61 protein-coding genes (2 of these 61 running past the window's edge) are annotated in these 53,710 nt (G+C 65.0%); 32 read left to right on the top strand and 29 right to left on the bottom strand.

Translation table 11 applies throughout. The features are described from left to right. From Harman_RS07700 to nirK, 3 genes are all read right to left on the bottom strand, one after another. On the bottom strand, positions 1-426 hold the 5' portion of the coding sequence (locus Harman_RS07700; protein ID WP_137683234.1) for an alpha/beta fold hydrolase. Its footprint begins 471 nt before the window's first position; only the first 426 of its 897 coding nucleotides appear in the window; its start codon is at positions 424-426; the stop codon falls past the left edge of the window. A 6-nt stretch (positions 427-432) separates the two neighbouring features. Further along, complete coding sequence (locus Harman_RS07695; RefSeq protein ID WP_004516027.1) at positions 433-1,176, bottom strand: DNA polymerase sliding clamp; 744 nt, start codon at positions 1,174-1,176, stop codon at positions 433-435. Between the two features lie 98 nt (positions 1,177-1,274). Beyond that, positions 1,275-2,360: a copper-containing nitrite reductase gene (gene nirK, locus Harman_RS07690; protein WP_137683233.1), complete on the bottom strand. Its 1,086-nt coding sequence runs from the start codon at positions 2,358-2,360 to the stop codon at positions 1,275-1,277. A 256-nt stretch (positions 2,361-2,616) separates the two neighbouring features. Between nirK and Harman_RS07685 the strand changes: the two genes are divergently transcribed. Beyond that, entirely contained in the window at positions 2,617-3,408 is a 792-nt protein-coding gene (locus Harman_RS07685; RefSeq protein ID WP_137683232.1) for a 23S rRNA (uridine(2552)-2'-O)-methyltransferase, read from the top strand. Positions 3,409-3,426: 18 nt separating this feature from the next. Here the strand turns inward: Harman_RS07685 and Harman_RS07680 are convergent, their stop codons facing one another. The 3 genes from Harman_RS07680 to Harman_RS07670 form a co-directional block, all read right to left on the bottom strand. Next, the gene (locus Harman_RS07680; protein WP_137683231.1) at positions 3,427-4,125 is read right to left on the bottom strand and encodes a queuosine precursor transporter; all 699 of its coding nucleotides are present in this window, start codon (positions 4,123-4,125) and stop codon (positions 3,427-3,429) included. Continuing rightward, positions 4,115-4,291 (bottom strand): ribbon-helix-helix domain-containing protein, encoded by a 177-nt coding sequence (locus Harman_RS07675; RefSeq protein ID WP_137683230.1) that lies wholly within the window; start codon positions 4,289-4,291, stop codon positions 4,115-4,117. The genes Harman_RS07680 and Harman_RS07675 overlap by 11 nt, the downstream gene beginning before the upstream one ends. A 90-nt stretch (positions 4,292-4,381) precedes the next feature. Further along, positions 4,382-6,583, bottom strand: coding sequence for a twin-arginine translocase subunit TatC (locus Harman_RS07670; RefSeq protein WP_137683229.1), 2,202 nt, complete (start codon positions 6,581-6,583; stop codon positions 4,382-4,384). A 104-nt stretch (positions 6,584-6,687) separates the two neighbouring features. Here Harman_RS07670 and Harman_RS07665 point away from each other — a divergent pair, with 104 nt between their 5' ends. Next, positions 6,688-8,313: a twin-arginine translocase subunit TatC gene (locus tag Harman_RS07665; RefSeq protein WP_137683228.1), complete on the top strand. Its 1,626-nt coding sequence runs from the start codon at positions 6,688-6,690 to the stop codon at positions 8,311-8,313. 1 nt (position 8,314) lies between these two features. After that, a complete protein-coding gene (locus Harman_RS07660) occupies positions 8,315-8,944 on the top strand; it encodes a histidine phosphatase family protein (protein WP_137683227.1) in 630 nt (209 codons plus the stop codon). 15 nt (positions 8,945-8,959) lie between these two features. Here Harman_RS07660 and larE read toward each other — a convergent pair whose 3' ends face one another. Beyond that, positions 8,960-9,841 carry an ATP-dependent sacrificial sulfur transferase LarE gene (gene larE, locus Harman_RS07655; RefSeq protein WP_137683226.1) on the bottom strand — a complete coding sequence of 294 codons (882 nt, stop codon included), beginning with the start codon at positions 9,839-9,841 and terminating at the stop codon, positions 8,960-8,962. 125 nt (positions 9,842-9,966) lie between these two features. Between larE and Harman_RS07650 the strand changes: the two genes are divergently transcribed. Next, a complete protein-coding gene (locus tag Harman_RS07650) occupies positions 9,967-12,012 on the top strand; it encodes a helix-hairpin-helix domain-containing protein (RefSeq protein WP_137683225.1) in 2,046 nt (681 codons plus the stop codon). A gap of 91 nt (positions 12,013-12,103) precedes the next feature. Beyond that, a complete protein-coding gene (locus tag Harman_RS07645) occupies positions 12,104-13,231 on the top strand; it encodes an ORC1-type DNA replication protein (RefSeq protein WP_137683224.1) in 1,128 nt (375 codons plus the stop codon). Positions 13,232-13,279: 48 nt separating this feature from the next. Here the strand turns inward: Harman_RS07645 and Harman_RS07640 are convergent, their stop codons facing one another. Genes Harman_RS07640 through Harman_RS07635 form a run of 3 tightly spaced genes read right to left on the bottom strand, consistent with a single transcriptional unit; the run spans position 13,280 to position 15,680 of the window. Then, on the bottom strand, positions 13,280-14,065 hold the full coding sequence (locus Harman_RS07640; protein WP_137683223.1) for a DUF7089 family protein: 786 nt from the start codon (positions 14,063-14,065) through the stop codon (positions 13,280-13,282). Next, on the bottom strand, positions 14,066-14,161 hold the full coding sequence (locus tag Harman_RS22240) for a hypothetical protein (RefSeq protein ID WP_008306998.1): 96 nt from the start codon (positions 14,159-14,161) through the stop codon (positions 14,066-14,068). Positions 14,162-14,210: 49 nt separating this feature from the next. Next, entirely contained in the window at positions 14,211-15,680 is a 1,470-nt protein-coding gene (locus tag Harman_RS07635) for an MATE family efflux transporter (RefSeq protein ID WP_137683222.1), read from the bottom strand. A gap of 82 nt (positions 15,681-15,762) precedes the next feature. On the opposite strand from Harman_RS07635, the gene Harman_RS07630 reads away from it, so the two are divergent. Continuing rightward, positions 15,763-16,185: a MaoC/PaaZ C-terminal domain-containing protein gene (locus Harman_RS07630; RefSeq protein ID WP_137683221.1), complete on the top strand. Its 423-nt coding sequence runs from the start codon at positions 15,763-15,765 to the stop codon at positions 16,183-16,185. On the opposite strand, the gene Harman_RS07625 is transcribed toward Harman_RS07630, so the two are convergent. Further along, positions 16,175-16,420, bottom strand: coding sequence for a ferredoxin (locus tag Harman_RS07625; RefSeq protein ID WP_137683220.1), 246 nt, complete (start codon positions 16,418-16,420; stop codon positions 16,175-16,177). The two genes, Harman_RS07630 and Harman_RS07625, sit on opposite strands and share 11 nt — an antisense overlap. A 114-nt stretch (positions 16,421-16,534) precedes the next feature. On the opposite strand from Harman_RS07625, the gene Harman_RS07620 reads away from it, so the two are divergent. The 5 genes from Harman_RS07620 (at position 16,535) to Harman_RS07600 (ending at position 22,085) form a co-directional block, all read left to right on the top strand. After that, complete coding sequence (locus tag Harman_RS07620) at positions 16,535-18,943, top strand: ATP-dependent DNA helicase (RefSeq protein ID WP_137683219.1); 2,409 nt, start codon at positions 16,535-16,537, stop codon at positions 18,941-18,943. Continuing rightward, positions 18,943-19,470, top strand: coding sequence for a KEOPS complex subunit Cgi121 (cgi121, locus tag Harman_RS07615; protein WP_137683218.1), 528 nt, complete (start codon positions 18,943-18,945; stop codon positions 19,468-19,470). The genes Harman_RS07620 and cgi121 overlap by 1 nt, the downstream gene beginning before the upstream one ends. 37 nt (positions 19,471-19,507) lie before the next feature. Then, positions 19,508-19,795 carry a hypothetical protein gene (locus tag Harman_RS07610; protein WP_137683217.1) on the top strand — a complete coding sequence of 96 codons (288 nt, stop codon included), beginning with the start codon at positions 19,508-19,510 and terminating at the stop codon, positions 19,793-19,795. Beyond that, positions 19,792-21,096 (top strand): oxidoreductase, encoded by a 1,305-nt coding sequence (locus Harman_RS07605; protein ID WP_137683216.1) that lies wholly within the window; start codon positions 19,792-19,794, stop codon positions 21,094-21,096. Before Harman_RS07610 ends, Harman_RS07605 begins: the two co-directional genes overlap by 4 nt. Positions 21,097-21,242: 146 nt before the next feature. Further along, positions 21,243-22,085: an alpha/beta fold hydrolase gene (locus tag Harman_RS07600; protein ID WP_137683215.1), complete on the top strand. Its 843-nt coding sequence runs from the start codon at positions 21,243-21,245 to the stop codon at positions 22,083-22,085. 1 nt (position 22,086) lies between these two features. Here the strand turns inward: Harman_RS07600 and Harman_RS07595 are convergent, their stop codons facing one another. Next, entirely contained in the window at positions 22,087-22,632 is a 546-nt protein-coding gene (locus Harman_RS07595; protein ID WP_137683748.1) for a MaoC family dehydratase, read from the bottom strand. Between the two features lie 300 nt (positions 22,633-22,932). Here Harman_RS07595 and Harman_RS07590 point away from each other — a divergent pair, with 300 nt between their 5' ends. The 5 genes from Harman_RS07590 to Harman_RS07570 are packed head-to-tail and all read left to right on the top strand — an operon-like array spanning position 22,933 to position 26,308. Further along, on the top strand, positions 22,933-23,232 hold the full coding sequence (locus Harman_RS07590) for an AbrB/MazE/SpoVT family DNA-binding domain-containing protein (protein ID WP_004590068.1): 300 nt from the start codon (positions 22,933-22,935) through the stop codon (positions 23,230-23,232). A 7-nt stretch (positions 23,233-23,239) separates the two neighbouring features. Continuing rightward, positions 23,240-23,797: a hypothetical protein gene (locus Harman_RS07585; RefSeq protein WP_137683214.1), complete on the top strand. Its 558-nt coding sequence runs from the start codon at positions 23,240-23,242 to the stop codon at positions 23,795-23,797. A 45-nt stretch (positions 23,798-23,842) separates the two neighbouring features. Beyond that, complete coding sequence (locus Harman_RS07580) at positions 23,843-24,388, top strand: poly(R)-hydroxyalkanoic acid synthase subunit PhaE (protein WP_137683213.1); 546 nt, start codon at positions 23,843-23,845, stop codon at positions 24,386-24,388. Between the two features lie 3 nt (positions 24,389-24,391). Then, positions 24,392-25,807: a poly(3-hydroxyalkanoate) polymerase subunit PhaC gene (phaC, locus tag Harman_RS07575; RefSeq protein ID WP_137683212.1), complete on the top strand. Its 1,416-nt coding sequence runs from the start codon at positions 24,392-24,394 to the stop codon at positions 25,805-25,807. Between the two features lie 39 nt (positions 25,808-25,846). Continuing rightward, on the top strand, positions 25,847-26,308 hold the full coding sequence (locus Harman_RS07570; RefSeq protein WP_137683211.1) for a TIGR00725 family protein: 462 nt from the start codon (positions 25,847-25,849) through the stop codon (positions 26,306-26,308). A gap of 7 nt (positions 26,309-26,315) precedes the next feature. Here the strand turns inward: Harman_RS07570 and Harman_RS07565 are convergent, their stop codons facing one another. The 4 genes from Harman_RS07565 to Harman_RS07550 all read right to left on the bottom strand — a co-directional run bounded on the left by Harman_RS07565 (position 26,316) and on the right by Harman_RS07550 (position 30,776). Beyond that, positions 26,316-26,540, bottom strand: a complete 225-nt coding sequence (locus Harman_RS07565) for a hypothetical protein (RefSeq protein ID WP_137683210.1) — start codon at positions 26,538-26,540, stop codon at positions 26,316-26,318. A gap of 282 nt (positions 26,541-26,822) precedes the next feature. After that, positions 26,823-28,505 carry a thermosome subunit alpha gene (gene thsA / locus Harman_RS07560; RefSeq protein WP_137683747.1) on the bottom strand — a complete coding sequence of 561 codons (1,683 nt, stop codon included), beginning with the start codon at positions 28,503-28,505 and terminating at the stop codon, positions 26,823-26,825. Positions 28,506-28,651: 146 nt separating this feature from the next. Beyond that, on the bottom strand, positions 28,652-29,647 hold the full coding sequence (locus tag Harman_RS07555; RefSeq protein ID WP_137683746.1) for an AAA family ATPase: 996 nt from the start codon (positions 29,645-29,647) through the stop codon (positions 28,652-28,654). 154 nt (positions 29,648-29,801) lie between these two features. Beyond that, positions 29,802-30,776: a DUF5784 family protein gene (locus Harman_RS07550; protein WP_137683209.1), complete on the bottom strand. Its 975-nt coding sequence runs from the start codon at positions 30,774-30,776 to the stop codon at positions 29,802-29,804. A gap of 154 nt (positions 30,777-30,930) precedes the next feature. Here Harman_RS07550 and Harman_RS21470 point away from each other — a divergent pair, with 154 nt between their 5' ends. After that, a complete protein-coding gene (locus tag Harman_RS21470) occupies positions 30,931-31,104 on the top strand; it encodes a DUF5786 family protein (protein ID WP_004516474.1) in 174 nt (57 codons plus the stop codon). On the opposite strand, the gene Harman_RS07545 is transcribed toward Harman_RS21470, so the two are convergent. From Harman_RS07545 to Harman_RS07535, 3 genes are read right to left on the bottom strand one after another with little or no spacing between them, the layout of a single operon-like run. After that, positions 31,091-31,825 carry a DUF7530 family protein gene (locus Harman_RS07545; protein ID WP_137683208.1) on the bottom strand — a complete coding sequence of 245 codons (735 nt, stop codon included), beginning with the start codon at positions 31,823-31,825 and terminating at the stop codon, positions 31,091-31,093. The genes Harman_RS21470 and Harman_RS07545 overlap by 14 nt on opposite strands. Continuing rightward, on the bottom strand, positions 31,822-32,760 hold the full coding sequence (locus Harman_RS07540) for an NAD(P)H-binding protein (protein WP_137683207.1): 939 nt from the start codon (positions 32,758-32,760) through the stop codon (positions 31,822-31,824). Before Harman_RS07540 ends, Harman_RS07545 begins: the two co-directional genes overlap by 4 nt. Positions 32,761-32,814: 54 nt before the next feature. Then, on the bottom strand, positions 32,815-33,801 hold the full coding sequence (locus Harman_RS07535; protein ID WP_137683206.1) for an NAD-dependent epimerase/dehydratase family protein: 987 nt from the start codon (positions 33,799-33,801) through the stop codon (positions 32,815-32,817). A gap of 110 nt (positions 33,802-33,911) precedes the next feature. Here Harman_RS07535 and Harman_RS07530 point away from each other — a divergent pair, with 110 nt between their 5' ends. Next, a complete protein-coding gene (locus tag Harman_RS07530) occupies positions 33,912-34,115 on the top strand; it encodes a DUF7561 family protein (protein WP_137683205.1) in 204 nt (67 codons plus the stop codon). Here the strand turns inward: Harman_RS07530 and Harman_RS07525 are convergent. Further along, complete coding sequence (locus Harman_RS07525; RefSeq protein ID WP_137683204.1) at positions 34,112-35,095, bottom strand: CPBP family intramembrane glutamic endopeptidase; 984 nt, start codon at positions 35,093-35,095, stop codon at positions 34,112-34,114. The genes Harman_RS07530 and Harman_RS07525 overlap by 4 nt on opposite strands. A 100-nt stretch (positions 35,096-35,195) precedes the next feature. Here Harman_RS07525 and Harman_RS07520 point away from each other — a divergent pair, with 100 nt between their 5' ends. The 3 genes from Harman_RS07520 to Harman_RS07510 are packed head-to-tail and all read left to right on the top strand — an operon-like array spanning position 35,196 to position 36,161. Beyond that, positions 35,196-35,540, top strand: a complete 345-nt coding sequence (locus Harman_RS07520; RefSeq protein ID WP_137683203.1) for an ArsR/SmtB family transcription factor — start codon at positions 35,196-35,198, stop codon at positions 35,538-35,540. Between the two features lies 1 nt (position 35,541). Beyond that, positions 35,542-35,871 carry a hypothetical protein gene (locus Harman_RS07515; RefSeq protein WP_137683202.1) on the top strand — a complete coding sequence of 110 codons (330 nt, stop codon included), beginning with the start codon at positions 35,542-35,544 and terminating at the stop codon, positions 35,869-35,871. Next, positions 35,868-36,161 (top strand): DUF7521 family protein, encoded by a 294-nt coding sequence (locus tag Harman_RS07510; protein WP_137683745.1) that lies wholly within the window; start codon positions 35,868-35,870, stop codon positions 36,159-36,161. Before Harman_RS07515 ends, Harman_RS07510 begins: the two co-directional genes overlap by 4 nt. A gap of 57 nt (positions 36,162-36,218) precedes the next feature. Here the strand turns inward: Harman_RS07510 and Harman_RS07505 are convergent, their stop codons facing one another. Further along, entirely contained in the window at positions 36,219-36,413 is a 195-nt protein-coding gene (locus Harman_RS07505) for a cold-shock protein (RefSeq protein ID WP_004516469.1), read from the bottom strand. A 162-nt stretch (positions 36,414-36,575) separates the two neighbouring features. Here Harman_RS07505 and Harman_RS07500 point away from each other — a divergent pair, with 162 nt between their 5' ends. Further along, positions 36,576-38,303 (top strand): ATP-dependent DNA helicase, encoded by a 1,728-nt coding sequence (locus Harman_RS07500; RefSeq protein ID WP_137683201.1) that lies wholly within the window; start codon positions 36,576-36,578, stop codon positions 38,301-38,303. A 208-nt stretch (positions 38,304-38,511) separates the two neighbouring features. Here the strand turns inward: Harman_RS07500 and Harman_RS07495 are convergent, their stop codons facing one another. The 5 genes from Harman_RS07495 to Harman_RS07475 form a co-directional block, all read right to left on the bottom strand. After that, positions 38,512-38,817, bottom strand: a complete 306-nt coding sequence (locus tag Harman_RS07495) for a hypothetical protein (RefSeq protein WP_137683200.1) — start codon at positions 38,815-38,817, stop codon at positions 38,512-38,514. Positions 38,818-38,868: 51 nt separating this feature from the next. Next, the gene (locus Harman_RS07490; RefSeq protein WP_137683199.1) at positions 38,869-39,150 is read right to left on the bottom strand and encodes an ArsR/SmtB family transcription factor; all 282 of its coding nucleotides are present in this window, start codon (positions 39,148-39,150) and stop codon (positions 38,869-38,871) included. A 57-nt stretch (positions 39,151-39,207) separates the two neighbouring features. Continuing rightward, positions 39,208-40,521 carry a ferritin-like domain-containing protein gene (locus Harman_RS07485; protein WP_137683198.1) on the bottom strand — a complete coding sequence of 438 codons (1,314 nt, stop codon included), beginning with the start codon at positions 40,519-40,521 and terminating at the stop codon, positions 39,208-39,210. Positions 40,522-40,823: 302 nt separating this feature from the next. Continuing rightward, on the bottom strand, positions 40,824-41,879 hold the full coding sequence (locus Harman_RS07480; protein ID WP_137683197.1) for a class I SAM-dependent methyltransferase: 1,056 nt from the start codon (positions 41,877-41,879) through the stop codon (positions 40,824-40,826). Next, complete coding sequence (locus Harman_RS07475) at positions 41,872-43,017, bottom strand: 60S ribosomal export protein NMD3 (protein ID WP_137683196.1); 1,146 nt, start codon at positions 43,015-43,017, stop codon at positions 41,872-41,874. The genes Harman_RS07480 and Harman_RS07475 overlap by 8 nt, the downstream gene beginning before the upstream one ends. 123 nt (positions 43,018-43,140) lie before the next feature. Between Harman_RS07475 and htpX the strand changes: the two genes are divergently transcribed. The 3 genes from htpX (at position 43,141) to radA (ending at position 46,321) form a co-directional block, all read left to right on the top strand. After that, positions 43,141-44,019 (top strand): zinc metalloprotease HtpX, encoded by an 879-nt coding sequence (gene htpX, locus Harman_RS07470; RefSeq protein WP_137683195.1) that lies wholly within the window; start codon positions 43,141-43,143, stop codon positions 44,017-44,019. Between the two features lie 382 nt (positions 44,020-44,401). Next, positions 44,402-45,019, top strand: a complete 618-nt coding sequence (pspAB, locus tag Harman_RS07465; protein ID WP_053966954.1) for a PspA-associated protein PspAB — start codon at positions 44,402-44,404, stop codon at positions 45,017-45,019. A gap of 252 nt (positions 45,020-45,271) precedes the next feature. Next, entirely contained in the window at positions 45,272-46,321 is a 1,050-nt protein-coding gene (gene radA, locus Harman_RS07460) for a DNA repair and recombination protein RadA (RefSeq protein WP_137683194.1), read from the top strand. Between the two features lie 422 nt (positions 46,322-46,743). Here the strand turns inward: radA and Harman_RS07455 are convergent, their stop codons facing one another. Next, the gene (locus Harman_RS07455; RefSeq protein WP_137683193.1) at positions 46,744-47,796 is read right to left on the bottom strand and encodes an aldo/keto reductase; all 1,053 of its coding nucleotides are present in this window, start codon (positions 47,794-47,796) and stop codon (positions 46,744-46,746) included. 24 nt (positions 47,797-47,820) lie between these two features. Continuing rightward, positions 47,821-48,837, bottom strand: coding sequence for a CPBP family intramembrane glutamic endopeptidase (locus Harman_RS07450; RefSeq protein WP_137683192.1), 1,017 nt, complete (start codon positions 48,835-48,837; stop codon positions 47,821-47,823). Positions 48,838-48,975: 138 nt separating this feature from the next. Here Harman_RS07450 and Harman_RS07445 point away from each other — a divergent pair, with 138 nt between their 5' ends. The 4 genes from Harman_RS07445 (at position 48,976) to Harman_RS07430 (ending at position 51,807) form a co-directional block, all read left to right on the top strand. Next, positions 48,976-49,881 (top strand): acyltransferase, encoded by a 906-nt coding sequence (locus Harman_RS07445; RefSeq protein WP_137683191.1) that lies wholly within the window; start codon positions 48,976-48,978, stop codon positions 49,879-49,881. Between the two features lie 51 nt (positions 49,882-49,932). Beyond that, positions 49,933-50,640 carry an Nmad3 family putative nucleotide modification protein gene (locus Harman_RS07440; RefSeq protein ID WP_137683190.1) on the top strand — a complete coding sequence of 236 codons (708 nt, stop codon included), beginning with the start codon at positions 49,933-49,935 and terminating at the stop codon, positions 50,638-50,640. Positions 50,641-50,713: 73 nt separating this feature from the next. After that, the gene (locus tag Harman_RS07435) at positions 50,714-51,400 is read left to right on the top strand and encodes an RAD55 family ATPase (protein WP_137683189.1); all 687 of its coding nucleotides are present in this window, start codon (positions 50,714-50,716) and stop codon (positions 51,398-51,400) included. Further along, positions 51,397-51,807, top strand: a complete 411-nt coding sequence (locus tag Harman_RS07430; protein ID WP_137683188.1) for a hypothetical protein — start codon at positions 51,397-51,399, stop codon at positions 51,805-51,807. The genes Harman_RS07435 and Harman_RS07430 overlap by 4 nt, the downstream gene beginning before the upstream one ends. A gap of 161 nt (positions 51,808-51,968) precedes the next feature. Here Harman_RS07430 and Harman_RS07425 read toward each other — a convergent pair whose 3' ends face one another. Next, entirely contained in the window at positions 51,969-52,256 is a 288-nt protein-coding gene (locus Harman_RS07425) for a DUF5789 family protein (RefSeq protein ID WP_137683187.1), read from the bottom strand. Between the two features lie 146 nt (positions 52,257-52,402). On the opposite strand from Harman_RS07425, the gene Harman_RS07420 reads away from it, so the two are divergent. The 3 genes from Harman_RS07420 to Harman_RS07415 all read left to right on the top strand — a co-directional run. Continuing rightward, the gene (locus Harman_RS07420) at positions 52,403-53,179 is read left to right on the top strand and encodes a PHP domain-containing protein (RefSeq protein WP_137683186.1); all 777 of its coding nucleotides are present in this window, start codon (positions 52,403-52,405) and stop codon (positions 53,177-53,179) included. Positions 53,180-53,233: 54 nt separating this feature from the next. After that, positions 53,234-53,398: a DUF6757 family protein gene (locus Harman_RS21465; protein WP_004516452.1), complete on the top strand. Its 165-nt coding sequence runs from the start codon at positions 53,234-53,236 to the stop codon at positions 53,396-53,398. A 95-nt stretch (positions 53,399-53,493) separates the two neighbouring features. Next, positions 53,494-53,710 carry the 5' end (the start) of a cupin domain-containing protein gene (locus tag Harman_RS07415; protein ID WP_137683185.1) on the top strand. Its footprint extends 251 nt past the window's final position, so 217 of the gene's 468 nt are visible here — the first part of the coding sequence; it begins with the start codon at positions 53,494-53,496; the stop codon falls past the right edge of the window.

Here is a 53,710-nt window from a genome sequence, read left to right as displayed (position 1 = left end):
GATAGCCGGCGGGCCGCTACCGCCAAGTAGCGCGATTCGTTGTATCTCCGGCAGCCGGTGACAGGCCAGCGCGAACGGGCCGCCGCCGGAGAAGCCGATTGCGCCGGCCGCGTCGACATCGAGATGCGACAGGAGGTGTGCGGCGTCGTCCGGCCACTCCGCAAGCGTGATCGGGGCGTCCGCTGAGTTCCCGATTCCCGGGCGGTCCGGGGCGATGAGGGACACGCCGCGCTCGCGCGCCGGTGTGGCAAGCAGTCGTGCGATGACGTGTGACCCCGGTGTGCCGTGACAGAACAGAACCGGAGAGCCGTCGTCGTCGCCGTAGACAGTGTAGGCCAGCCGCCGGCCGTCGGGCAGCGAAAGCGTCTCAGTCTCGGAGTCGCCAGGCAGCCAGTCGGTGGCCGGAATCGGCGGCGGGGACCGCATCCGTCGCTATTCGCTCTGGATGCGCGGCGCGAGCATGTACGTGACGCGGCCCTGTCCTTCGGCGAAACTGAAGTGCATCTTGACCGGGAACTCCTCGCCCAGTTCCATCTCGACCTCGGCGTCTTTCGGGATGGCCTTGTTCATGTTCTTCAGGTAATCCAGCGAGAACAGCGAGTGGGCGTCCCCGGGCGTGAGGTCGATGAGGTCGTCGCGGGTGAGTTCGAGGTGCACGTCGTCCGTGTCGCCCTCGGCGTCGACGTAGAACAGTTCCTCGGTGGCGTCGACGCCCAGCGCGATGTGGTCGCTGACCATGTCCGCGGCGGTGACCGACCGGTCGATGTCTTTCCCCTCGATGACGATGTTCGCCGAAAGGTCAAGATCCGGCAGGTCCGGCTCCTGACGGATGGAATCGGGGTCGATGAGCGCGAGCGTGTATTCGAGACCGTCGATAGAGATGTGGAGTTTCCGCGTTTCCTCGTCCAGATCGAGATGGACGAGCTGGCCGGCGTCGGCCATGCCGGCGATGTCTTCGAGGCGGGAGAGATTGACGCCGATGAGTCCACCGTCAGTCTCGTAGGACTCGAACGCCGCCGCGTCGAGTCGCAGGTCGACCATTCCAACGTTTGCCGGGTCGACTGCCCGGATTTCCAGCCCGTCTTCTTCGAGGTGGATCTTGCATTCGTCCACCAGCACGCTCACAGAGTCGAGAGTCGCCTGGAGCGTGTCTGCGCTCACGATGGCGTTGAACATCTTGAACCGAAGTATGCCCCCATCCATTAAAAAGTCCCTCATTGAAACCGCGTGCGCGCGAGCGGCCGGTGCTGACTACACTGCTGCTGTCAGGTCGGTTAGACCTCCGGTTCGAACACCTCGGGGTTGGCCTGTCCCTCGCGGTTGATGATTGCCATCATCCCTTTGCGGGCGACCCGCGAGAGCGCGTGGTCGACCAGCTTGATGGGGCCGGGCACCTCGGCATGGAGGGTTGCGATGGCACAGGACCCCGGCTTGACCGGGGTCGTCTGGACGAACTTGTTCGGCGGCCCGGCGATGGAACCCTGCTGCCAGACCTCGTCCCAGACGGAGCCGATGGGGTGGAAACTGGAGTCGAGGTTCGGGCCACCGGCCACGAAGTACACGCGGGCGGTGTCGCCGACCGACATGCTCGGCGCGCCGTATCGGTCCGGCGTGATGGCGTACTTCTCGCCGTTCATCAGGACGTAGGTCGGCTCCTCGGCCGCCATCGCGTCCATGTCGAAGTCGTGGTGGCCCTCCTCGCCGGCGTCGCCGGTGGTGTACAGCTCGTGCTGGCCGAAGTAGAACTCGTGGTCCACCTCGGGCAGCCCGTCTTTCGGCTCGACGAGTATCATCCCGAACATCCCCGAGGAGATGTGCATGTCGAGGTTCGGGACGGCGCAGTGGTAGATGAACGCACCGGGGTAGGTGGCCTTGAACCGGAACGTCTTGGTCTGGCCGGGGGTGACCATCGACGCCTCCGCTCCGCCACCGGGACCGCGGACGGCGTGGAGGTCGATGTTGTGTGGCATCGAGTTCCCCTCCTCGTTCGTGATGGTGAGTTCGACGGTGTCGCCCCGGCGGACCCGGATCATCGGCCCGGGAATCTGGTCGCCGAACGTCATGTACGTGTAGGTGACGCCCGGTTCGATCTCCGCGACCTGCTCTTTGGTGGTCATCTCGACCGACACGGTCTTTGGCTCCGACCGGTCGATGGGGTCCGGGATTGCGGTCGGGTCTGCGGCAATACGGTCGACGTCGGTCTGTTGTGCGGCGTTCATGGCTGGCTCCTGTGGGGTCGTTTCCGTCTCAGTTGATTGCTGTTGTGCGCCCGGCGCGCTGGCACAGCCCGCAAGCGCGGCGGTGCCGACGCCCAGGGCCTCTAACACCCGCCTCCGCGTCGCCGTTGGAATGGTTGACATCGGGGGTCACTTCCTACAGATGGGACTCGGCTCGCGACAGGTATATACCAAACCGCACAATCTCAGCCGCTGAGACCTGTTCTTGCTCGGTAAGAACGATACTGAACGTGTTCGGCCTGACGGTAATACGGGTGTCTGGAACCCGGAAAACCCGAGTCGGCATCCATTTCAGCCCTGACCGCCTTCATCGTACTATGACTGCGATTTCGCCGCATTTCGGCGTTCGAGACGTGTCACAGCGCGGTGTGTGCTAACCATGTCGGGCAAAGACGACTACTACAACAGAGCGAAACAGGAGGGGTATCGCGCCCGGTCGGCCTACAAGCTCCAGCAACTGGACGACACGGCCGGCCTCCTCGGTGAGGGACGGACCGTCGTCGACCTCGGAGCCGCACCCGGTGGCTGGATGCAGGTCGCGGCCGAGCGCATCGGCGAGCGCGGCACGCTGGTCGGCGTCGACCGCCAGACTATCGACGAGCTAGAAGACCCCGAGCCGACCGTCGAGTACGTTCGCGGCGACATGACCGAGGACAGCACGAAAGCCGAGATCCGCGAGATCGTCGGCGAGGGCGACGGCAGCGGCGGCCCGGTCGACGTGGTCATCTCCGACATGGCCCCGAACATGACCGGCCAGTACGACCTGGACCACGCCCGCTCGGTCCACCTGGTCCGGCAGGCTTTCGAGGTGGCGACGGACCTGCTCGACGCCGGCGGGGACTTCTGTGCGAAGGTGTTCGACGGGAAGGACCTCGATGACCTCATCGCCGACATCGAGCCGGAGTTCGAGTACGTCCGCGAGGTTCGCCCCGACGCCTCACGTGATTCCTCCTCGGAGCTGTATCTGGTCGCCAAACACCGCCTCACTGCACCGGTCCGCGAGGGCGATGTTGTCGAGGTCACCATCGACGACATGGGCGAGGAGGGCGACGGCATCGCGAAAGTAGACAACTTCACTGTGTTCGTCAGCGATGTTGAGAAAGACGAAACGGTCGACGTGCGGATCGACGACGTGAAGCCCCGCTACGCGTTCGCGGAACCGGTCGAGTGAGCCGCTGGCAGTCGTTTTTCAGTCGGCCCGTGCTGGAGTCGAGACGACATCGTTGCGCCGGGCGAAGCCGACGACGGCGTAGACAAACGGCGTGTCCACGACGGCGATGGTGAGCTTCAGCAGGTACTGGCCGACGATGAGTACCAGCGCTTCGGCCGGCGGCATGCCCTGAAACAGGACGAAGCCGACGCCGACGAAGATGACCGTGTCGATAAGCTGGCTGGAGGCCGTCGAACCGATGTTGCGGAGCCACAGTTTCTCGCCGTCCGTTCGGTCTTTGAGCCAGTGGAAGACGAACACGTCCCAGTTCTGGCTGACGATGTAGGCCGATAGGCTTCCGACGACGATGGCTGTACTGGCTCCGAGGACGTTCCGGAAGGCTGCGAGGTCGACGGTTTGTGCCCCTTGGGGCAGTCCGGGCGCGAGGATCGTGCTCCAGACCAGCGCCAGCAGGACGAAGTTCATCGCGAAGCCGACGTTGACGACGACTGTCGCGGCCCGGCGGCCGTACAGCTCGGCGTAGCAGTCGGAGGCAAAGAACGTCAGCGCGTACGCCAGCGCGGCCCCAGGCAGGACGAGGGTCGACCCGACAAGCGGGAGCGAAAACGGTAGCGAGAACGCGAGCAGCTTCGAGGCGGTCACCTGCGAGGTGACAAGCGCCGTCACGAACAGCGCGACGAGACCGACGCGGACTGCTTCGGACCGCTCACTGCTCATCGTCGAGTCGCCCCTGCCGTTCGTCGATGTCGTCGAGAATGTCGAGCGTCTTCCGGACCGAGGCGCGAATAGCCTCGCTTCGGTTGACGAACTTTCCGTCCTCGCCGACGTGTTCGTCGAGGTCGTTCAGCAGTTCGGCCGGGACTTCGACGCTTATCTTGGGCATATCCGTAGCGTACTACGGGAGTCGTATAAGAATACTCGTCTGCCACGTGGTGTCGGCCAGCGGATTCGCTGTGGCGAGTGCGAGTGGCTGTCAGTCAGCCGGCTCGCTACGGCGGTTCGTCGTCCGCCGGCCCCCGAGCGTGTACACCCAGAGGATGCCGAGGCCGAGCATGTACGCTAGTGCTGTCGGGATGCCGACGATGAACATCGTGAAGATGCCGCTCGGCGAGAGAATCGCCGAGAGGGCGACGATGGCGATGACGACCTCCCGCCAGCGCTCGTACATCAGGCGGAACGGGATGATGCCGCCCTTGTGGAACAGGAACATCGTCACTGGAATCTCAGCCAATAGGCCGATGCCGATGGTGAGGAAGAACACGAGCCAGCCGAACTTGCTCACCCGGTAGGCGATGACCATGTTCGAGTTCAGTTGGTCGTAGGCGATCCAGGAGATGGTCATCGGGGCCACGTAGAGGAACCCGAGCAGGCTCCCGCCGATGAGCGCGGCGAACAGCGTTCCGCCCCAGATGCCCAGGATGTTGCGGTTCCCGATGACGAGGCCGCGCTCGCGCATCGCCGGCCACGCGAAGTACAGCACCACGGGGATAACAGAAACGGCCCCGAGGATCGTCGAGAACTTGACGATGAACACCAGGTGCTCGACGGGGTGGAGCGTGACGATGCTCACGTCGGCGGCCATCTCCGGCGGGAGTCGACTGACGAAGGTCCGCTGTATCGCGCCGATACCGCCCTGATAGAGGAACAGGAACGCGGCGGCCAGCACCGCACCGAAGATGCCCAGAATCACGAACGCCCGGGAGGCCAGCGCGCTGAGGATGAACTGGATGTCGTAGTAGTAGCCGCCGATCTCGTCCTCGGTGGTCTCGTCCTCGGTGAAGGCGTCGACCATGCCGGCGGTCGTCGAGGTGAACACGCCGGACTCCTGCTCTGGTTCACCGTCTGCGGTCCCGTCCGCTCCCTCGCCAGCTTCGCCCTCGCCCTCCACGTCGTCCTCGTGGGCCATGTCCCAGCGGTTGAGGACGGCCTGTGCCTTCTCCTTGTCGTCGTTCGCCAGAGCGGTGTCTGCGTGGGCCAGCGCCTCGTGTTCAGCCATCTCCTCGAACACTTCCGGCGGGGCGACCTCGACGGCCGAGGCGTTGAGTTCGCCGATGTCGATGGCCGACGGGTCCCCGACCTGGCCGGGACCGGCCTTCTCAGAGAGAGCGGTCAGGACGTGGTAGTAAAGAACAACGACAGCACCGAGGGCACCGAACACGGCGGCGATGAGCACCGCCGTGCTTTCGACGGGTAGCCCGAACAGCGCCGGCGGCTGGATGTCCCCGGTGAGGCGGTCGGAGGGGAACACCTCGGCGAACTGCTGGACGTACTGGAACGCCCCGGTCCCGAGAATATAGTACACCACGCCGCCACCAAGCACCCCGCCGCCGAGAATCGTGTTCCAGTGTTCGCGGGCGACGGCTCGCGTACTGACCAGATCACCGGAGCGGCGAATCAGCATCGCGAGTTTCGCTAACGCGAGGCTGATGCCGTAGAGGCCACACAGCGGCGCGGCCCACATGATCTGCGTGAAGGGGTCCGGCGGCGAGAACAGCGCGCCGAAGGCGAAAATGCCCATGACCGCGTAGCGCCACTTGTCCCGGAACGTCTCGTAGGGGACGATTTCGGTGTAGGAAAGCACCGTCATCACGAGGGGCAACTGGGCGGCGAGTCCGAAGGAGACGGCAAGCAGGAAGACGAACTGGAACCACTTGACGATGGAGTACTGCGGCGTGAAGCCGGCCTCGTACGCGTCGCCGGCCAGGAAGTCGAACATCAGCGGGAAGAACAGCTCGTAGGCGTAGGCGACGCCGCCGAAAAACAGCCCCAGGCTTATCGTGACGAACAGCGCGCCCTTCCAGGTCGGGATGTGTTCGGCCGGCCACCAGCCGCGCTCACGGAGGCCGTCGCGGCCAAAGTAAATCAGCAGCGGCAGGGCCATGAGAATCCCGATGACCGCGCCGATTTTCACCTGCAGGAGAATCACGTCGAAGGGCGTGACCGCGACGATACTCGTGGCCTCCTGGGTGGTGAGGTCCATCTGGGAGTACAGCAGATCCTGACGTAGCGTGTCCCAGACGCCGTACTGCAGCGCCATGATCGTGCCGATCATCCCGATGACGAAGACGATGAACACCTTCTGGAGGTGCACCTGCGCCGAGCGGAGCATCGCGCCGAGCGTGGCGCGCCCGCTCTGGACCGTCTGGACGGTGTCCTCGTCGATAGCACTCGCCATCTTCTCTGTGCCTAGCCCAGTGTGCGTTATCAATTTATTCATCCCGATGACAGCCACTGCTCGAAAAGAAAGTTTACAACACCCACCGTCTAAGCCGGGGACAGATGGAGGACGGTGACGCGGACGACGAGCGTCGCGGGCCCGAAGAGCCGCTACTACCGTCTGACGACGAGTCCGACGACTCGACGCCACAGACTGACCCTGTGGCTGAGGCCGACGCCAGCCGGGAGACCGAGGAGGTAACCGGCCCCGCTCCCGCACCGGCCGGCGGCGACGAGAACACTGTGGGCTCTCACGCCGCTCCGACCGAATCTGAATCTAACGCCGGGCTGTTCGACCGGGACGCATCGGACGTTACGGCCGCTGTGCCGGCGGACGTGCCGACCGACTGGGGCAAGTCGACGCCGTCGCCGGCTGGTGCTGGCGGCAGTGCCACGCCGACACACGGCGGCGGGTCGGCGCCGTCAAGTTACGAGCAAGACGACGAAGTGCTCCACGAGGGCGCGCCCGACGACGAGGAGATGCCCCTGGCCGACCACGTCGAGGAGATGGCGATGCGGCTGTTCGTCGTCGTCGGCGTGATGGCAGTCATTGCCGTTATCGCCCTGCCGTACTCCGACGAACTGATTAACTTCCTGTGGTACTCGTTCCTCGACGGACCCGCCGAAGCTTGCGGCCAGGTCGTGACGGACGCCGAGGGAAGCACTGTCGCCGGTGCGGACTGCCCGCACGTGTACAACCCGCTCGCGCTCATTCTGGCGCGACTGAAGGTGTCCTCGTTAGTCGGCTTTATCGCCGCCTTGCCGGTGTTCGTCTACCAGACGTACCTGTTCATGCGGCCGGGGCTGTACCCCCGCGAGCGGCGCTACTACCTCGCGGCAGTCCCGACCAGCCTCGTGCTCGCAGCCGTCGGCGTCGGCTTCGCGTACTTCGCCGTGCTGCGGGCGATGTTCGATTACTTCATCACCTACTCCGACCGCGCGGCGGACCTGGCGTTCGGCCTGAGTGAGACGTTCAACCTCATCATCCTGATGCTCGGCCTGTTCGCGCTCATCTTCCAGATTCCGCTGTTCGTGATGCTCGCGGTGATGATGGGCGTGACGACCCGCCAGTGGCTTCAGGACCGGCGGCTGTACTTCTGGGGCGGGTTCGCCGCTGTGGCGTTCCTGTTCAGCCCGGACCCGACCGGGATGGCCCCGCTGATGGTCGCCGTGACGATGATCGGCCTGTTCGAGGGAACCCTGCTGCTCCTTCGCTGGACGGGTAGCACCTCGCCGGTCCCGACGGCCGACGACCTCGCCGCTCGCCGTCCCGCGGCGTGGCTCGTCTTCGCCCTCGCCGGCTACGTCCTCAGCCCCGCCCCGGTGCCGACGGGCTACTACGAACAGCTCCCGGCCGCCGTCACCGACACGCTGGCGGCCGCCGGCCTCGGCAACGCCACGCCGATGCTCGTCGGCGGTGGGATGATCGTCCTGTTCGAGGCGCTAGCCTACGCGAACAAGAACTACTACGGCTCGGTCAAACTCTGGCGTGGGTTCCGGGCCGCTCGCCTGCCGGTCTGGGCCGTCGCCATCGTCGTCGGCTATCTCGGCAGCCCCGACCCGACGCTGTTCCGCCTGGTGAACCAGTTCAGCCTCGGCCGGACGGCCGCCGTCGCCGTCGCCGCCGCGCTCATCGCGCTCTACGAGGTCGGCATCGTCGTCATGCGGCGACGGGCCGCGGAGGCGTAACGTGGGGACCCTGCTCGTCGTCCGGCACGGGGAGACGACCTGGAACCGCGACGGGCGCATCCAGGGGTGGGCCCCGAGCCGGCTGACCGACAGGGGACAGAAGCAGGCCACGGCGCTCGGCACGTGGCTCGACGACCGCTACGACGTAGACCGCGTCCTCGCCTCGGACCTCCGGCGCACCCGCGAGACGGCCGCCGCGGCCCGCGGTGCGGCCGACGACCTGCCCGACCCCGAGTTCGACGCCGACTGGCGCGAGCGCGGCTTCGGCACCGTCCAGGGCCTCTACGCCGAGGAACTGCTGGCGGAGTACCCCGACCACGACCGGACGGCGAGCGTCATCTCGCTCGACGCGGCCCCGGAGGGCGGCGAGGGCATCCCGACCTTCCGCGGGCGGGTCGAGTCGGCCTGGGACCGAGCGGTCTCGACTACCGGTCCGGGCGAGACGACATTGGTGGTCACCCACGGCGGCGTCATCAAGGTCCTGCTGGCAAAGCTCACGGACAGAGATCCCGACGCGGCGCTGGCCAAAGACTCACAGGACAACTGCGCCGTCAACGAGATTCGACTCGACAGTGACGACCCGGAACTGGTCGGGGAAGAACTGACCGGCTGGCGCGACCTGCTGGAGTGAGCGTCGGTACGCCCCTCAGTCGACGGAGGGATAGTCGGCGTCGAAGACGTTGCTGACCACGTCCTCGGTCTCTTCTTCCGCAGGCTCCTCGGTTTCGGGGCTTACACTTCCTGTCTCGTAGCCATGGAGGTCAAGCGTCACGTGGTCGAAGCCACAGTCTTCGATGTGGTCGCGGGCGGTGCGGACGAAGTCGGGGTCGAGCGCGGTTTCGAGTTCTGCTTCGCCGACCTCGATGCGGGCGAGGCCGTCGTGGTCGCGCACACGGAACTGCTCGAAGCCCCAGGTCCGCAGGAGGCGCTCGGCCTTCTCGACGCGGGAGAGGCGCTCTTCGGTAACTTCGAGGCCGGTTGGAATCCGCGAGGAGAGACAGGCCATCGAGGGCTTGTCGGCCACGGAGAGGTCGTACTCGCGGGCGATCTCCCGAACCTCGGACTTCTCGATGTTGTGCTCCAGCAGCGGGGAGTAGGCGTCCAATTCCTCGACGGCGCGCAGGCCGGGGCGGTGGCCCTCGCCAACGTCGGAGGCGTTCGTCCCGTCACACACCACGTCGATGCCGAGTTCGCGGGCGCGGTCGTACATCGCGCCCAGCCGCATCGACCGGCAGTGGTAACACCGCATGTCGTCGTTCTGGATGAATTCATCACTACTGAGTTCGGAGAACTCCACGATTTCATGACGGATGCCGATCTCCTCGGCGACGCGCGTGGCGTCGTCCAGTTCCGCGGCGGGCAACGTCTCGGACTTGGCAGTACAGGCGATGGCGTCGTCGCCGAGGGCGTCGTGGGCCAGCGCGGCGACGACACTCGAATCCACACCACCGGAGAAGGCGATGAGCACGCCATCACGCGATTCGAGGTCTTCGCGGGCGGCCGCTAGCTTCTCCGAAACAGCAGACATAGGACTCCCTTCTCGGCGGAGCGCAAAAACGCCTTCGCGTTCGGTGTTCGGCTGGGTGGCGCTCGTGTCGCTGCTGGAACCACTGGCGACGGGTTTTTTCTCGCTGGCGTCGAATGAGCGGGCAGATGGAGCTCGAATCGGTTCCGGGCGTCGGGGCAAAGACAGCCGCGGCGCTCCGGGAACTAGACGACCCGGAGGCGGCACTCCGGGACGGCGACGTGGCGTCGCTCGCACGCGCCCCGGGCATCAGCGAGGGCCGGGCCGCCCGCATCGCTCGCGGCGCAATCCGGGCCGAACACGACGACCCCGGCGGGTTCACCGCGACGAAACGCGCCAGAGAGATCCACGAAGACGCACTGGCACTGCTGACCGACCGGACGGTGACCGACTACGCCGCGAAGCGACTGGAGACGATCTATCCCAGCGGCGTCCGCAGCCGCATCGAGGAAGTTCGGGCCTTCGCCGAGGCGGCGATGGAACGAGAACCGGACGCGGCGGTCCTCGACGCCTTGTCGGCCGTCGAACCGCTTTCCGAACCCGGCGACGTGCGGGTCCGGGACCGATGTCTGGCGACCCGCGACGCCGAGCGCTACGCGGACGCACAGGCGGCGATTCCGGAGGTCAGTGTCGAGGTCGTCGACGACGCCCGCCAGCTGGCCGAACTGGCCCGGTCGTACTCGACCGTCGTCGCGCTGGACGAGGCCTTCGCCGGCGTCGACATCGAAGGCGATGTGCGCGTGGAACCGAACGCGCTAGAGGAGCCCGAATCCGTTGTCCCCGAGCGCGTGCTCACCTTCTTCGCCCGGAACCGCGACCGGATACGGGCCGCCGCGGAGGTCCACCGCGTCGCCGCCCTCGACGCGCCATGTGATTTGGACACGCTTCTGTCGGCGCTGGACCAGCTCGACGAGGACGGGAGCGTCAGCGGCGACGAGGAACTCGACCGCCTCGCCACCGCTGTCGACGACCTCGACGCGGCGGTGTCAACCGCCGAGAGCGTCGCCAACGACCACCTTAGGGAAGCTATCGAAGAACAGGACGTGACCATCGAGGGGACGGACCTGCTGTCGCTGGTCGAACGCGGCGCGGGCGTCGATTCGCTGCTCCAGCGGGAGCTGGCCGACGAGTACGCCGCCGCCGTCGAGAAGGCCCGCGACCACCTCGTCGATGCGCTGGCGCTCCGGGACATGGAGGCGACGGCGCGACGAGCGTTCCCCGACGAGCCGGCCTATCCCGTCGAACACAGCGAGGATGTCGTCAGCCGCCTTCGTGAGGAACTGACCGCCGCACGCGACCAGCGCGCGACCCGACGAAAGCGGGAACTGGCCGACGATCTCGCCGAGATGCGCGACGACGCCGCGGCGCTGGTCGACGCCGCGCTGGAACTCGACGTGGAGCTTGCAATCGCCCGCTTCACCGCGGACTTCGACTGCACGATGCCCGACCTCACGGAGTCCGAGGGCATCGCCATCGAGGGCGGGCGCTCGCCCCTGCTTGACGTGCCCTTCGAGGCCGTCGAGCCGGTCGACTACGCCGTCGAGGGTGTGACCGTCCTCTCGGGGGTCAACAGCGGTGGCAAGACCTCGACGCTTGACCTCGTCGCGCTGGTGACGACGCTCGCCCACATGGGCCTGCCCGTCCCCGCGGAGTCGGCCCGCGTCGGCCGCGTCTCGGAACTCCACTACCACGCCAAGACACAGGGGACGCTCGACGCTGGTGCGTTCGAGGCCACGCTCCGGGAGTTCGGAGACCTCGTTGCGGACGTTGACCACCGCAATCCAGACCCAGACGACGATGCCGCTACTGATGGGCCAGCGGCCGGGACCGAAAACCGCCCGGTGATGGTGCTGGTTGACGAATTGGAGTCGATAACTGAACCCGGAGCCAGCGCGAAGATCATGGCTGGTATCCTCGAAGCGCTCGGTGAACGGCAGGCCACGGCGATTTTCGTCTCGCACCTCGCACGCGACATCCGCGCGGCCGCCGAAACCGACATCAGTATCGACGGCATCGAAGCGAAGGGACTCGAAGACGGCGAACTGCGCGTCGAGCGCTCGCCGGTGAAGGGGAAACTCGCCCGCTCCACACCGGAGCTCATCGTCGAGAAGCTCGCCGACGACGGGGCCGACAACGACGGCTTCTACAGCGATTTGCTCGGGAAATTCGAGTAGTGGTAGCAGCGAAACCGAGCGACGCCACACCTGTCACTGCTCGTGAACCTGTGGCAAATGGTTAAGTGCGCCGCGAAGCTCGGTGAAAGTGATGAGCGACGACCCCGAGGACCGGATGCTCGGCTGGGACGAGTCCGTCTTTCGGGACGAACACGTCTTCGAGATCGACTGGCTCCCGGAGACGTTCAAACACCGGGACACCCAGATGGAGACGCTGAAGTATGCGCTCCGGCCGGCCGTTCGGGGGTCGCGCCCGCTCAACGTCATCGCCCGCGGGCCGCCGGGGACGGGGAAGACGACGGCCGTCCAGATTCTGTTCGACGAACTGACCGCCCAGACGGACGTGAAGACTGTGCGGGTGAACTGCCAGATGGACTCGACGCGCTATGCCGTCTTCTCACGGCTCTTTGCCGAGATATTCGACTACGAGCCGCCGTCCTCGGGCATCTCCTTCAAGAAGCTGTTCTCCCAGATCACCGACAAACTGGTTGAGGAAGACGAGGTGCTCGTCGTTGCCCTTGACGACGTGAACTACCTGTTCTACGAGAGCGAGGCCAGCGACACGCTGTACTCGCTGTTACGTGCCCACGAAGCCCACTCCGGCGCGAAAATCGGCGTCATCTGCGTCTCCTCGGACCTCGAACTGGATGTCATCGACGCGCTCGATACCCGTGTCCAGTCCGTGTTCCGCCCCGAGGAGGTGTATTTCAACACGTACGGCCAGGCCGAAATCGCGGACATCCTCGGCGAGCGCGTCGAGCGGGGGTTCAACGAGGGTGTCGTCGGTCCCACAGTGTTAGACCGCGTCGCCGAACTGACCGAGGAGCAGGGCGGGGACCTCCGGGTCGGCATCGACCTCCTGCGCCGGGCCGGGATGAACGCCGAGATGCGCGCCTCACGCTCGGTCGAAACTCAGGATGTCGAGGAGGCCTACGACAAGTCCAAATACGTCCACCTTTCCCGTCGGTTGCGGGAGCTGTCGGACTCGGAAACCGCGCTCGTGGAGGTCATCGCCGCCCACGACGGCCAGCAGGCCGGCGACATCTACGACGCCTTCTCCGAGCAGACGGACCTGGGCTACACCCGCTACTCCGAGATAATCAACAAGCTCGACCAGCTCGACATCATCGACGCCGACTACACCAACGTTGAGGGTCGCGGCCGCTCGCGGGAGCTGACGCTCAACTACGATTCCGACGCGGTGCTGGAGCGGCTGTAATACAGCGTATTAAATCGTAATCCCCCGACCCACCGAAACGGACCTGCGTCACTCCATCTTCTCGAAGGTCGTCTCGGCCCACTGGACGGCGTAGTCCGCGCCGTGGTCCAGATAGGCGTCGGTGTCGAGTGCGTCGAAGGGCGCGGGCAGGTCAAGCCCGTGTTTGATACCGCTACAGGCGAGTTCGGCGGCCGCGGCGAACTCTGTCTGGCCCTGTGCAATCTCGCTCGGAAGGTCTTCGAGGCGGGGTTGCAGGCGCTCACCTGCGTCCTTCCACGCTGCGTACAGGTCCGGGTAGTCGTCGGCCCAGTCGGCGAATTCTGGTCGGGTCTGCCGTCCGAGATACGCTGTGTAAAGGGCTGCTGCGAGCTGGTACCGGGCGTTCGAGTCGAGGTAGTCCTCGGTCGCGGTCACGAACGCCGGGTACTGCTCGCGGAAGAAACCCAGGAAATGCTCGGGCTCGTCGAGGCTGACTTCGACCAGCGCCTCGGCGATGAGAAACGAGACGAAGGCGTCCGGCGAGGTTTCCAGTCGCGGCTTGACGAACACGCAGGGCGGGACCGTCTGTCGCGTCCAGGCGACGCCGCCGTCGCCCGGCATCCCGATGGTGAGGTCGTTCCCGACGTACTCCTGGAGGATTTCCGGGGCCGTCGTCGGCAGCCACGCGCCGTCGTAGGAAATCTGATCGAGGCTGTCGGTCACCAGCAACAACTCTTCTGCGACTGCGGGGTCGAGCGTCTCGAAGTCGCGGTCACAGTCCAGTACGAGCGCGTCCGGGGCGTAGGCCTCACGTACTGTCGGCAGTTCGCCGGACAGTGAACGCTCGGTGAACATCTACGCCGAGAACAGAACGAGGTTGATGACGATGCCGATCGACAGCAGTGCTGACACGCCGATGGTTCCGAGGACGATTTTCGTGGCCTTGCTCATGCCAATGAGTATCTCGGGCCGGACATTAAAACTTGAGAAACGCCTCGGCTCAGTCGTCGGCCGTGCCCACGCCCGACCGCCTGGCAACGTCACGCCACCCGCCGGACCAGAACCGGCCCGCGTTGACCGCGGCTTTCAGGTAGAAGTCGCCGACGAGCGCAGCGAAGATAGCCGGCAGTCCGAGCCCGAGCCCCGGCGAGACGGCGATGCCGAGAACGGGAATTGTCACGACGAACGACGACGGGAGGGCGAGGGCAGCCACCGGGAGCCGGTAGCAGTAGCTGCCCAGAAACGTTCCGTACAGCGGCCAGCGGGTGTCGCCGGCCCCACGCAGGCTGCCCCGCATCGTCCGAGAGATTGAGAAGCCGGCGACGAGCAGGCCGAACACGCGGACGAACGTCGCCGCAAGGTCGGGGTAGGCGGTTCCGAACAGGGAGACGATAGACCGCGCGAACACGACGAGCAAGAACGCTGCGACGAGCTGCACGGCGAGTGCGACTCGGAGCGTCTGCCAGCCGTAGGCGGTCGCCTCCCCCTCGTCACCGGCTCCGAGCGACTGCCCGACCAGCGTCGACGCGGCGGTCGCATAGCCCCACGCCGGCATCAGCGCGAGCAGCATGACCCGGCGGCCGATGGCGTAGGCCGCGAGCGTCGGCGTCCCCAGCACGCCGAGGATGAACAGGAACGGGAACCGGGCGAACGTCTGGAGCAGCCGCATTCCCGACAGCGGCAGGGCGACGCGGACGATCTCCCGCATGAGCCCGGTATCGAACTGCGGACCGCCGGGCCGGAGCGTGACGACGTAGCGCCCGGACAGCAACAGCGCGAGGAAGATGGCTGCTGCGAGCGTGTTCGCGATGGCCGTTCCCCACGCAGCGCCGGCGATACCGAGTTCGGGGAACGGGCCGACGCCGAAGATGAGGACGGCGTTGAGCAGGACGTTCGTCGGCAGCGTGAGCAGGCGGACGTACATCGGCGTTCGGGTGTCGGCGCTGCCGGCCAGCGCGCGGGCGGCGACCATGCTCCAGAACCGCGGAGCCAGCGACAGCATCACGATAGCCAGATACGTCGCACCGAGGCGGATGGTCGTCGGGTCGTCGGTGAGAACCCCCACGAGTAGCTCCGGATAGCGCCAGCAGATCGCCGACAGCGGAACGGAAATGAGCAGCGCGATCCACAGCGACTGCTTGACCGCGAGGTTCGCCCGCTCGGGCTGGTCGGCTCCCTGCAGCCGCGAGACGACGCTTATCGTCCCCGAGGACACCGCCAGGGAGAGCCCAAACCCGACGAAGTAGTACTGGAAGCCGAGTTCGAGGCCGGCGATGGCCGCGTCACCGAGCGCCAGGCCGACCATCAGGAAATCGGCGAGTCGGAGAAGGATGCGGAGGCCGCCCGTGACCATCACCGGCGCGGCGAGGTCGGTTGCGGCTGTCGCCTTCTCGCGGTCGACGAGCCCTGCGCTGGCCAGCATCGCAGGGAACGCAGTCAGCAGGCGGCGGAGGGGACCACCATTCGACATCGCCCTGGTCTCAGAGGTCCAGCCCCCTGTGGGTTTCGGACGAGGGCGTGGCTTTTTCGGCACAGCGCCAACAGCACAGCACATGCCTCCCGTCGAAGTCGGCGAGACGTTCAGCGAGACGCGGACGTTCCGGCCCGAAGACGTGGACCAGTTCGCCGCCCTCTCCGGCGACGACCAGGCCCGCCACACGGAGCCCGACGGGGAGGGACGGCGGATGGTCCAGGGGTTGCTCACCGCGTCACTGCTGACCAGTATCGGCGGCGACCTGGAAGTCTTGGCCTCGCGGATGGACCTGCAGTTCCAGCGCCCGGTGTACACCGGTCAGACGCTGGTCTGTACGATGGAAGTGGCGAGTGTCGACCCGCGTGCGGATGGCGGCGTAACTCTGGTCGGCGACGTGACCGTTCGGCGGGTCAACCGGAACGATGCAGTAGCTGAGAGCATTCCGGATGCCGCTGGAACCGTCGTGCTCGAAGCGACCGTCGAGGGAATAATCAGGGAATGAGCTGTTCGCCGTCATCATCGTAGACGGTGATAGCATCGACCGGACAGGACCGGGCCGCGAACTTCGCGTCCAGTTCGGCGTCGTCGGGCACGTCCCGGACGAACACGTCTTCCTCGCGTTCCTCGCTGTCCGCTAACACCGCTTTGCCGGCGTCCTCATCGCGCTCGAAGGCGTCCCACTCGGCGACACACTGGAACATGCCGATACAGGTGTCGTAGTCGTACTCGACTCGCATACCTGGTGTTGGCCGCTCGCGGGCAAAGGCGTTCCCCTCGGCGTTCGACGCGCAAGCGAACACCGCGGTTGCAGTGCGACAGTTTAAATCGGGACAGGACCCAATCGGGGTGTAATGGACGTTGCGGACCTGCCGGGCGTGCCCGAGTGGCTCCCGGACCACCTGCGCGACGACGGCATCGAGGAGCTGTATCCGCCCCAAGCCGAGGCCGTCGAGGCCGGCGTCACCGAGGGTGAGAACCTGGTCGCGTCGATTCCGACGGCGAGCGGGAAGACGCTCATCGCCGAGCTAGCGATGCTCTCTTCGGTCGCCCGCGGCGGCAAGGCGCTGTACATCGTCCCGCTGCGGGCGCTGGCAAGTGAAAAACAGGCCGACTTCGAGGAGTTCGAACAGTACGGCCTCGATATCGGCGTCTCGACGGGCAACTACGAATCCGAGGGCGGGTGGCTCGCCGATAAGGACATCGTCGTCGCCACGAGCGAAAAAGTGGACTCGCTGGTGCGCAACGACGCCCCTTGGATCGAGGACCTCACCTGCGTCGTCACCGACGAGGTCCACCTCGTTGACGACGGCGAGCGCGGACCGACGCTTGAGGTGACGCTGGCGAAGCTCCGCCGGCTCAACCCCGACTTACAGACCGTCGCGCTGTCGGCGACCATCGGCAACGCGGAGGCGCTGGCGACGTGGCTCGATGCGGGCCTCGTCGATTCGGACTGGCGGCCAATCGACCTCCAGAAGGGGGTCCACTACGGGCAGGCGCTGCATCTCGAAGACGGGAGCCAGCAGCGCCTTTCGGTGCAGAACAACGAGAAGCAGACGGCGGCTATCGTCCGGGACACGCTGGAAGACGACGGGTCGACGCTGGTGTTCGTCAACTCCCGGCGCAACGCCGAGGCCGCGGCCGGCCGGCTGGCGAATACGGTTCGGCCCCACCTCACCGACGAGGAGCGGGCCCAACTGGCCGACATCGCCGAGGAAATCCGCGACGTGAGCGACACGGAGACGAGCGATGACCTCGCGGACGCCGTCGCGGACGGGGCGGCGTTCCACCATGCCGGCCTCTCGCGGGGCCACCGGGAACTCGTCGAGGACGCCTTCCGGGACCGGCTGGTGAAGGTCGTCTGCGCGACGCCGACCCTCGCGGCCGGCGTCAACACGCCCTCGCGGCGCGTCGTCGTCCGGGACTGGCGGCGCTACGACGGGTCGGCCGGCGGCATGGCCCCGCTGTCGGTGCTGGAAGTCCATCAGATGATGGGGCGGGCCGGCCGTCCGGGGCTCGACCCCTACGGCGAGGCGGTCCTCATCGCGTCCAGCCACGACGAAGTGGACGAACTGTTTGAGCGCTACGTCTGGGCCGACCCGGAGCCGGTCCGGTCGAAACTCGCGGCCGAACCGGCGCTGCGGACTCACATCCTTGCGACCGTCGCCTCCGGGTTCGCCCGCTCTCGGGACGGCCTGCTTGAGTTCCTCGAACAGACGTTGTACGCCAGCCAGACCGACGACAGCGGGCAACTGGAGCGGGTCGTCGACGACGTGCTCACGTACCTCCAGCGCAACGACTTCTTAGAAATTGAGGGTGGCGAACTCGATGCCACCTCGCTGGGTCACACCGTCTCGCGGCTCTACCTGGACCCGATGAGCGCCGCCGAAATCGTCGACGGCCTCCGCGACTGGGAACGGGGGGCCAGCGACAGCACGTCGGCTTCGGGATCGCCGGCTGACACACCAGCGGAACCCCCAGCCGACAGCGGTTTTACCACGGCAAGCGAACTGGCCGAGGACGCGGACGGCGACGGCGAAGCGGACGCCGACGCGGACCCGGACGACATCTCCGCGCTGGGCCTGTACCACCTCGTCTCGCGCACGCCGGACATGTACCAACTGTACCTCCGTTCGGGCGACCGCGAGGAGTACGAAATGGAGCTGTTCGAGCGCGAGGACGAACTGCTCGGCCCGACGCCGTCGGAGTTCGAGGAGGGCCGCTTCGAGGACTGGCTCTCGGCGCTGAAGACCGCCCGGCTGCTCGAAGACTGGGCGACGGAGGTCGACGAGGCGACCATCACGGAGCGCTACGGTGTCGGCCCGGGCGACATCCGCGGGAAGGTCGAGACCGCCCAGTGGCTGCTGGGGGCCGCCGAATCGCTGGCCAGCGAGGTCGACCTGGACGCCGCACGCGCCATCAGCGAGGCCCGCATCCGCGTCGAACACGGCGTCCGCGAGGAACTGGTCGACCTGGCCGGGGTCCGCGGCGTCGGGCGCAAGCGCGCCCGCCGGCTGTTCCAGGCCGGTATCACCGACCGTGCAGAACTGCGGGACGCCGATAAGTCGGTCGTACTGGCGGCGCTCCGTGGCCGCCGGAAGACGGCGGAGAACGTGCTGGAGAACGCCGGCCACCGGGACCCGTCGATGGAGGGCGTCGAGCCCGCAGCCGACGTGTCTGTCGACCTCAATGCCGATTCCGAGATGGACCGGGCGGAGGACGCGACGGCGAGCGACGACCAGTCGAGCCTGGGTGATTTCTGATGGAGGTCGTCGAAGGCATTGCCGACATCGACGACGTTGGCGCGTTCGTGGAAACCCTTGGGACCATCGGCGACCGCCACGGCGTCACCGTGCAGGCGTTCGACGCCCGTTACGTCGTGGACCGCGAACACCTCGAATTGGCGGTCGAACTCGCAACTCGGGCGCAAGACAGAGGTGACACCATTGCCGAGGATTTCGGCGTCGAAATACTGCTGTACGCGGCCGGCCGCCGCCAGATCAACCGCGCCCTGACGATGGGAGTCAGTGAGGGGGACTGCCCCGTGGTCGCCGTCATCGCCGACCCTGACCGAGAAGATACTCACGTGAGAAATAAAGAGAGAAAGGGCGTTGAAGCGGCCGAGAAGGACGTTCGTGAGCAGCTTACGCCTACGCTCACGCTGGGCGAGTACGACGCCGACCGCGTCCGGGCGTTCTTCGATGTGACGGACACCGAACTCGCCGCGACGGCCGGCGGACTGCCCGACGCCGTTCGGGAACGCGTCGCGCTGCTGCCGGTCGAGAAGTAGCGATAGAATTTTGACGACCTCTGTGTTAGTAACACACATGGACCCACAGCGGACGGCACGGCAGCGGGCCAGCGAGCGCGCCCGCCGGGTCGAGGCGACGGTCGACCGCACTACCGGCGGGGCCGCGTACCCGGTCCGCGTGGAGGAACTGGCAGACGAGTACGGCAGCGCCGACCCGCCCACCGAGGACCTCTCGGCCGCACTTGCGGGGAGCACCGACGGCGACTTCGACTCACCGACCGAGGTCCGGGCGGCCATCCAGCAGGTGACACCACAGAACGGCGCCCGCACCGAGGCGACGTTCGACGAGCGCGAGCAGTCGTGACCGCGCTGGAGACGCCGCTGGAAATCGGCGGCGTCGAGGTCCCCAACCGACTGTATCGTGCACCGGTACTGGAGTGTGCCGGCAACGGCGAGACCGCCGTCGACACGCTCATCGACGAACTCGAACCGACGGCAGCCTCCGGTGTCGGCCTCCTCTTTCAGGGGGCGAGTATCGTCACCGACCGCGGCGGCTGTGCCGCACCGAACATGACGCGCGTCCACGACCCGACCTTCGTCGAGCGACTCGAACGGCTCACCGGCACTATCCACGACCATGGCGGGCGGGTCTTCCTGCAGCTGGCCCACGGCGGCCTTCGGAGCATGGCGACGTGGCACGCTGAATACCGCCGACAGCACCCGGACCAGCGACAGCTCGCCGTCAGCCGTCCGCCCTGGCAGCTCCGGGCGCTCGACCGGGCCGGGATGATTTCGCTGCAGCCGGACGTACTCTCGACGAGCGAAGTGTGGGACCTGGCCGAGCAGTTCGGTCGATGCGCCGGCTACGCTGCCAACGCGGGCTACGACGGCATCCACCTCTCCGCGGCGAATATGAGTCTGGTTCAGCAGTTCCTCTCGCCGTTCTACAACCGCCGAGACGACGAGTTCGGCGACGGCGTCCGGTTCCTCGAAGCGATTCACGACGCCGTCCGGGAGCATGCTGGTGACGTGCCGCTGGTCACGAAGGTTCCAGCCGAGACTCCATCCCCGAGTTTCGTTCGACGGCATCTCTCCAGGGCGGACGGCGTGGCTATCGCCGAGCGGGCGGCGGCCATCGGCTACGACGGCCTCGTTCCGGTCGAGGTGTCCCCGTTCTGGGACATGAGCATCGTCCGCGGCGCGTTCCCCGACCGCGCCTGGGACGCAAGCGACCTGCAAGACGACTACGCGGCAGTCTTCGGCGGCCGGCTGCGAGCGCACGCTGTCCAACTGCTCAACAGACTGCAGGCCCGCCGCTTCGGCCACGAGCCGGGCTGGAACGCCGATTTCTGTCGGGCGGTCCGCGAGCGCGTCGACGTGCCGGTCCTGCTAGAGGGCGGGCTTCGAACGCGTGCCGACTGCGACCGATACCTCGGTACGACCGGCGACAACCCCGCTGCTGACGCGGTCGGGATGGCCCGACCCTTCTACGCGGAGCCGCGACTCGGCGCTCGCCTGCTCGACGGTGAAGACGCGCTGTGTGAGAGCTGTAACAACTGCACGATTCCGCAGGTCGCCGGCGAACCGGGCCGCTGTCGGACACCGGCTATCGTCCGCGAACAGGCCCGCCTCAAGCAGGACGGAGCGTACGAGCGCTCCGAGTGAGCAGGCAGCGGCTTCTCGGTGTTCAATCGAGGCTTTCGAGCCTTCCATCACGGCTTTCCAGTGTTCAGAGACAGGCTACCCAACGCGCATCGACATAACTGGGCGGATACAAAGGCTCATACGCGTTCGGTCCCGAACGAACGCCGATGACTACAGGGATTACGTCCGAACGCGTCGAACTGTCCGTCGACGGCGAGGACGTTGACATTCACTACCGGACCGGCGGCGAGGGGCCGCCGCTGGTGTTTCTCCACGGTATCGGGCTGGACGCCGCGACCGTCTCCTGGCGACATGCACTGCCTGCACTCGCGCCGGAGCGAACCGTGTACGCACCCGACTTGCCGGGCCACGGCGACAGCGACAAGCCCGACCGCGCGTACACGACCGACTACTATCTGGAGACTGTCGCCGAGTTCATCGACGCACTTGGCATCGAGGAACCGGCAGTCGCCGGCCTTTCGATGGGCGGCGCAATCGCACTCGGCCACACGCTCGATGGCGGCCCCGTCGAACGCCTGGTATTAGTCGATAGCTACGGGTTGGGAGCCGACGCCTACTGGCGCACAGCGGCCAGTAGCGTCTTGCAGACGCCGATTCTCGGAAACATGCTCTGGCAGGGCGTCGGGTCGTCCCAGACGGCAATCCGGAACAGTCTCCGGAGCATGGGTCCCGGCGAGCCGCCCCAGCAACTGGTCGAGGACCTCGACAGCGCCGTGGACCGACAGACAGTCCGGGCGATGCGGCGCTGGCAGCGCAGCGAGTTCCAGTGGTGTGGCTTCCGAACGGATTACTCCGACAGATTAGACGAAATAGACGTGCCGACGCTGCTGGTCCACGGGGCTGTCGATCCGCTGCTCCCCCGTCGGTGGTCCGAGCGAGCAGCTGGGGCAGTCACGGATAGTACGCTGAGAATCTTCGAGGACTGCGGGCACTGTCCGCCGCGGGAACATCCCGACCGCTTCAACCGGGCCGTTCGAGCGTTCTGCTGAGTTATTCCGGTAGGTCGTCGATGAGGACGACCGCTTCGCCGTCGATGACGACTTCGTCATCAGCGAGGACACGCGTGGTCAGTCGGTACTGTTCGTCGCCGAGGTCCTCGACGATCTCACACTCGGCGGTGAGGCGGTCGCCGATACGGACCGGGTTGTGGAACTCCAGGTCCTGCGAGAGGTAGATAGTCAGCCCCGGCAGGCGCGCGAGCGCTGCGCTGATGAGGCTCCCGACGAGGGTCCCGTGGGCGATGCGGCCCCGGAAGCGGGTCTGTTCCGCGAACTCATCGTCAAGATGGAGCGGGTTCGTGTCACCGCTCGCGGCGGCGAACTGGCGAACGTCGTTCTCCGAGATCGTTTTCGTGAAATCGACGTGATCGCCGACGCCGAGCTGGCCCGGGTGGTCTTCGGAGATCGAGACGTGCCATTCGGGGAGGTCTTCGTTCGGTTCGATACGGTCTGCGGGCGTAACGCCGTTTTCGTCCTCCTGCTGGACGCCGAACGCGGCGAACGCTGCCCGGTTAGCTGCGACGACGCTGTTGAACATATGCGACGATGTCTCAGTCCATGTGTCTAACAGCGGATTCCGATGCGATTCAGAACTCATCTGTTGTGGTAGTTTATTGGTCCGAGTATTAAACCTTGGTGTTGGTTTCGCCTCAACTGTCGGTAAACACCGTCTAACGGGCGTCATCCGTGTGTTTAGGGTTGCAGTTATCGGTGCTGCAGGGCGCAACGCTGTCCTTACCGCCGCTCAACGGTTCATACCATTTGATACCATTCAATGGTACTCAATGGTTTTCAGGGGAAGTTTTATATTATTGAAGGGTCTATGTGTACTTGACCGATGGCCGACGAGGATGATGGCCTGATGTGGCCTCCGATGTTCAAGGGGATGCAACAGGCGAGCGAGAATGCGATGGAACAGCAACAGCAGCTGATGAAACAGATGTTCGCCAACGGTGGCATGCCGAGTTTCGATATGAATCAGCTCGGCGCCATGAGTCAGATGGCGACGTTCAAGACCCGCGTGCAAAGCGGGGGTCGAATCAGCATCCCCGATGCGGAGCGAGAGGCGCTTGGCATCGACGAAGGCGACATCGTCCAAGCCGTCGTCCTCCCGGTCACTAACAACAACAGCGAGTAATCCAACAATGGTAGACTACACAACCCCCGTTACGACAGCGTTCGAGATGCAGCGTACCACAATCGAGCAGAGCCAGAAGGCGCTCGAACAGAGCGTTTCCTTCCAGAAGAACGTCAACAACGCGGTTATCGACAGCCTCGACACGCAGGAGTCGGCCCAGCGTCGCGGCGTTGAACTGCAACAGACCGCGCTCCACAGCTACCTCGACGCCGTGGCCGCGACTGTGCCCGGCACCAGAGAGACCGTCGAGCAGATCCGCGAGACCGTCGACGAGCAGTTCGACTTCCTGCTCGAGAACCACGCCGAGGTCTTCGACAACCTCGAATCGGAGCTCTCCGAGGGCGTCGATACCTACGACGAGATGACCGACGAGTACGTCACTGCCGTCAACGAGCAGGTCGATATGCTCGTCGAGGCCCACGAGGAACTCGAATCCCAGTCCGTCGAAGCCGCCGAGCAGTTCGGCGAGCAGCTCGAAGAAGTGCAGGAGCAGGTCGAGGAGATTCAGGAGCAAGTCGAGGAAGTGCAGGCCGAAGCCGCCGACGCAGTCGACGTCGAAGCGTAACAACGACGACCGGTTTTTTTGTGCGCCCGCCGCCGAGGTACTATTATGAGTAACACAAACGACATTCAGGAGGAATGGACGGAGATGGTTGAGGAGATGAACAACGCGGTCGCCGACTCGATGGAGCAGAACATGAAGGCCCAGGCGGCCTTCGTGGAGTCCTGGGCCGATGCCGTTGAGGACACGATCCCCGAGGAGGAGGACCTTGCCGACGGGATGGACGGCTACAACCGCGCCTACGAGGAGTGGATCGACGCCGCCGAGCAGATGGTCGAGCGCTCGACTGACGCCGCACAGGGCGAGGATGTCGACCCCGCCGAGTTCCGTGACATCTGGCTGCAGTCCGCCAACGAGGCGTTCAAGCACGTCATGGGTACCTCGGCCTTCGCGGCCGCCAACGGCCAGCTTGTCGAGTCGATGATGGAGATGCAACAGGAGGCCGACGACCTGAGCCAGGACACCCTAGAACAGCTCGGTTTCCCGACGCGCGACGACGTAGACGAGGTCGGCGAGCGCCTCATCGAACTGGAGCGCCGCCAGCACGCGGTCGAACAGAAGCTCGACCGCATCCTCGAACACCTGGAAGAGTAACCCATGTCCAGCAACCCATTCAATCCGTTCGAGGCCGCGCTCAACTGGCAGCGCAAGACGCTTGAGAACATGACCGACGCCGCCGAGACCAGTCAGATCGCCGGCGACCGGCTGGAGCTGATGGAGTCCGTCGATGTCGGCCAGACGCCAAGCGAGGTCGTCTACGAGGAGAACAAGCTCGAACTCCTCCAGTACGATGCCGAGGCCGCCGGTATCGAGGTCGCTGAGGAGGACAAAGAGGCCGTCCCGATTCTCATCGTCTACGCGCTCATCAACCGCCCGTACATCCTCGACTTACAGGAGGAGCGGTCGGTCGTCCGCCGCCTGCTCGAAGCGGGCCACGACGTGTACCTCATCGACTGGAACGAACCCTCGCGGCTCGACCAGCACCTCACGCTGGACGACTACGTCAATCGCTACATGGACAACTGCGTCGACGTGGTACGGGAACGCTCCGGGCAGGACGCCATCAACATCCTGGGCTACTGCATGGGCGGTACCATGTCGGTGATGTACACCGCGCTCCACAAGGAGAAAGTCAACGCGCTGGGCCTGATGGCCGCGGGGCTGTGTTTCGACCAGACCGGCGGCGTCCTCGAAGAGTGGGGTTCCGAGGAGTACTACTCCCCGAGAGACGTGGTCGATACGTTCGGCAACGTCCCTTCGGACATGCTTGACATCGGCTTCGCGCTGATGGACCCCGTCGAGAACTACGTCACGAAGTACATCCGCTTCGCGGAGAACATGGAAAACGAGGGCTTCGTCGAGAACTTCGGCCGCATGGAGCGGTGGCTCGGTGACGGCATCGACGTGGCCGGCGAGGCCTACGTCCAGTTCCTCGAAGACGTGTACCAGGACAACAAGCTCTACAAGAACGAGCTGGAGCTCGACGGCAAACACGTCGACCTGAACAACATCGACATGCCCGTTCTCCAGCTCATGGGCGAGTACGACCACCTCATCCCGCCGGAGGCCTCCAAGCCGTTCAACGAGGTCATCGCCAGCGACGACACGCGTACCATCGAGTTCTCGACGGGCCACATCGGTCTCTCCGTGTCGTCCTCGACCCATGCCGACCTCTGGCCCGAGGTCGCCGAGTGGTACTCCGAGCGCAACGAGAGCGAGGAGGTGGACATCGAGGTCGAGTCCCCCGATTCCGGTGCCGAAGACGATGACGACCAGTCGGAACTCACCGACATCGACGTTGACGCGACCGGTGACACCGAGAGCGATGTGGAGGCCGACGACGGACCCGCCGATGTTGCCACCGTCTCCGGCATCGGCCCGACCTATGCAGACCGGCTGCACGACGCCGGTATCGAGACCGTTGGGGATCTGGCCGACTACAACGCGGCCGAACTGGCCGACATTGCCGAGACCACCGAGTCCCGCGCCCAGGACTGGCTCGACCAGCTGTAATCCGGGGCCGTTTTTCCGTTCTCCCGCACACGTCCAGCTATGCGCGTTTCGGTCATCGGCGGGTCGACAGTCGCAGACGAACAGTACCGACAGGCGCGTGCGGTGGGCAGGCACCTCGCCGAGCGGGGCCACGACGTGGTGTGTGGCGGGCTGTCCGGGGTGATGGAAGCGGTCTGTCGGGGCGCGAGCGAGGCTGACGGTCACACTATCGGCATTCTCCCGGGCCAGCGAACCACTGCGGCCAACGACTACGTCGAGACGGCTATCGCGACAGGTATGGGCAATGCCCGGAACGTCCTCGTCGTCATGAACGGCGCGGCTGTTATCGCCGTCGACGGCGGGACCGGGACGCTCTCGGAACTCGGCCACGCGCTCGACATGGGCCGGCCCGTCGCCGGACTCGGAACGCACCGTCTGGACAGCGCGGCTGGCGGCGACGCCATCGAACACGTCGACACGCCCGCCGACGCTGTCGAGTATGTCGAATCGGCCGTGCAGTAGCTCGCTTTCAGTTGCGTATCCGCTTCAGCACCGCTGCAAAACCAAGGAACGCGACGCCGAGCAGCCGGACCCGCCGGCGTGACTCTGTCGTCGGTTCGAACTCCACTGCCAGTGCCCAGCGGTAGCCCAGTTGTGCCGTCGACAGTAACAGTCCCGGAACGAGCAGATGAACAACGCCCGCCAGCGCTGTCCCGGTCCACAGCAGCCGCCGTTCGGTCCCTGTCAGGTCCATACCGATTCATTGGTCTTTAGCGGTTTGACCGTGGTGCTTTCGGAGTACGTGCTTCGTGGCTCTCTGGTCCGCTGACGATTGTCCAGAGGCCGCTTCCGACACAGCGTTGTGACTGATTTGGGTTGAAGACAGAAAAGATAGAACCGCGGTGATTGTCGCTCGAATCGACGAGTAGGGCAAGCATCCGGCGCTTGCCGAGGTTTCTTCGAAACCTCGCAGCTCGCGGGTCACTTCGCTCCCCGCTCGCTTTTGAGGCAGGCCCTCACTACGTTCGGCCCTGCCCTACATCATGCCGCCCATACCGCCGCCCATGCCGCCCATGCCGCCGCCCATGCCGCCGGGCGCGCCGCCTGGGCCGCCGGGTCCGCCTTCGTCCTCGTCGTCGTCGCCCTGGCCACCCTTCAGGTCGCCAGCGGCGATGACATCGTCGATGCGGAGGATCATGACGGCTGCTTCGGTTGCGCTTTCGACGGCCTGGGTCTTGACACGGAGCGGCTCGACGACGCCGTCTTCTTCCATGTCGACGACCTCACCGGTGTAGGCGTCCAGTCCGGAGGTGACTGCGCCGCCGTCGTGCTTGCTGCGGAGGTCGACCAGCGAGTCGATCGGGTCGAGACCGGCGTTCTCCGCGAGGGTGCGCGGGATAACGTCGATGGCGTCGGCGAAGGCCTCGACGGCGAGCTGCTCGCGGCCGCCGACGGAGTCGGCGTGGTCTCGGAGACCGAGGGCGAGTTGCGTCTCGGGGGCACCGCCGCCGGGCAGGACCTTGCCGTCCTCCAGCGTGGCGGCGACGACGCCGAGCGAGTCCTCGATGGCGCGCTCGACTTCGTCGACGACGTGTTCGGTGCCGCCGCGGAGAATCATCGTGACAGCGCGTGCGTCCTCGACATCCTCGACGAAGATGCGCTCGTCGCCGGCGATGTCTTTCTGGGCGACGGAGCCAGCGAAGCCGAGGTCGTCGGCTTCGATGTCGTCGATGTTCGAGATGATGCGCGCGCCGGTCGATCGCGAGAGCGCTTCGATGTCGGACTTCTTGGCGCGGCGAACAGCGAGAATACCTTCCTGGGCGAGGTAGTGCTGGGCCATGTCGTCGATGCCCTTCTGGCAGAAGACGACATCAGCGCCGGCTTCTTTGAGCTTGTCGACCATCTCCTTGAGCTGTTTCTCTTCCTGGTCGAGGAACTGCTGGAGCTGGTCGGGGTCCGTGACGTTGACCTCGGTGTCGAGTTCGGTCTCCGGGACCTCGATAGCCGTATCGAGAAGGGCGATGTCGGCGTCTTCGACGGCGAAGGGCATGTTGTCGTGGACGCGCTCCTTGTCCACGATGACGCCCTCGACGAGCTCGGATTCGTCGGTCGCGCCGCCGACGACGGTTTCGAGCTGGATGTTGTCGGTGTCGACGGTGCCGTCGTCGTCGACGACGGACTGAGCGGCACGGACGACGAGTTCGGCGAGGATGTCCTTGGAGGATTCGGCGCCCTTGCCGGTCATCGCGGTCGCGGCGACCTTTTCGAGGGTCTCCGTGTCGTCGGGTTCGACATCGATGGCGTTGTCTTCGAGAATCTCTTTGGCTTTCTCGGCGGCCTGGCGGTACCCCTGGGCCAGGATGCTGGCGTGGATGTCCTGGTCGAGGAGTTCCTCGGCCTTCGAGAGGAGTTCGCCGGCCATGACGACTGCCGTCGTCGTGCCGTCGCCCACTTCGTCTTCCTGGGTCTGGGCGACCTCGACGATCATGTTGGCGGCGGGGTGCTCGATGTCCATCTCATCGAGGATGGTGACGCCGTCGTTCGTGACGACGACCGAGCCCGAGTTGTCGACGAGCATCTTGTCCATGCCCTTCGGACCCAGTGTCGTCCGAACGGCCTCGGCGACAGCCGTCCCGGCTGTGATGTTCATCGACTGCGCGTCCTTTCCGGATGTCCGCTGGGACTCCTCGGAAAGTACAATCATGGGCTGGTTGCCCATCTGCTGTTGAGCCATAGTCAAACGATGATTGAATGTGATTCTATATAAAAGCTGTGGTGATGGTCGGTGTATTGCCCTAGTGCGTGCCACACTCGACAGTGTGATACCGTATCACGTGGGTGGTTTATATACCCATTCAGGGCCGCTCAGCGGCCCATTCCGAACCGACGGTGGCGCAGTTCCGGCGTGATCTGGATGCGAGAGACATCCTGCCCAGTCCGGTACCAGACGAACGCCGCTCTGGTGAACAGTTCACGACACTCGATTCGGACCTCACGGGGGTTGCCCTCGGTCCGCTCGTGGATGTCCTCGATTGCAGCCCGCGTGAACAGGTCTGGGGCCTGACCATCGTAGGGTTCGTCCCGGAAATACGCAAGCGAGCGGGCGGCGTACTCGGCCACGTCGTCCGGCGAGAACGGTTCGATGCCCTCGTAGTACCGCAGTCGGGAATCGAGCGTCCCGCGAATCTCGGCAACGCGGCGCTTCCCCTCCGGCGTCCCGGTGAGAAACAGCCGAACGCCGGCGTCACCGGCCACTTGCAGCGGTGACAGCAGATCCGCCTCCAGCACCTCGATCTCGTCGACGACCAGCAGCAGCGTCTTCCCGTCGTCGCGCACGCGACGGACGATTTCGTGGACGGCGTCTTTCGCTTCAGCGGTCGCCCACGGAATCCCGTCACGGACCTGCGAGTAGTTGCGCTGGTCGATGGAGAACCCCGCCGCGTAGGCGGCGGTCAGTACCGTCTGGTACAGTTTCCGCGGCGTCGTCTCGCGCGGATTGTCCAGGTGCGTGATGACAAAGCCCTCGTGTTTCGAGAGGTCCCGCAGGACGATCTCGCGGAAGGCCGTCTTTCCAGTGCCGTAGGGACTCACTAACCCGATGTGTTGATCCTGGAGGAGCCACGAGGTAACCTGGTTCAGCATCTCCGTGTCGTGGCGGACGTACAGTGGTTCCGGCATGTGGTCCAGCCCGGCCTCCTCGGTGAACGGGAGGTCGGTCACGGTGTCGGCCGTGCCGCCCAGCGCCTCGCCGAACGCCAGGAGCCGCTGTTCGACTTCCTGTAGCTGGTCCAGCAATACGCCGGCTTCGGCACTCTCGGCGCGGTCTTCCTCTTCGGACCGGAGCGATTCGAGCCGGTCCATGACCTCTGAGACCGACTGCCCCGCGCTACCGGCACCTGATCGCTCTGTGTCGTCTACCACGGCTATCTTACCAATTGTTGCCGGTCTGGCGCGTTATATGTTACGCCCCGAATTTCGGGGAAGATACTGCGACCGACCGTCGGTTGGAGTTCGATTAAAACGGGAGCGGGAACGGAACCGACCCGTAGGCGTACCCTTCCACGCTGCCGTCCGGTCGGGCGCGGAACACGATGGTCGGCGAGTAGCCCACGTCCGGTTTCTCGCCGTAGACCCGCCGCCAGTCGTCGTCGGGGAAGGAACTGCAGTCGACCACGAGGACTGCGCCGGGGTGGGCCGCCAGCTGGTCGCGGGTCTTGGCGTCGCCGGAGGCCTTGACTGCGGCCACGGCGGTGTCGACCTGCCGTCGGGAGGGTGGCCGCGGCCGGGTGACCTCGACGAGCGTGTCCTCGACTCGGAAGTCGACGGAGTGGCCAGAGTCCAGTTCGACCTCGGGTCTGATGTCGTTGCCCGCGTCGACGAGCAGCTTGGCGACGTTGAACTCACCCATCGTCGCCCGCATCCGCGAGAGGTCGAATCCCTCGCTGGTCCCGAGTTTGCTCGCCATCGTATAGCGGTGGTCGTCCAGCGCACCGGTCGCCAGGAAGTCGTTGTAAAACGCCAGCCCGTCGGCCCGGTCGGCGTCCGGGAAGCCGCCGGCGTGGTCCCGGAAGAACTCCCGAGTCGACTCGCGGCCGTCCTTCGAGAGAAACACTGGCAGGAAAAAGTGCGCAAGCGTCTCGTACTCGGTGAGCCACGGGTCCTCCACCTCTAACTGGGCGAACAGCTCACGTTGGACCCAGTCGCTGATGTCGTCGGGGACCTCATCGAACGTGTACTTCTCCGTCCGCCACAGCGTCTCCGGGGTCTCTGTGTTTCCGACCCAGTACGCTCGCTGGCCGTTCCAGCAGAACAGCGCGAAATCGCCGTTGTCCATCTCTAGTCGGCGCGCGGCCCACCCCTCCGGCGGGGCGAACCACGGACCGCTCATGGTTGCACCGAACGTGTTCTGCAGCGGCGTCAGCAAGTCGTTGCGGACCCGCTTCTCGCTCCATCGCTCGTTCGACTGTCGCAGACGTAAGGGACCAGCCACAGGTCCGGATAGACGGTCAGTGGTCTTGGGCGTTCCGCCCTGTCGAGAGTCCGCTGTTTGGACCGCTCGACCGCTCTGCTTGCCGTGTGGGACGGCTTCGGGCACCACCGTTACATTGATAGTGACTAACTGCCAAGTTTCAGTGTGGTAACCTATGTCGATGGGAGCGTACGACGACGACGAACACGAACGCCGTGAGCGCAAGAACAGCGAGGTCGACCTGTCGGAAGACGACGACCGGAGCACGTACCACGGAAGCGTCGACTACGACGGCGACGAGTCGACAGAAGAACTGCTCGATCAGTTCAAGCAGATCAACTCTGACTGACGGCGGCCGATCTCGACCGGTAGCGTAACAGCCCGACAGAGACGGCGGTCACGACTGTAACGGCTATCACGTGTCCGACCAGCGCCGCGAGCAGCACCGGCTGGTCGAGGATGAACGGGACGAGCACGAGCTGTAGGATGCCAAAGCCCCATATCTCCAGGTCGGCCCGGATGAACACCCGCGCCGTCTCGGGGTCGAACCGGTAGCGTGCCGACCGCCAGAGACCGGTGACGCTGGCCCACCAGCCCGTGCCGATACGGTAGCTCACGTCCCAGAGGATGAGCAGCGTCAGATACACCACCAGTACCGGCGGTTCTGACCCGAACAGCTGGTTCAGCAGCGGCATCGAGCTGACCTGCGGGTCGAAGACGAACAGGTGGGTGAGCAACGCCACATACGCGAGGACGGACAGCACGACCTCGACGTTCGAGGCGAACAACAGCGCGCGGTAGGTCGGCGGCACGTCGATGCGGCGGATGAGCGTGCTGATGCGGAGCATCTCCGCGCTGCCGATGGTGGCGACGAACACGACGACTGTCCCGGCGATGGCGGCGCTCCAGACGTCGTAGTACCACGACAGGGCGACGATGGCAACCTCGAAGATGAGCAGCTGTATCGCCATCGCTGCCCACGTGGGTATTTGAATTCCCGGTAGTGCGCCGATAATACTCTCGTAGACCCACGTCTCGCCGTACTCGGGGTGGGCGCTGTCACCGCTCATCTGCCTGCACCACCCGTGACCGCGGCCGCCTGCGCCGCCTCGTAACTCTGTGGCTCGTTGAGGGCCAGCCTGACCGCATCCGCGAACGGTGTCAGGTCCACGGCGAACTGCTCTCGGGCCGCCTCAGTGTCGGCTACCACTGGCGTCTTCAGCCCGTGGATGAGCGGCCGGGCGACGCTCGATGGTACGTCAGTCAGCAGACCGACCCAGTACGCCGACAGCCTCGGTGTCAACACCGGTATCGGCACGATTTTCGGTTCTCCGGTGCCCATGACTTGCCCTGTCCGCTTCAGTATCTCGGCGTATGTCAGCACCTCTGGCCCGCCGATCTCGTAGGTCTCGCCGGCCGTCTCCGGCATGTCGAGCACGCTGACCAGATACGCGATAACGTCGTCGATAGCGATGGGATGGCAGTCGGTCCGCACCCAGCGCGGTGTCACCAGCACCGGCAGTCGCGTAGCCAACGCCCGGATCATCCGGAAGCTCGCCGATCCCGCACCGATAATGATGGCTGCCCGAAACGTCGTCAGGTCGTACTCGCCGTCCCTGAGAATGAACTCGACCTCCCGGCGTGACCGGAGGTGTTCGGACAGCGTCTCGTCCTCCTCGCCGAGGCCGCCGAGGTAGATGACCCGGTCGACACCGGCGTCGTCGGCCGCCCGACGGAAGTTCCGGGCCGCGCGGCGGTCCCGCTCGGCGTAGTCGTCGCCCGCCCGCATCGAGTGGACGAGGTAGTACGCGACATCGATGTCGGCGAGCGCGGTGTCGAAACTGCCCGCATCGAGCAGGTCGCCCGTCGCAATATCGACGCCGTCGGGCGGGTCGTACTCGCTCGGGTCCCGAACGAGCGCCCGGACGCTGTGGCCGGCCGCGAGGAGCGCCGGGACGAGATGGCTCCCGACAAACCCCGTCGCACCGGTCACGAGCACGTGCATACCCGTTCTGGGGGACGGGACGGGGTTAAAACCGCGGTCTGTTCGTGTCGTCTATCAGGACTGTCGAACGAGCGGTTCGTACCAGTCGCGGTTGTCCCGGTACCAGTCGATGAACTTCGCGACGCCCTCCCGGATGGTGTGGTCCGGGTCGTAGCCCAGCAGTTCCTCGGCTCGCTCGGTCGCGGCGTGGGTGTGTTCGGCGTCGGCGTCGTGGCGCTCCTCGTAGACGAGATCGAGACCCGGGTCTATCTGGTCACGGATCTCCGTCGCGAGCGTCTTGATTTCGATGTTGTCCGTCGACCCGATATTCACCGCCATGCCGTCGGCGGCGTCCTCGTGGAGCAGCGTCATGTTCGCGTCGATGATATCCTCGATGTAGGTGAAATCGCGCGTCTGCGTCCCGTCGCCGTAGATGACCGGCGGCTCACCGTTGTGACACCGGGAGACGAAATTCGAGATGGCCATGTTCGGACGCATCCGCGGGCCGTAAACGGTGAAATACCGCAGCGCAACCGCGGGGAGATCGTACACCTCGCTGTAGGCGCAAGCGTAGCGCTCGGCGGCGAGCTTCGACGCGCCGTAGGGCGAGACTGGCGTCGTGGGGTGCTGTTCGTCGTAGGGCAGGTACTCCGGCTTCCCGTAAACGGAGGACGACGAGGCCATCACGAACCGCTCGATACCTTCGTCGCGGCAGGCATCGAGGAGGTTCAGCGTCCCGTCGACGTTGACCTCGTCATACTTGCGGGGGTTCTTGACGCTCGGGCGGACGCCGGCCTGTGCGGCCTGGTGGTAGACGTAGTCGGCGTCGGCGACGAGGTCCGTCACCAGCTCCGCGTCGCGAACGTCGCCGTTGATGAACTCGTAGCTCCCGTCGCTAGTCCGGGCTGCCTCCCGTCCCGCATCGATATTGTGCTGCTTGATATCCAGATCGTAGAACGGGTCGCGGTTGTCAAGTACGACAACATCGTGGCTCTCGGCGGCGAACTGCTGTGCCAGATGGCCGCCGATGAATCCAGCGCCCCCTGTGACGAGTATTTGCATTACCTGGTAGGAACTCAGGACACGACAAAAGTATGTCGAGAGTTAACCGTGCTGAACTGTTCGAAGGAGCCAGCTACCTTGAAGTATACACGGTGTATAAATCCGCCGTAATGGCTTCTAGAGCCTGCGACGGGTGCGATACGAACGTTTCCATAGCCGGCGGCATCGCCAACATCTGGTCGCAGGAATCCAGACCGACCGAGGGAATCGTGCTCGAACTCGGCGACGACACGGAGCATTTCCTCTGTTATGACTGCATCGACCGGTTGCCCGACGACCGGGAAGTGACGGCGGCGGACGTGGCCGCCCTCTAACGTCGTCGCGTCTCCCGTTCGAACCTTGGCGTCCACTGTGTCACGCGCTCGTCGATTCTGAGACGACCGTCGCGCCACCGAACGTATGCCAGCACCAGGAGGCCCCCGACGACGACGAAGAGCGAGTAGACGACTCCTTCCTCGCCGACCCAGCGCGCCGGGCCGACGGTCTCGACGGCGAGCAGTTCGGGCGTCTGCTGGGAGTGACCGAGACCGAACACCGCGCTCTGAGTGAAGTTGTACCAGACGTGAAAGCCGATGGGGAGCGCGAGGTCACCGGTGAGCACGTACGCGCCGCTCAGGAGGAGGCCAGCGAGCAGGTAGTAGCCGTACTGGCTCGGGTGGTCGACCTTGCCCCCGTGCAGGAGGGCGAAGACGACCGAACTCGCGAGTACTGCGACCCCGACCGCCGCCCAGCGCGGGACCGGACCGTCCGCCCCCTCGGCGAGGTTCTTCAACATTGCGCCCCGGAAGACGACCTCCTCCCACGCCGACGCGAGGGCGACGTACGTGAAGACGACGACCATCGCCGGCAGAAACGGGAGGTCGCCGGCCCCCTTCGCGACGCCGACGACCGTGGCCCAGCCCGCGCCGACAGCAACGGCGAGCGCGCCGGCGTTGACGACGGTCGCTATCGCGCCGCCGACGGCGAACGACCGCCACCAGCGGCGGTCGAGTGACAGGCCGTACTCGTCGATGGGTCGACGGTCGAGGAGACGCGCGCTGACGAACACGGTGATGACGAGCACCGCTCCGATTCCGGCCGCTTCGACCGGTTCTCGAATGGGATGTGTGAACCGCGCTCGAACGACGGTCTGCAGCGCCGCGAGGGCGAGAAACGACAGCACTGCCGGAAGCACGGCGCGGAGTGGTGCTCTGAGCCTGCGGTGACTTCCGTTCCACACCGGCCAGAGGAGGCGAGAGGCAACCTGACCGACGACACCCGAGGCCGCCCGGCCGCTGTTCTGTTCAGGAGACATATCCTGGTTGCCGGACGGACCCGGCATATCACCGCGGGCACCGCTTCCGGGGTGGAAGCCGGTGGGACCGTTTTATTGCGCTCCGCTCGCTGGACCGACTATGGATGCGGTCGGCGACGACGAACTGCTCGCGCTGCTCGAAGACGAGTATGCACGGGCCATCATCGCCGAACTCACCACCGGGCCGATGTCAGTCTCCGAACTCTGTACGGCCTGTGAGATGTCCGACCCGACGGCGTATCGCCGCCTTGACCGACTGGAAGATGCCGGCCTCGTCGCCGAACGGCAGGCCGTCGATCCCGACGGTCACCACTACAAGCGCTACGTGGCGACCGTCGAGGACGTGACCGTCACGTTCGCCGACGGGACGTGCGACGTGGCGGTCACGCGGTCCTCACGGGACCCGGCGGACCGGTTCACCGACTTATTCGAGGGACTGTCCTGAGATGCTCGCGACGCTACTCCAGTTACGAACGGGCGGAACCGAGCCGGGAATCGCGCTAGCCGTCGTCGCGCTCTCGCTCCTCTCGGTCGCGCTCTCGGCCGCCATCGCCGTCGTCCTCGTCCGCGGCTACCGTCGCGGGCCGGGCCGGAGCAGCATGCTGATGCTTGCCATCGGGCTGCTCCTGCTCACGACCGTGCCGGAACTCCTCCGAATCACGCTGCCCACGGCCACCGGCGTCGGCGTGGTCGGGCGGTCGCTCCTCGTGAGCGCCTGCGAACTGCTGGGACTCGGAACAATCCTGTGGACCGTTTACAGGGGTGGGTCGTCGTGACGGTGGTCCTCGACTTGCTCGCACCGGGTCTCGTCGCGGAACTCTCGCGGGCCGTGACGGCCGTCGTCGGACTGTTCGTCGCGTCGCTGGCCTACCGCGGCTACCGACGCAACGACGCACCGAAGATGCAGTGGCTCGCCGTCGGTATTGCGTCGCTGACTGCCGGCGTCTACGCCACCGTCACCGTCGCTGACTGGGCGGGCGCCGGAACCGGGGTCGTGTTACTCGTCAGGGGTCTCGTGACCGTTGCAGGGCTCTGTGCCGTGCTGTACGCGCTGCTCGTCGAGTGAGCGTCTGATAAAACAAAGTGTCAGATGTGGTCGCCCGAAGGCGACCGGAAATCTGCCTTAGTTGCGGACGACGTTCGTCGCGCGGGGGCCTTTGTCGGCCTGTTCGATGTCGAATTCGATCTCCTCGCCTTCTTCGAGGTCAGGGCCGCCAACGTCTTCCATGTGGAAGAAAACGTCATCGTCCGCGTCCTCAGTCGAGATGAAACCGTAACCGCCTGTGTCGTTGAAGAAATCAACCTTACCGTTTGCCATTGCAAATATACGTACAGGGGGTATATGTATAAGCGTTCCGAGAGTTGCAGTACCACGACCGTGGGCCTGTGAACACGACTCATCCCGATAATATCTCATAGCTGGCCGACGCTCACCCGACGACAAGAAAGGTTTAGGCCGCCTCGTCCGTTGCCTTCTGGCGTGTACCCCGCGCGGATTACCGACGAGTTCCCGGCCCCGTCCTACCGGGGCAATCAGAAGCAGGCCCTGGCCGATATCCGTGCGGCCTTCGAGAGCGGCAAAGACGTGGTCCTCGTTCGTGCGCCGACCGGCAGCGGCAAGTCCCTGCTCGCCCGGGCCATTGCCGGCTGTGCTCGGACCGCAGGCGAGGCCGCCGCCGAGCAGGTCATCGACGCCTACTACACCACGCCGCAGGTCTCCCAGCTCGACGACGTGGCCGAGGACGCCCTGCTGGAGGACCTCTGTGTCATCCGCGGGAAGAACAACTACGACTGCATCCTCCCTGGTGAGACGGACACGCCGGTGAACCAGGCGCCGTGCGTGCGCGAACGAAAATTCGACTGCCAGGTCAAACACCGCTGTCCGTACTTCTCCGACCGCGCTATCGCATCGAACCGGCGCATCGCCGCGATGACGCTGGCCTATTTCATGCAGACCGCCGGCAGCGACGTGTTCGGGAAACGCGACGTGGTCGTCATTGACGAGGCCCACGGCCTGGGCGAGTGGGCCGAGATGTACGCCACCATCGACCTCTCGCCGCAGTCGATTCCGATGTGGAACGATATCGACGTGCCCGACATCGATGGGCTGGACGAGGCTGTTGCCTTCACCGAGCGCGTCGAACACCTCGCCGAGCGCCGTGTGAAGGAACTGCGACAGAAGGCGGAGTTGACTGGTGAGGAAGTTGCTGAACGGGACTCGCTGAACACGCTTCGGCAGGACCTCGGGTGGTTCCGTGAGGACTACACAGACACCGAGAGCGCGACCACCTGGGTCGTCGACCAGGCCGACGGCGAGCACGCGCCGGTGACGATCAAGCCGATGAACCCCGAGCGCTACCTCAAACACACTGTCTGGGACCGGGGCAACCGCTTTGCCCTGCTGTCGGCGACGATCCTCAACAAGGAAGCGTTCTGTGCGAACGTCGGCCTCGACCCCAGCAATGTCGCACTCGTGGAGGTGGGCCACACCTTCCCCGTCGAGAATCGGCCGCTGTACGACGTGGCCCAGGGGAAGATGACCTACGAGCAGCGCGACGACACGCTGCCCGACATTGCCAGAACTATCGTCCGCATCATGGCTAACCACCCCGACGAGAAGGGCCTCGTCCACTGTCACTCGTACGCTATTCAGGAACAACTCAAGGACCTGCTCGACGACTTCGGCGTCGGCGCGCGCGTTCGGACTCACGACAAAGACGGCCGGGACGGAGCATTATCCGCCTGGAAGCGTAGCGACAACCCCGACGTGTTCCTCTCGGTGAAGATGGAGGAAGCCCTCGACCTCGAAGGCGACCTGTGTCGCTGGCAGGTCCTCTGTAAGGCCCCCTATCCCAACACCCGCGATTCCCGCGTCGCCCGACGGCTCGAAGACGACCAGTGGGGCTGGTACTATCGGACGGCGTTGCGGACGGTCATCCAGGCCTGTGGCCGCGTCGTCCGCGCGCCCAACGACCACGGCGCGACGTATCTCGCGGACTCGTCGCTGCTCGACCTCTTTGACCGCGCCGAGCACGACATGCCGGACTGGTTCCGCGCCCAGGTCGACCGGCTCTCGGAACCCGACCTGCCGCGGTTCGCGCCGGACCGGGCGCTTGCGGGACTCAGTTCGGGGACGAAACGCCGGCACGACCGTTCGCGCTCGCGGTCGGGAGACGGAAACCACCCGCTTTCGGACGTATGGGACTAGAAGAAGGCGAAGGCTAATCCGTACACCACGGACGACCCGACCATCAGGCCGACCAGTATGATAGCGATAATCTGTTGTCTGTCCATGGCTGCTCTTGAGTACTCGCCTAATTAGGCGTTACGACCGATTCTCTGGATTTTTTGAGTTAGCGGCAAATCCGCCTTGCTACCCCAGAAGCTGTCATCCCCAGTCACAACATACGACTCGCTCAGTCGAGTGTGACCCACGCCAGAAACACCAGGGCGGCCGTTTCCAGGGCGTGAAACACGACCATCGCCTGCCACGCGGGGTCCGGCACCTGGTTGCTGAACCACGCTGTCAGTATCGGGTCGAGGAAGTAGACGTACAGCGCGAACCCGTTCTCGATGCAGAGAATCGCCGCGAACAGCACCATCCCGAGGGTATGTTTCGACCGCAGGCGGAGATAGCTCTTCACCCACACTGAGCCGAGGACGAGGAGCAACAGCACGTTCGCGGCACTTGCGACGCGCGCCAGGTCGAGCCAGAGGCTCATCTGTTTGCCTCCCTGCGCGGGTCGGTAGTCGTCTCGGGGCTGTCGTGGGTCTCAATCATTGTCTAGTGTCTCGAGTATCTCTTCGACGAGGGACCAGTGGTTACGGACCGTCTCCGACGGCAGGTACACCGCCCCATAGTCGTCGCCGCTTGCGGTCACCACCTCGTTGTCGGTCAGCACGTCGAGGTGATGCCGGACGGTGTCGTAATTGAGGTCTAAGTCCTCCGCGAGCTGGTTGGGGTTTCGTGGCCGCTCGTCGATGCAGCGCAGGATGCGGGCGCGGTTGTAGCCACCGCGCGTCCCCGCGAGCACGTACCAGAGGACGGCCTCCATTGCTATGGCCCACTCAAGCAGCCTACCTAAGGCCGTCGACTGGGTCACCAACCACCGTTAGCTCTCGACAATAAACTGCCCGGCGATTTCGGTGACCTCGGACATCGTCTGTGGTTCGTCGACGCCGGCCGGGAACGGCGACTCGTCGTTGAGTTCGTTGAGGAAGGCGGCGTGACGGGCCTCGACGCTGTGAATGGCGATGGCGGCCGAGAACACGTTGTCGTTAGACACCGTCGGCGCAGCCCCCTTGTAGGCGGCGACGCCGGTGTTTTCGAGGGCTTTGGCGACAGCGAGGAACTCGCTGGGGGTCTCGTAGCCGAAGTCGTACTCGGCTTCCTCGACAGGGGAGCCGCCGAGTTGCTCGACGGTGTCGCTGATGGCGGCGACGTGGGCGGCCTCGTGCTCGCCGGCCGTGGCGAGGCGGTCGGGCACGGTCATCCGGAGGTCCTCGCCGAGCGAGGACAGCACGTCGGCGTTCAGCAGTTCGTCGTCGCTGAACGTCTCCAAGCCCTCGCGGTAGAAGGCGTTCTCTAAGTGTTCGAGCGTCAGCGCGTAGTTCAGAACGTCCACGTCGGAGGTGTCGTCGTCGGCCTTGCGGTCGTGGGTCGCGCGGTCGTCATCGAGTTCGTAGACGCTCGGGTCCACTTCGCTCGTGACGAACTGGCCGGCGACCTCCAGCACCTCTTCCATCGAACTGGCTTCGTCGACGGCATTGGGGTAGGGGCTGTCGCCGTTGACGAGGTTCAGGAAACTCGCGTGGCGGGCCTCGACGCTGTGGATGCCGGCGGCGGCACCCAGGATGTCGTTATCGACGACCATCGGCGCGGCACCGGCGTAGGCAGCGACGCCGGTATTTTCGAGGGCTTTGGCGACGGCGAGGAACTCGCTGGGGGTCTCGTAGCCGAAGTCGTACTCCCCCTCTTCGATGGGGGTGCCGTGCAGGCTCTCGACGGTGTCGCTGATGGCGGCGACGTGGGCGGCCTCGTGCTCGCCGACGACCTGCAGGTACTCCGGCACCTCCATGCGCACGCGCTCGTCGAACGACGCGAGCACGTCGGCGTTCATCAGTTCCTCGTCGCTGAACGTCTCAAGGCCCTCGCGGTAGAAGGCGTTCTCCAAGTGCTCTAAGGTGAGCGCGTAGTTGAGAATCGGCACGTCGTCGGCTGGCGGCATTGGCGTGTCCGTCTCCTCCATGGTGTCGGTCTCCATGGTCTCCGTCTCCATCTCCTCCGTCTCCATCGACTCGGTCACCGTGCTACTCGAGCCGCTGTCACTGCCCGCACAGCCGGCGAGTGCGGCCAGGCTGAGGGTGGCAGTCGTGCCGAGGAATGCGCGCCGCGTCCGGTCGGATGTATCGTCGGTTGGGTTCATGGCTTCGACTACACAGAGACACCACCACCCTAAACCAATTTTCCGAACTCTGACATTAATTCGGCGGAACTGCGACAGAACTCTCTCCCAAATTCGCCGGTGAACGAGTGTTCCGGTGACGGGTATGACGAAGAAAGCGCAAAAACTGGGCTTCAGACACTACTTTTGAACAAGATACACCTGTCAACTCATTTTTCACGGACCGCCGCTCGGTCCGGTATCGACAGCCGGAGACAACGTTCAGACTTATGATAGCTCTGCACAGCAGCACCGTCACTGTCGGTGTCCGGCGACCGGTCGGGTTACTGCACCCGAGCGTCGACGACGACGTGGGCGACGCCCTCGCTGTACTCCTTGACCCGTCGGGTGTCCAGAATCTCTACTTCCCGGTCGGCTTCGGCGGCGGCCGCCTCCAGTCGCTCGATGGGTCGGTCGAACACCAGCGCGTCCGGCGTCGCTTCGTGCATGTGGAGGACGCCACCGGACGCGAGCGCGTCGAGCGCGCTGTCGAGGTACTCGTGTGCTTCATAGTAGCCCATCACGATTCGGTCGGCCCGTCCTTCCTCGGCGAACCCCGGGACGACTTCCTGACAGTCGGCCCGATACGGATGAACTCGCTCGTCCACGTCGTTCAGCATAACGTTCTCGACGAGAAAGCGAAACGCCGTCGGATTGCGTTCGACGGCGGTGACCTGCGCGCCGGCGCGGGCCATCGGGAGCGTGAAGTAGCCGATGCCGGCGAACATATCCAGCACGCGCTCGCCCGCCGCGACGGTTTCTCCCATCCGCGCCCGCTCGGCCTTGTTCCCGGGCGAAAACATCACTTCCGCGAGATCCATCGCGTAGTGCGTGCCGTGTTCGGTGTGGACCGTCTCTGTGTCGCCGTCGCCGGCGATGACCTCGACGCTGGGTTCGCGGTGCTCGCCGGAGATGCCGTGGCGGGCCAGCACCGTTTCGGCCTCGCCGTGGAGGGCAAGCAGCGCCTCGCCGACCTCTGCCGGTCGGGGGCTGTCGCCGATGTCGACCAGCACGACGGAGCCAAGGACGGCCCAGGAACTCGGCGCGGCGGCGATCTCCTCGTCGGTCCAGCCCCGCTCCCGGAGGTGGTCATCGAGGGTCTTGAGGCGGCGCTCGCCGACCTGCCGGACGACCTCCCGGAACTGGGTCTCCTGTGGCGGGGCAGTTACCGGAATAGCGACGCTGTCCTCGGTCCACTCGGTGACGCTTCTGGTGTCGTCGTAGACGCCCTCGGCCCGCAGGGATTCGATGGCTGCCTGCGAGCGGAGTTTGTCGACGACAGCGGCGAGGCGCTGCTCGTCTGTCTCGCCCGTCTCGCGGCCGGAACTGTCGTCACTCATCGGTATCCGTGTCCTCCCCATCGGCTGGGAGGACGTGCAGCCCGGCGTGGCTCTTCAGCACCGGCACTTCGTCGGCGTCGGTGTCGAGGTACGCCGGCCGCGGGACGGTCTTGCTCTCGAACGTTTCGGGGTCTAACACCTGGACGGCGTTGTCGTCCTCGACGGCGACGAGTGTGGTCTGTTGGCTGTCCTCGCGGAACCCCAGCCGTCTGGCGTCGGGCGTCTCGCCCTCCTCGAAACTGGCCTCGTAGTCCTCGCCGGTCGTCAAACGAACGCCCTTGAGATTCCCCTGGACCGAGCGGACCAGCACCGGGCCGTCGCCGTCCTCCGGGTCGATGACCTCGCCCTGGCGATACCGTGGCAGCCGGACGGCGTAGGTCATCCGGTACAGCTCCTGGCCGTCCTCGTCCTCGGAGATAAGCCGCCGGGAATCGGAGTAGGAGCCCCCCAGCTGGGCGGTGATGCGCTTGGCGATGCCAAGCCCCATCTGGTTGGTCGAAATCTTCATGTCCAGCCCGTCGTCGACGGTCTTTGTCTCGGTGATGAAGGCGTTGCGGTCGCCAGTCTCCTCGCGGGCGGCGACGTACTCCTGAGCGATTTCTTCGGCCCGCTCGCGCTCGTCGTCGGTCGGCACGCGCTCGTCGGCCCGCACCTGGACGATGCTGGCGAAGGAGCCGCCAGCGATTTTCCCGCAGCGCTTGCACGTCTGCCGGGAGATGCGGACGGGGACGGTGACTTCCTCGGTGACCGGCGTCCCGCGGATGACGCCGGAGAACTCCGCGTGCATGCGGATGTTGTTCTTGTCGAGTTGCTCGGGAGCGACCTGCCAGGCGACCGACTGGGCGTCGACGTGAATCCCCAGCGCTTCGCTGACCTGCTCGACGGCGATGTCGGTGTAGTCCTCCGCACCGATGTCGACCCAGCGGTTCCCCTTGTGGACCGCGCCACATCGCGAACAGACCCGAACCTGGATGGTGTCGGGGGCGTCCACCAGGTCGAACTCCTCGAAGTAACAGGCGTCACAGAGGACGTGCTCGGAGTTGCGCTGACCGCCAGCACCCGCTAACTCCGGGCGCTCGTCGGTGCCCTCCGGTATCTCGTCGCCGCAGCGTGGACAGAACTCTCCCGACCGGCTCATTACACTGTTGTACTGTACTGAACCGTTTAAGCCGTGTGTTCCACCTGTCGGGGTCGGCCGCCTGCCGTGTGGCGCTTTCACACGATGGCGAGGTTTTAGAGTGTCGCCCGTCTATCACTGGGTATGGAGTGGCAAACAGACTGGGGGCTCCGCGGCCGCATGGCCCTGACGATGTTCCTGCTGTTCGCGCTGTACATCGTCTTCCTCGGAGCGCTCACGCTGTATTTCAGCAACCTCGCGCTCATCGTGGTCGTCATGGGACTGTTCCTCGGCGCGCAGTTCTTCTTCAGCGACAAGCTCGCCCTGTACTCGATGGGAGCCCGGACGGTCGAACCGGAGGAGTACCCCGAACTCCACCGGATGGTCGACCGCCTCTCCCAGCAGGCCGACCTCCCGAAGCCGAAAGTCGCCGTCGCCGACTCCCGGGTGCCCAACGCCTTCGCCACCGGTCGGTCCAAGAGCAGTTCGGCCGTCTGCGTGACGACGGGCATCATGGACACGCTGGACCAGGACGAACTGGAGGGGGTTCTCGCCCACGAACTGGCCCACATCAAGAACCGCGACGTGATGGTGATGACCATCGCGTCGTTCCTCTCGACGATTGCCTTCCTTATCGTCCGGTGGGGCTGGCTGTTCAGCGGCGGCCGCGAACGCGGCGGCCAGCAGGTGCCGGTCATCGTCGCCATCCTCATCTCGCTGGTCGTCTGGGTCGTCTCCTTCCTCCTGATTCGGGCGCTTAGCCGCTACCGCGAGTACGCCGCCGACCGCGGCGGGGCGATGATTACCGGCAAACCCGCCGCCCTCGCGAACGCGCTGATGAAAATCGACGGCCGGATGGACAAAGTTCCCAAAGAGGACATGCGCGACCAGGCGGAGATGAACGCCTTCTTCATCATCCCCATCAGGGTTGGCTGGATCGGCCAACTGTTCAGCACGCATCCCTCGACGGAGAAGCGCATCGACCGCTTGCAGGACCTCGAACGCGAACTCGAAGGGCGCTAGCTCGGTTGGTTTTCTGACTGTCGGCTATAACGTAGTGTGTCTTCTCGTGGTAGCTCCTGTGCAGAGCCAGAAAGCTCCCAACCCGCTCCAGTCCCACCCGGCATGGATTGACCAACCGGCTACGGGCGGGACTGAAAGGGGCGTTGTCGGCGCTGTGCGCCGACTGCTCGGGAGATTTCCGGTCTCCCGGTGGCTGTCTGAACGATGGCGGACGACGTAAGCACTGGAACGAACGGAGTGAGTGAAACGCGCAGCGAGTCCCCCGAGTTCAGACAGACGGGGCTTTCTGGCCGTTAGAACAGTTGTCCTTGTCTTCGGACACAACCCCATCAACTACTCGAGACACAAACCACCTTGGTCCCCGGCCCGTAGGGACTCGCATATGGGACTGCTCGACGGACTCAAGAGCGTCCTCGGGGTGAAAGCCGAGGCCGACGCGACGCGCGATGCCGACCCTGACGACCTGTTCGGGATGAGTACCGCCTACATCACGATGGAGGCCGACCTGGGGTACGAGTCGACCGGCGAGGCGGCGCTGTGTTTCGCCGACGTGGACAGCACGGACTTCCAGGACGCCGTCGACGAAGTCGAATCCATCCTCGACGCCGGGATGGTCGAGACGGGCACACGGGCCACCTTCGAGACTGACGACCACGGCTACCAGTGGGTCGTCCTCCACGACGACGACTTCGAGGACCTGCTCACGTCGATTCACTTCGCCGCGGACACGCTTGTCGAGCGGCGCTATGGCTCACGCCTGCTCGCTGCCCTGTTCGCGTTCGAGCATGCGCGCGACGACCAGACCGTCTACTGGGTGTACTCCTTCCGCCGGGGCGCGTACTACCCGTTCGCGCCGGACCCCCACGACAGCCACGAGCGCAACACGTCCGCCGAGTTCAAACTGGACAGCAACCTCAGCGACGAAATCACCGTCGAGGACGACAAGGAGTACTGGTACCCGCTGTGGCCCGACCGCCCCGGTTACCATCCCTGGGAGTGAGATGACCGACGGCGGCGTCGCCGTCAGTGACCACGTTCGGCCGAACGAGGGCGGCGCTGACTGGCCCCACCCTCGTCGGGGCGCTCCTGCTCGTCTACCTCGGCCGACCTGAGCCCCTTTCCACCGCATTCCGATACCCTTCACTTCTAAAACTCCCGATTCCGTCCCGTACCATCCCATTGCTGTCCGGCACTTTCACTTTCACTCTGGTGTTAACGAGGCTTTATACCCCCGGACGCACAAGGCATGTCCATGTCCGCAAGTGAGGACCTCGAAGAGCTGCCGGGTGTCGGTCCGGCGACAGCAGAGAAACTCGAAGAGAACGGCTACGACTCCTACCAGGGTATTGCGGTCGCCTCCCCCGGGGAACTGTCGAACACGGCCGACATCGGCGAGTCGTCGGCGGCCGACATCATCAACGCGGCCCGCGAGGCGGCCGACATCGGCGGCTTCGAGACCGGCTCAACGGTGCTCGAACGCCGCGAGCAGATCGGGAAGCTCTCCTGGGGCGTCGACGAGGTAGACGACCTGCTGGGCGGGGGCGTCGAGACCCAGTCCATCACCGAGGTGTACGGCGAGTTCGGGGCTGGCAAGTCCCAGGTGACCCACCAGCTCTCGGTCAACGTCCAGCTCCCGGCCGAACACGGCGGGCTGGAAGGCAGCGCTATCTTCGTCGACTCCGAAGACACGTTCCGACCCGAGCGTATCGAACAGATGGTCAAGGGCCTCGACGACGAGGTACTGGCCGACACGCTGGTCCTCCACGGTATCGTTGAGGAGGCGGACGACGCGGACCCAACCGACGAGGCCCAGCTGGATAACCTCGTCGCCTCCGTCTTGGAGAAGATCCACGTCGCGAAGGCGTTCAACTCTAACCACCAGATCCTCCTGGCTGAGAAGGCCCAGGAGATCGCCAGCGAGAGCCAGGACGAGGAGTTCCCCGTCCGACTGCTCGCCGTCGACTCGCTGACTGCGCACTTCCGCGCCGAGTACGTCGGCCGTGGCGAACTCGCCGACCGCCAGCAGAAGCTCAACAAGCACCTCCACGACCTGATGCGGGTGGGCGACCTCAACAATACTGCCGTCGTCGTCACCAACCAGGTCGCCTCCAACCCCGACTCCTTCTTCGGTGACCCGACCCAGCCTATCGGTGGCAACATCCTCGGCCACACGTCGACGTTCCGGATGTACCTCCGCAAGTCCAAGGGGAACAAACGGATCGTCAAGCTCGTCGACGCGCCGAACCTCCCGGACGGCGAAGGCGTCATGCGCGTCGAAGAAGACGGCCTGCTGGACGAGTAATTTACATTCGTCGGGACCGCCGTCGCCCGCTGTTTTCTGCGTCGGTTCATGTCACTGCTCGCAAACCATCCAGACTGGCATGTGGATTGCTCCCGCGTTTCGAACCCCTCCGTTTCACCTCGAACCCGCTCCCGTCCAGCGTCTTGCGGCTGTCTGACGGACCGGAGTGAATGTGAAACGCCACCACCCTAACCGCCGGACGGCGGGACATCTCCTGTCGAAACAGAGGGGTACAACCGGAGAACCGACAGATAGCTGTCCGGTTGCTGGTGACTTTCAGGGGTCAGGTATCGACTGGAGATTTCAGCGTCCCGGGTCGCTGGTCGGCTGGACTGATGATTTGGCAGAAAATCCGTTTGAAGCGGCGGACACAGTTGCCCGGTCTGTCGTGGCCTATGTGTCGGCGCTACAACGCCTCGCCGTCAGTCCCCGGCGGATTTCATGCCGGTCTCTTCGAGGTCCGCACCGCCGACCGACGAGCGCAGGGCGTCCATCCCGTCGTCGCGGTCGATACCGAAGTTGTCGGCGTACAGGTCCTGCACGCGCTCGTACTCCTCGTCGCTGAGCGGCGGCGTGTCGGGCGCGCCGGCCCACTCGTCGATGTCGGCGTTGGTCCGGAACGTCGGCGTGACCGACGCCACCTCGTCGTGATAGAGGAGCCACTGGATGGCGGCCTGGCCCATCGTCCGCTCGCCGTCGCGCTCTAAGAACCGCAGGGTCTCCAGCTTCTCGAAGCCGGTCTCGTACCATTCCGTAGGCCGGTGCGCGCGGTGGTCGTCGGCCTCGAACTCCGTCTTGGGGGTCACCTGCTCGTTCAGCAGGCCCGAGGAGTGAGGGACACGGGCGAGAATCGACGTGTCGGCGTTTTGCTCGCGGATGGTGTCGATGAAGTGCTGGCCGGGGGTCTGCTCGAAGAGGTTAAAGACGGTCTGGAGCGCGTCGAACTCGTTGGCGACGGCGGCGTCGCCCTCGGCGAGCCAGCCGATGGAGGGGCCGAGCGCCCAGCCGATGGCCTCGACCTTGCCTTCCTCGCGGAGTTCGTCGAGCGCTTCCAGCACGTCCTCGTCGACCTCGTCGACGTTGGCGTTGTGCAGCATCAGCAGTTCGACGTGGTCCATGCCGAGGCGGTCGAGCGAGCGGTCGACGGCGGTGTGGACCCACTCCGGCGTGACTTTCTTCGGGAGTTCGCCGTGGCCGGCCTGGGGGTTGTTGTAGAAGTCGTACCCGATCTTCGTCGAGACGGTGACTTCCTCGCGGTGTTCTGCCAGCGCCTCGCCGATGATCTCCTCGCTGTCGCCGTGGCCGTACACGTCGCCGGTGTCGAAGAACGTCACGTCCTCCTCAAGCGCGTGCTGGACCATGTCGATGGCGTCCTCGTGAGTGCGGTCGCCCCACCAGTCCGTGCCGACGACCCAGGCACCGAAGCCGACCTCTGAGACCTCGACGCCGGAGTTTCCGAGTGTCGCGTATTCCATACCCGACGTAGCGGCGCTGTCCACTTAGCCGTCTTGGTTTGCGGTATCGGACCGTGTCCGAATCCGGAGGTCGGGGGTGGCGATGTCGTCCAGCAGTTCGACTGCGCCGTACTCGCGGCGGACCCACCAGTACAGCGCGGCCCCGCCGACGCCGAGCAGGGGGAGAGCGATGAGTCCGCCTTCGGGGCCGAACTCGCCGCCAGTCAGTAGCGTGGGGCCGGTTGCGTCAGTCGAGAGCAGGGACACGCCCATCCGCAGGCCGCTGACGGGGAAATCGAGCAACGCGAGCGTGTAGTTCCAGGCGACGTGGAAGCCGGTGGCGACCCCGAGCCGACCGGTCAGGATGTAGCACGCACCAAGCAGGAGGCCATAGAGGGTGATGTTGGTCACGCTGAGCAGCGAGGCGCTGGGGTTCGTCCAGTGGAGGACGCCGAACAGCGCGCCCGTCAGCGCCGTCGCGGCGATGATTGCACGTCGCTTGCCGATCCAGCTGACGAGCCCCTCGGCCGCGTTCGTCAGGAGGTAGCCGCGGACGAGTACCTCCTCGGCGGTCGCCTGGACGAGGAAGAACGCCCCGAGAATGAGAACGGCGACCGGCGGTCCGAACGCCGTCAGGGGAAGCAGCCCGCTGTCAACGGTTGCGAGGGCGACGCTGACCTCGACGAATCCGACGGCCAGTTCGACAAGCAGTACAAGTGTTGGAAGCCCGATACCGAGTCCGAGTCCGAAGGCCGCGTCGCGCCACCACTGTCGGTCCAACCCCAGCCCGTAGTCGGCGAGCGTCCGTCGGTCGAGCAGATAGCCGATTCCGACCGCGATAGCCGTTCCGGCGGCGAAGACGCTGATCTGTCGGCCGACGACGAACGTCGGCCCGGACAGGTTCGCCAGGCCCCCCACTAGTCCCACAAGGCCTGCGGTGACGATGAGGCCGAACCCGGTGAGAAACAGCCAGACCGTGACCCGCCAGGGCGCTCGTAGTCGGCGCTCTGTGGGGTTGATAATGTAGCGCCGTACCTCCATGATGAAGTCCGACCTGACCATGTCGTCGCGTGGAGCGGTGGCGTCTTAACTGTGGCTTGCTCGCCGAACCGAGTGTCACACGGTGTCGTGACGCGGACGTTATCGGATGGGTCCCACGTAACGGAAACCCCTATCTGCCCGCGAGACTACGTCTTCGACATGACGAAGCGTCACGTGTCGCTGCCGCCGCTCGCCGAAGAGGGGCTCAGGGCGTTTATCGACGAAGTCGACGAACGCCTTTCCGGCGACGAGGATACCTGTGATGTTGTCACCGACGTGCTCGTCGACCTGCACGGCGACCGGGAGGCCTACGAGCGCTGGCAGGACGGCGCGGATATCTCCCCGGCCGAGCGGGTCCGGCTTCAGGGGTATGACCCCTGTAACACGACCCTCGAAAGCGAGTACTACGCCGAGAAAGACGAGGAGCGGTTCAAACGCTCGAAGCACCTGCAGTGGCTCTGGCGGCAGTTCGACGCGACGCCGATGGCGGACAACGTCGAGTTCGCACTTCGGTTCCGGCGGATGCTCGCCGACCACCTCTTTGACTCCTGTGGCGAGGGCTGTCGGTTCTTCAAGGGTATCAGTTTCACCTACGGCCACAACATCGAAATCGGCGACAACGTCGTCGTCCACGACGATGTCCACCTTGACGACCGCGGGAAACTCACTATCGGTGACCGCGTCTCTATCTCCGATGACACCCACGTCTACAGCCACGACCACGACGCCGTCGACCAGACGCAGGTCGACAACTACCACACCATCATCGAGGACGACGTGCGCCTGACCTACGACTCGATGGTCCGGGCGGGCGTCAAGGTCGGGGAAAACGCCATCCTCGCGGCGAAGTCCATCGCCGGCAAGGACATCCCTGCCCACCACATCGCTGCGGGCACGCCGGCGAAGTCACTGACCGTCAAGGACGGCTGGGAGTCTGTCGCGGAGCCTATCGAGGGGGCGAACGTCGACCGCCGTGCCGAGCGGCAACTATCCGTTGACCTGCCCGAGGGGCTGGAGCAGTTCGACGAGTTCCAGCGGGACCTCCAGCCGCCGGACCGACAGTAACTGGCGACGGCGTGCCGGCAGTCCTTTTGTTGCGCCCGCCGACGGTCACGTATGCGAAGCGTCGCCATCAACGTCGGAGCCAACACGAACGAGCCCGGTTTTCGCGGCCCGCTGTTTCCCGACGGTTCCTTCGAATACATCCCGATACCCGAGTCGAAACCGACCAGCGAACCCGTGCCGACCTACGGTGACCTCGACCTGCGGACCGACGTTTCTGCGGTGGCCGACCAGCCGGTCCACTTCGACCCGGAGTTTCCGGAGGCCGGCGGCGAACGCTACACCTACGGCGACGAACATGGCGTGAAGGCGGGGCCGCTTTCGGAACTCTCGGCCGGCGACTACCTGTTTTTCTACGCGACGCTCTCGACTGTCGAGGACCGTCCGGCCTGGGCCTCGCCGGAGTGGGGTGCCCACATTATCGGCCACTTCCGGCTTGCTCGTGACGCGGTGTCCGGCGAGGCGTACCACTCACTCCCGTCCGAGGAACAGGCCCAGTTCGATTCGAACGCACACGTGAAACGCGACCCCTTCGACGCTCGCGTTCTCATCCGTGGCAACGCCAACGAGTCGCGACTGTACGACACGGTCGTCCCGCTGTCGGCACCGAGCGGCGGCACCGACGCGAACGAACTGGTCACTGAGCTGTCGTCTGATTCGGGGAAGGGGCCGTGGTGGCGGCGGCCGATGCGGTTCGACGAGGCCGGGACGGAGCGGCTGCTCGAACTGGCTGATAGTCACCCCAGCGCTATCGACCGTTGATGCAGCCGAATAAGTTATCACCGGTGAAAATAGAAGGTGAAAGCATATGTCCAGACGGACTCAGGTAGCTGATATGCGTCTCTCTAGTGGGGTCCCCGGTTTCGACGAACTCATTGAAGGGGGGTTGCTCCCGAATCGCCTCTACGTGGTCAGCGGCCCACCTGGCAGCGGGAAGACTACTTTCTGTTCACAGTTCATCACGCAGGGCGTCAAAGAGGGCGAGACGTGCCTGTACGTGACGATGCACGAGACCAAGACGGAGCTGATGCAGGACATGGCCGGCTACGAGTTCGGCTTCGACCGAGCGATGCAGTCCGACGCCATCCAGTTCCTGAACCTCGTCACCGAGAGCGGGAAACGAACGATTACGCAGTTCGGCAGCGAGGGCGGGCTGACGAACCGGCTGGTCGCCTACATCCGACAGAACGACATCCAGCGGGTCGTCATCGACTCGACGATGCTGTTGCAGCATTTCATGAATGATGTCGAAGACGAAATTACGGGCTTTCTCTCCGCGCTGAAACAGACGGACGCGACGACGCTGCTCATCTCCGAGATGACCGACCCCTCCTCGTACAGCGACGAGCACTACCTTGCCCACGGCGTCATCTTCTTCCACAACTTCCTCGAAAACGGGAGCATGACCCGCGGTGTCCAGGTCATCAAGATGCGGGGCACCGCTATCGACTGTGACATCCGGGAGATATCCTTCTCCGACTCCGGGCTGCAGGTCCACGCTGATCGGAAAGTGGAGTCATGAGTCGATACGAGCGCGAGTTCGGGACCGACTGGGAGGCCCTCGACAAGGACGAGGCCACCGACCGGGCCTACGCCATCGGTGTCGCCGAGCGCCTCGGGGAGTACAACCGCGAGGAGCTCGAAGCCATCTACGCCGAGATGAACTCGGCGTACCACAAGAGCATGGTCGAACTCGCGTACGACGAAGGGCGCAACGAGGCCAAGGAAGCGGCGGAGACGACCAGCGCCGACCGGGACGCCCTCTGGGCTGACCTGGTCAACGGTGAAAAGACGTACATCGACGAAAGCGACGTGCCAACCGGCGGCCGCGACGGACTGCCGTCGGCGCTCGACTCCTCGGAACTGCTCGACAAGCAGTCAATCGACAGCACCGACGCCGTCGACAAGCCGGATTTTCTCGACCGGTAACTCTCTCGCGCGTGTGCACTCACACTGAGCGATGGCTATCACCCACGGTGACAGCGACAGCGCTGTCGCTCATGAGTGAAAAACGAATCAGACGGGGGGCCCCGTCCAGAGCTGGGATGACCGCGTTTGGCCGCGGTCAGTAGGAAGTAGCTGTCAGGTCGTCAGAACGAGACTTCTTCGGGGCCGTCCTCGCCCATGCAGACCGGGTCGCGGTCGGAGTAGCCCTTCCGGCCGATGGCCTTGCTCGACACGCCGGAAAAGGCCGCGAACTCGGCGTCTTCCGCGCTCTCGAAGGTTTCCGGGGCCGACCGACTGAGCGCGTCACCCAGGCGCTCGGTGCCGTTTGGCAGTTCCAGTTCCATGTCGCCGTCGCTTTCGATGATTTCTTCGGCGGAGATCGGGTAGTCGTACGATTGGAAGGCGTCCGTCGCGTTGCTTAGCATTCGCATATCTCGGGAAAGTTCATGGTCGTTAATAAACCTTCACTATAGATAATCATAATGTCCCTTAATGCGTATAAGGCACTCACGAGCCATGTGTCCGTGTCCCATGATTTTAGCGGAAGCGGCTTCCCGCTGGGAGTTGTGGGATCGGTATGGTCGTCGCTGACTTGCACGTACACACGACCCGCTCCGATGGGGCCCTCTCCTTTGACGAGGTCCCGGCCGCCGCGAACCGAGCGGGTGTCGAGATCGTCGCCGTCACGGACCACGACCGACTCCAGCCCGAACTCGACGGCCCCATCGCTGAGCGGGACGGCGTGACCCTCCTCCACGGCATCGAACTCCGCGTTGAAACCGAGACGCAGCGACTGGACCTGCTGGGCTACGGCGTCGACCCGACCGACGAACTCCGGGCCGAGTGCGACCGCATCCAGCGGAACCGCCGCGAACGCGGCGCGCGAATCATCGATTGCGTCGAGGACCGCCTTGGCGTGTCACTCCCCGTCGAACCGCGCGATGGCCTGGGTCGGCCCCATATCGCCCGCGCTATCGCCGAGGTGTCCGACCACACCTTCCAGTCCGCGTTCGACGAACTCATCGGCGGCGACTGTCCGTGCTACGTCGCCCGGGAGGTCCCTTCATTCGAGCGCGGCTGTGCGGTACTCTCGGATGCGTGCGGGCTGGTCGGCCTCGCTCACCCGTTCAGATACCCCAATACGGAAGCCGCGCTGTCCCGATGTGCTCCGCTCGACGCCGTCGAACGGTGGTATCCCTACGGCCGCACGGTCGACGACAGCCTCGTCGACGACGCTATCGAGCGGTATGACCTCGTCCCGACCGGCGGCAGCGACGCCCACGGCGAGACGCTGGGTGGGACCGGCCTCGATGCGGCCGCCTGGGACCGGGTCGAAACGGCGCTCGGCGTCTGACGATTGGCAGACGGAACCCGAGGGTTCAATGTCGTCCGGGACTATCATTCAAGTATGCAGTGTCACTACTGCGACCGTGAGGCCGACATCGCCGTCGAGAACGACGGCGTCAAGGTCGGTGTCTGCAAGACACATTTCCGTGAACAGATGGCGGAACTGGAAGACGCCGACTGGCTCGAAGACCTCGACGAGGAACTCGATATCGACCGACGCGAGTGATCGACGCTCCGTTTCTCTTCTCTTGCCGTAGCGGGATCGCCACAGCGTCTCCCGTCTGACCAACGATTAAGGACTGTCCGGCTGTACTGACAGCTATGGAGAAAGTCACCGTCGACACCGTCGAGCCTCGAATGGGGCCGGCGTCGGTCAAGCGAGCGCTCGCCGGGCCGCTCGACGCCGACGACATCGCGCTGAACTACTATGAACTGGAGCCCGGCGACTCCTTCGGCTTCGGCTACCACCGCCACCCAAACCAGGAGGAGGTGTTTCTGGTTCAGTCGGGCACAGCGACGTTCGAGACGGAGGACGGTG

Origin of the sequence: Haloarcula mannanilytica (assembly GCF_005406125.1) — an archaeon.
Classification (GTDB): Archaea; Halobacteriota; Halobacteria; order Halobacteriales; family Haloarculaceae; genus Haloarcula; species Haloarcula mannanilytica.
Note: the sequence above shows the minus strand (reverse complement) of the source record. Positions and strands in the feature narration are given on the sequence as shown.

Excerpts from the sequence above, each read along its gene's own strand:
- pspAB (WP_053966954.1), top strand. The coding sequence starts at position 44,402 with ATGGGACTGCTCGACGGACTCAAGAGCGTCCTCGGGGTGAAAGCCGAG.
- cgi121 (WP_137683218.1), top strand. The coding sequence starts at position 18,943 with ATGGAGGTCGTCGAAGGCATTGCCGACATCGACGACGTTGGCGCGTTC.
- Harman_RS07440 (WP_137683190.1), top strand. The coding sequence starts at position 49,933 with ATGCGAAGCGTCGCCATCAACGTCGGAGCCAACACGAACGAGCCCGGT.
- Harman_RS07425 (WP_137683187.1), bottom strand. The coding sequence starts at position 52,256 with ATGCGAATGCTAAGCAACGCGACGGACGCCTTCCAATCGTACGACTAC.
- Harman_RS07525 (WP_137683204.1), bottom strand. The coding sequence starts at position 35,095 with ATGTCTCCTGAACAGAACAGCGGCCGGGCGGCCTCGGGTGTCGTCGGT.
- Harman_RS07565 (WP_137683210.1), bottom strand. The coding sequence starts at position 26,540 with ATGGACCTGACAGGGACCGAACGGCGGCTGCTGTGGACCGGGACAGCG.
- phaC (WP_137683212.1), top strand. The coding sequence starts at position 24,392 with ATGTCCAGCAACCCATTCAATCCGTTCGAGGCCGCGCTCAACTGGCAG.
- Harman_RS07530 (WP_137683205.1), top strand. The coding sequence starts at position 33,912 with ATGGCTTCTAGAGCCTGCGACGGGTGCGATACGAACGTTTCCATAGCC.
- Harman_RS07650 (WP_137683225.1), top strand. The coding sequence starts at position 9,967 with ATGGAGCTCGAATCGGTTCCGGGCGTCGGGGCAAAGACAGCCGCGGCG.
- Harman_RS07535 (WP_137683206.1), bottom strand. The coding sequence starts at position 33,801 with ATGCAAATACTCGTCACAGGGGGCGCTGGATTCATCGGCGGCCATCTG.
- Harman_RS07585 (WP_137683214.1), top strand. The coding sequence starts at position 23,240 with ATGGTAGACTACACAACCCCCGTTACGACAGCGTTCGAGATGCAGCGT.
- radA (WP_137683194.1), top strand. The coding sequence starts at position 45,272 with ATGTCCGCAAGTGAGGACCTCGAAGAGCTGCCGGGTGTCGGTCCGGCG.
- Harman_RS07580 (WP_137683213.1), top strand. The coding sequence starts at position 23,843 with ATGAGTAACACAAACGACATTCAGGAGGAATGGACGGAGATGGTTGAG.
- Harman_RS07600 (WP_137683215.1), top strand. The coding sequence starts at position 21,243 with ATGACTACAGGGATTACGTCCGAACGCGTCGAACTGTCCGTCGACGGC.
- Harman_RS07670 (WP_137683229.1), bottom strand. The coding sequence starts at position 6,583 with ATGGCGAGTGCTATCGACGAGGACACCGTCCAGACGGTCCAGAGCGGG.
- Harman_RS21470 (WP_004516474.1), top strand. The coding sequence starts at position 30,931 with ATGTCGATGGGAGCGTACGACGACGACGAACACGAACGCCGTGAGCGC.
- Harman_RS07675 (WP_137683230.1), bottom strand. The coding sequence starts at position 4,291 with ATGCCCAAGATAAGCGTCGAAGTCCCGGCCGAACTGCTGAACGACCTC.
- nirK (WP_137683233.1), bottom strand. The coding sequence starts at position 2,360 with ATGTCAACCATTCCAACGGCGACGCGGAGGCGGGTGTTAGAGGCCCTG.
- Harman_RS07680 (WP_137683231.1), bottom strand. The coding sequence starts at position 4,125 with ATGAGCAGTGAGCGGTCCGAAGCAGTCCGCGTCGGTCTCGTCGCGCTG.
- Harman_RS07450 (WP_137683192.1), bottom strand. The coding sequence starts at position 48,837 with ATGGTCAGGTCGGACTTCATCATGGAGGTACGGCGCTACATTATCAAC.
- Harman_RS07540 (WP_137683207.1), bottom strand. The coding sequence starts at position 32,760 with ATGCACGTGCTCGTGACCGGTGCGACGGGGTTTGTCGGGAGCCATCTC.
- Harman_RS07515 (WP_137683202.1), top strand. The coding sequence starts at position 35,542 with ATGCTCGCGACGCTACTCCAGTTACGAACGGGCGGAACCGAGCCGGGA.
- Harman_RS07665 (WP_137683228.1), top strand. The coding sequence starts at position 6,688 with ATGGAGGACGGTGACGCGGACGACGAGCGTCGCGGGCCCGAAGAGCCG.
- Harman_RS21465 (WP_004516452.1), top strand. The coding sequence starts at position 53,234 with ATGCAGTGTCACTACTGCGACCGTGAGGCCGACATCGCCGTCGAGAAC.
- Harman_RS07590 (WP_004590068.1), top strand. The coding sequence starts at position 22,933 with ATGGCCGACGAGGATGATGGCCTGATGTGGCCTCCGATGTTCAAGGGG.
- Harman_RS07455 (WP_137683193.1), bottom strand. The coding sequence starts at position 47,796 with ATGGAATACGCGACACTCGGAAACTCCGGCGTCGAGGTCTCAGAGGTC.
- Harman_RS07520 (WP_137683203.1), top strand. The coding sequence starts at position 35,196 with ATGGATGCGGTCGGCGACGACGAACTGCTCGCGCTGCTCGAAGACGAG.
- Harman_RS07435 (WP_137683189.1), top strand. The coding sequence starts at position 50,714 with ATGCGTCTCTCTAGTGGGGTCCCCGGTTTCGACGAACTCATTGAAGGG.
- Harman_RS07595 (WP_137683748.1), bottom strand. The coding sequence starts at position 22,632 with ATGTTCAACAGCGTCGTCGCAGCTAACCGGGCAGCGTTCGCCGCGTTC.
- htpX (WP_137683195.1), top strand. The coding sequence starts at position 43,141 with ATGGAGTGGCAAACAGACTGGGGGCTCCGCGGCCGCATGGCCCTGACG.
- Harman_RS07555 (WP_137683746.1), bottom strand. The coding sequence starts at position 29,647 with ATGGACCGGCTCGAATCGCTCCGGTCCGAAGAGGAAGACCGCGCCGAG.
- Harman_RS07445 (WP_137683191.1), top strand. The coding sequence starts at position 48,976 with ATGACGAAGCGTCACGTGTCGCTGCCGCCGCTCGCCGAAGAGGGGCTC.
- larE (WP_137683226.1), bottom strand. The coding sequence starts at position 9,841 with ATGTCTGCTGTTTCGGAGAAGCTAGCGGCCGCCCGCGAAGACCTCGAA.
- Harman_RS07620 (WP_137683219.1), top strand. The coding sequence starts at position 16,535 with ATGGACGTTGCGGACCTGCCGGGCGTGCCCGAGTGGCTCCCGGACCAC.
- Harman_RS07685 (WP_137683232.1), top strand. The coding sequence starts at position 2,617 with ATGTCGGGCAAAGACGACTACTACAACAGAGCGAAACAGGAGGGGTAT.
- Harman_RS07635 (WP_137683222.1), bottom strand. The coding sequence starts at position 15,680 with ATGTCGAATGGTGGTCCCCTCCGCCGCCTGCTGACTGCGTTCCCTGCG.
- Harman_RS07485 (WP_137683198.1), bottom strand. The coding sequence starts at position 40,521 with ATGAACCCAACCGACGATACATCCGACCGGACGCGGCGCGCATTCCTC.
- Harman_RS07695 (WP_004516027.1), bottom strand. The coding sequence starts at position 1,176 with ATGTTCAACGCCATCGTGAGCGCAGACACGCTCCAGGCGACTCTCGAC.
- Harman_RS07480 (WP_137683197.1), bottom strand. The coding sequence starts at position 41,879 with ATGAGTGACGACAGTTCCGGCCGCGAGACGGGCGAGACAGACGAGCAG.
- Harman_RS07610 (WP_137683217.1), top strand. The coding sequence starts at position 19,508 with ATGGACCCACAGCGGACGGCACGGCAGCGGGCCAGCGAGCGCGCCCGC.
- Harman_RS07430 (WP_137683188.1), top strand. The coding sequence starts at position 51,397 with ATGAGTCGATACGAGCGCGAGTTCGGGACCGACTGGGAGGCCCTCGAC.
- Harman_RS07625 (WP_137683220.1), bottom strand. The coding sequence starts at position 16,420 with ATGCGAGTCGAGTACGACTACGACACCTGTATCGGCATGTTCCAGTGT.
- Harman_RS07490 (WP_137683199.1), bottom strand. The coding sequence starts at position 39,150 with ATGGAGGCCGTCCTCTGGTACGTGCTCGCGGGGACGCGCGGTGGCTAC.
- Harman_RS07545 (WP_137683208.1), bottom strand. The coding sequence starts at position 31,825 with ATGAGCGGTGACAGCGCCCACCCCGAGTACGGCGAGACGTGGGTCTAC.
- Harman_RS07495 (WP_137683200.1), bottom strand. The coding sequence starts at position 38,817 with ATGAGCCTCTGGCTCGACCTGGCGCGCGTCGCAAGTGCCGCGAACGTG.
- Harman_RS07640 (WP_137683223.1), bottom strand. The coding sequence starts at position 14,065 with ATGTTCACCGAGCGTTCACTGTCCGGCGAACTGCCGACAGTACGTGAG.
- Harman_RS07570 (WP_137683211.1), top strand. The coding sequence starts at position 25,847 with ATGCGCGTTTCGGTCATCGGCGGGTCGACAGTCGCAGACGAACAGTAC.
- Harman_RS07420 (WP_137683186.1), top strand. The coding sequence starts at position 52,403 with ATGGTCGTCGCTGACTTGCACGTACACACGACCCGCTCCGATGGGGCC.
- thsA (WP_137683747.1), bottom strand. The coding sequence starts at position 28,505 with ATGGGCAACCAGCCCATGATTGTACTTTCCGAGGAGTCCCAGCGGACA.
- Harman_RS22240 (WP_008306998.1), bottom strand. The coding sequence starts at position 14,161 with ATGAGCAAGGCCACGAAAATCGTCCTCGGAACCATCGGCGTGTCAGCA.
- Harman_RS07475 (WP_137683196.1), bottom strand. The coding sequence starts at position 43,017 with ATGAGCCGGTCGGGAGAGTTCTGTCCACGCTGCGGCGACGAGATACCG.
- Harman_RS07630 (WP_137683221.1), top strand. The coding sequence starts at position 15,763 with ATGCCTCCCGTCGAAGTCGGCGAGACGTTCAGCGAGACGCGGACGTTC.
- Harman_RS07645 (WP_137683224.1), top strand. The coding sequence starts at position 12,104 with ATGAGCGACGACCCCGAGGACCGGATGCTCGGCTGGGACGAGTCCGTC.
- Harman_RS07505 (WP_004516469.1), bottom strand. The coding sequence starts at position 36,413 with ATGGCAAACGGTAAGGTTGATTTCTTCAACGACACAGGCGGTTACGGT.